At 74.4% G+C, this 51,732-nt stretch carries 63 protein-coding genes (2 of these 63 only partly in view); 38 read left to right on the plus strand and 25 right to left on the minus strand.

Annotation, left to right across the window (positions count from 1 at the left end; genetic code table 11):
• The 4 genes in view from AB0H75_RS21730 to AB0H75_RS21745 are tightly spaced (at most 22 nt apart) and all read left to right on the plus strand, a layout consistent with a single transcriptional unit that may run on beyond the window.
• Positions 1–667, plus strand: the 3' portion of a protein-coding gene (locus AB0H75_RS21730) for an ABC transporter ATP-binding protein (RefSeq protein ID WP_367798761.1). It extends 362 nt beyond the left edge of the window; 667 of the gene's 1,029 nt are visible here — the last part of the coding sequence; its start codon lies beyond the left edge, outside the window; its stop codon occupies positions 665–667.
• Positions 667–1,665 carry an ABC transporter ATP-binding protein gene (locus AB0H75_RS21735; RefSeq protein ID WP_367799041.1) on the plus strand — a complete coding sequence of 333 codons (999 nt, stop codon included), beginning with the start codon at positions 667–669 and terminating at the stop codon, positions 1,663–1,665. Before AB0H75_RS21730 ends, AB0H75_RS21735 begins: the two co-directional genes overlap by 1 nt.
• A 22-nt stretch (positions 1,666–1,687) precedes the next feature.
• On the plus strand, positions 1,688–2,662 hold the full coding sequence (locus AB0H75_RS21740; protein ID WP_367798763.1) for an ABC transporter permease: 975 nt from the start codon (positions 1,688–1,690) through the stop codon (positions 2,660–2,662).
• Positions 2,662–3,624, plus strand: coding sequence for an ABC transporter permease (locus AB0H75_RS21745; protein ID WP_367798765.1), 963 nt, complete (start codon positions 2,662–2,664; stop codon positions 3,622–3,624). Before AB0H75_RS21740 ends, AB0H75_RS21745 begins: the two co-directional genes overlap by 1 nt.
• A 13-nt stretch (positions 3,625–3,637) precedes the next feature.
• Here AB0H75_RS21745 and AB0H75_RS21750 read toward each other — a convergent pair whose 3' ends face one another.
• From AB0H75_RS21750 to AB0H75_RS21760, 3 genes are all read right to left on the minus strand, one after another.
• Positions 3,638–4,114: a hypothetical protein gene (locus AB0H75_RS21750; protein ID WP_367798767.1), complete on the minus strand. Its 477-nt coding sequence runs from the start codon at positions 4,112–4,114 to the stop codon at positions 3,638–3,640.
• Between the two features lie 84 nt (positions 4,115–4,198).
• Complete coding sequence (locus AB0H75_RS21755; protein ID WP_367798769.1) at positions 4,199–4,840, minus strand: DinB family protein; 642 nt, start codon at positions 4,838–4,840, stop codon at positions 4,199–4,201.
• A 39-nt stretch (positions 4,841–4,879) separates the two neighbouring features.
• A complete protein-coding gene (locus AB0H75_RS21760; protein WP_367798771.1) occupies positions 4,880–5,464 on the minus strand; it encodes a dienelactone hydrolase family protein in 585 nt (194 codons plus the stop codon).
• 126 nt (positions 5,465–5,590) lie between these two features.
• Here AB0H75_RS21760 and AB0H75_RS21765 point away from each other — a divergent pair, with 126 nt between their 5' ends.
• Complete coding sequence (locus AB0H75_RS21765; protein ID WP_367798773.1) at positions 5,591–5,848, plus strand: CocE/NonD family hydrolase C-terminal non-catalytic domain-containing protein; 258 nt, start codon at positions 5,591–5,593, stop codon at positions 5,846–5,848.
• Positions 5,849–6,030: 182 nt separating this feature from the next.
• A complete protein-coding gene (locus AB0H75_RS21770) occupies positions 6,031–6,666 on the plus strand; it encodes a hypothetical protein (RefSeq protein ID WP_367798775.1) in 636 nt (211 codons plus the stop codon).
• A 31-nt stretch (positions 6,667–6,697) separates the two neighbouring features.
• On the opposite strand, the gene AB0H75_RS21775 is transcribed toward AB0H75_RS21770, so the two are convergent.
• Complete coding sequence (locus tag AB0H75_RS21775; RefSeq protein ID WP_367798777.1) at positions 6,698–8,002, minus strand: RIP metalloprotease; 1,305 nt, start codon at positions 8,000–8,002, stop codon at positions 6,698–6,700.
• Between the two features lie 346 nt (positions 8,003–8,348).
• On the opposite strand from AB0H75_RS21775, the gene AB0H75_RS21780 reads away from it, so the two are divergent.
• Entirely contained in the window at positions 8,349–9,146 is a 798-nt protein-coding gene (locus AB0H75_RS21780) for a methyltransferase domain-containing protein (protein WP_367798779.1), read from the plus strand.
• Positions 9,147–9,205: 59 nt separating this feature from the next.
• On the opposite strand, the gene AB0H75_RS21785 is transcribed toward AB0H75_RS21780, so the two are convergent.
• Positions 9,206–10,000, minus strand: coding sequence for a DUF1206 domain-containing protein (locus AB0H75_RS21785; protein ID WP_367798780.1), 795 nt, complete (start codon positions 9,998–10,000; stop codon positions 9,206–9,208).
• Between the two features lie 227 nt (positions 10,001–10,227).
• Here AB0H75_RS21785 and AB0H75_RS21790 point away from each other — a divergent pair, with 227 nt between their 5' ends.
• Positions 10,228–10,695, plus strand: coding sequence for a hypothetical protein (locus AB0H75_RS21790; protein ID WP_367798782.1), 468 nt, complete (start codon positions 10,228–10,230; stop codon positions 10,693–10,695).
• Between the two features lie 30 nt (positions 10,696–10,725).
• Here the strand turns inward: AB0H75_RS21790 and AB0H75_RS21795 are convergent, their stop codons facing one another.
• Genes AB0H75_RS21795 through AB0H75_RS21805 form a run of 3 tightly spaced genes read right to left on the minus strand, consistent with a single transcriptional unit; the run spans position 10,726 to position 14,081 of the window.
• Positions 10,726–11,640, minus strand: a complete 915-nt coding sequence (locus AB0H75_RS21795; RefSeq protein WP_367798784.1) for an SDR family oxidoreductase — start codon at positions 11,638–11,640, stop codon at positions 10,726–10,728.
• 54 nt (positions 11,641–11,694) lie between these two features.
• Positions 11,695–13,503, minus strand: a complete 1,809-nt coding sequence (locus AB0H75_RS21800; RefSeq protein ID WP_367798786.1) for an alpha/beta fold hydrolase — start codon at positions 13,501–13,503, stop codon at positions 11,695–11,697.
• Positions 13,500–14,081, minus strand: a complete 582-nt coding sequence (locus tag AB0H75_RS21805; protein WP_367798788.1) for a TetR/AcrR family transcriptional regulator — start codon at positions 14,079–14,081, stop codon at positions 13,500–13,502. Before AB0H75_RS21805 ends, AB0H75_RS21800 begins: the two co-directional genes overlap by 4 nt.
• 97 nt (positions 14,082–14,178) lie before the next feature.
• Here AB0H75_RS21805 and AB0H75_RS21810 point away from each other — a divergent pair, with 97 nt between their 5' ends.
• The 4 genes from AB0H75_RS21810 to AB0H75_RS21825 all read left to right on the plus strand — a co-directional run bounded on the left by AB0H75_RS21810 (position 14,179) and on the right by AB0H75_RS21825 (position 17,052).
• Entirely contained in the window at positions 14,179–15,477 is a 1,299-nt protein-coding gene (locus AB0H75_RS21810) for an NAD(P)/FAD-dependent oxidoreductase (protein WP_367798790.1), read from the plus strand.
• A complete protein-coding gene (locus tag AB0H75_RS21815) occupies positions 15,474–15,953 on the plus strand; it encodes a GNAT family N-acetyltransferase (protein WP_367798791.1) in 480 nt (159 codons plus the stop codon). Before AB0H75_RS21810 ends, AB0H75_RS21815 begins: the two co-directional genes overlap by 4 nt.
• Before the next feature lie 79 nt (positions 15,954–16,032).
• The gene (locus tag AB0H75_RS21820) at positions 16,033–16,473 is read left to right on the plus strand and encodes an SRPBCC family protein (protein WP_367798794.1); all 441 of its coding nucleotides are present in this window, start codon (positions 16,033–16,035) and stop codon (positions 16,471–16,473) included.
• Between the two features lie 105 nt (positions 16,474–16,578).
• A complete protein-coding gene (locus tag AB0H75_RS21825) occupies positions 16,579–17,052 on the plus strand; it encodes a septum formation family protein (RefSeq protein WP_367798796.1) in 474 nt (157 codons plus the stop codon).
• Here AB0H75_RS21825 and AB0H75_RS21830 read toward each other — a convergent pair.
• The 8 genes from AB0H75_RS21830 to AB0H75_RS21865 all read right to left on the minus strand — a co-directional run bounded on the left by AB0H75_RS21830 (position 17,042) and on the right by AB0H75_RS21865 (position 23,351).
• Positions 17,042–17,914 carry a hypothetical protein gene (locus AB0H75_RS21830; RefSeq protein WP_367798798.1) on the minus strand — a complete coding sequence of 291 codons (873 nt, stop codon included), beginning with the start codon at positions 17,912–17,914 and terminating at the stop codon, positions 17,042–17,044. The two genes, AB0H75_RS21825 and AB0H75_RS21830, sit on opposite strands and share 11 nt — an antisense overlap.
• A 120-nt stretch (positions 17,915–18,034) precedes the next feature.
• Positions 18,035–18,886: an aldo/keto reductase gene (locus tag AB0H75_RS21835; RefSeq protein ID WP_367798800.1), complete on the minus strand. Its 852-nt coding sequence runs from the start codon at positions 18,884–18,886 to the stop codon at positions 18,035–18,037.
• Between the two features lie 66 nt (positions 18,887–18,952).
• Positions 18,953–19,351 (minus strand): hypothetical protein, encoded by a 399-nt coding sequence (locus tag AB0H75_RS21840; protein ID WP_367798802.1) that lies wholly within the window; start codon positions 19,349–19,351, stop codon positions 18,953–18,955.
• Between the two features lie 40 nt (positions 19,352–19,391).
• Positions 19,392–19,913 carry a hypothetical protein gene (locus tag AB0H75_RS21845; protein ID WP_367798804.1) on the minus strand — a complete coding sequence of 174 codons (522 nt, stop codon included), beginning with the start codon at positions 19,911–19,913 and terminating at the stop codon, positions 19,392–19,394.
• Positions 19,914–20,086: 173 nt separating this feature from the next.
• Positions 20,087–21,070 (minus strand): NAD(P)H-dependent flavin oxidoreductase, encoded by a 984-nt coding sequence (locus AB0H75_RS21850; protein WP_367798806.1) that lies wholly within the window; start codon positions 21,068–21,070, stop codon positions 20,087–20,089.
• Positions 21,071–21,190: 120 nt separating this feature from the next.
• Complete coding sequence (locus AB0H75_RS21855; RefSeq protein ID WP_367798808.1) at positions 21,191–22,060, minus strand: haloalkane dehalogenase; 870 nt, start codon at positions 22,058–22,060, stop codon at positions 21,191–21,193.
• Between the two features lie 14 nt (positions 22,061–22,074).
• Positions 22,075–22,449, minus strand: coding sequence for a pyridoxamine 5'-phosphate oxidase family protein (locus AB0H75_RS21860; RefSeq protein WP_367798810.1), 375 nt, complete (start codon positions 22,447–22,449; stop codon positions 22,075–22,077).
• Positions 22,450–22,535: 86 nt separating this feature from the next.
• On the minus strand, positions 22,536–23,351 hold the full coding sequence (locus AB0H75_RS21865) for an NAD(P)H-binding protein (protein WP_367798812.1): 816 nt from the start codon (positions 23,349–23,351) through the stop codon (positions 22,536–22,538).
• A gap of 94 nt (positions 23,352–23,445) precedes the next feature.
• Between AB0H75_RS21865 and AB0H75_RS21870 the strand changes: the two genes are divergently transcribed.
• Positions 23,446–24,012 carry a TetR/AcrR family transcriptional regulator gene (locus tag AB0H75_RS21870; RefSeq protein ID WP_367798814.1) on the plus strand — a complete coding sequence of 189 codons (567 nt, stop codon included), beginning with the start codon at positions 23,446–23,448 and terminating at the stop codon, positions 24,010–24,012.
• 77 nt (positions 24,013–24,089) lie between these two features.
• Positions 24,090–24,794, plus strand: coding sequence for a TauD/TfdA family dioxygenase (locus tag AB0H75_RS21875; RefSeq protein ID WP_367798816.1), 705 nt, complete (start codon positions 24,090–24,092; stop codon positions 24,792–24,794).
• A 50-nt stretch (positions 24,795–24,844) separates the two neighbouring features.
• Here AB0H75_RS21875 and AB0H75_RS21880 read toward each other — a convergent pair whose 3' ends face one another.
• On the minus strand, positions 24,845–25,465 hold the full coding sequence (locus AB0H75_RS21880; protein WP_367798818.1) for a hypothetical protein: 621 nt from the start codon (positions 25,463–25,465) through the stop codon (positions 24,845–24,847).
• 42 nt (positions 25,466–25,507) lie between these two features.
• Positions 25,508–26,458 carry a DUF418 domain-containing protein gene (locus AB0H75_RS21885; protein ID WP_367798820.1) on the minus strand — a complete coding sequence of 317 codons (951 nt, stop codon included), beginning with the start codon at positions 26,456–26,458 and terminating at the stop codon, positions 25,508–25,510.
• 430 nt (positions 26,459–26,888) lie between these two features.
• On the opposite strand from AB0H75_RS21885, the gene AB0H75_RS21890 reads away from it, so the two are divergent.
• Together AB0H75_RS21890 and AB0H75_RS21895 are read left to right on the plus strand one after the other, a co-directional pair.
• Positions 26,889–28,439, plus strand: a complete 1,551-nt coding sequence (locus AB0H75_RS21890) for a sensor histidine kinase (RefSeq protein ID WP_367798822.1) — start codon at positions 26,889–26,891, stop codon at positions 28,437–28,439.
• Positions 28,436–29,092: a response regulator gene (locus AB0H75_RS21895; protein ID WP_367798824.1), complete on the plus strand. Its 657-nt coding sequence runs from the start codon at positions 28,436–28,438 to the stop codon at positions 29,090–29,092. Before AB0H75_RS21890 ends, AB0H75_RS21895 begins: the two co-directional genes overlap by 4 nt.
• A 35-nt stretch (positions 29,093–29,127) precedes the next feature.
• Here AB0H75_RS21895 and AB0H75_RS21900 read toward each other — a convergent pair whose 3' ends face one another.
• Positions 29,128–29,319 (minus strand): hypothetical protein, encoded by a 192-nt coding sequence (locus AB0H75_RS21900; protein WP_367798826.1) that lies wholly within the window; start codon positions 29,317–29,319, stop codon positions 29,128–29,130.
• 200 nt (positions 29,320–29,519) lie between these two features.
• Here AB0H75_RS21900 and AB0H75_RS21905 point away from each other — a divergent pair, with 200 nt between their 5' ends.
• The 3 genes from AB0H75_RS21905 (at position 29,520) to AB0H75_RS21915 (ending at position 33,111) form a co-directional block, all read left to right on the plus strand.
• Positions 29,520–30,065 carry a PadR family transcriptional regulator gene (locus AB0H75_RS21905; protein WP_367798827.1) on the plus strand — a complete coding sequence of 182 codons (546 nt, stop codon included), beginning with the start codon at positions 29,520–29,522 and terminating at the stop codon, positions 30,063–30,065.
• A gap of 107 nt (positions 30,066–30,172) precedes the next feature.
• Positions 30,173–30,868 carry an ABC transporter ATP-binding protein gene (locus tag AB0H75_RS21910; protein ID WP_367799043.1) on the plus strand — a complete coding sequence of 232 codons (696 nt, stop codon included), beginning with the start codon at positions 30,173–30,175 and terminating at the stop codon, positions 30,866–30,868.
• Positions 30,865–33,111 carry an FtsX-like permease family protein gene (locus AB0H75_RS21915; protein WP_367798829.1) on the plus strand — a complete coding sequence of 749 codons (2,247 nt, stop codon included), beginning with the start codon at positions 30,865–30,867 and terminating at the stop codon, positions 33,109–33,111. Before AB0H75_RS21910 ends, AB0H75_RS21915 begins: the two co-directional genes overlap by 4 nt.
• A 55-nt stretch (positions 33,112–33,166) precedes the next feature.
• Here AB0H75_RS21915 and AB0H75_RS21920 read toward each other — a convergent pair whose 3' ends face one another.
• Together AB0H75_RS21920 and AB0H75_RS21925 are read right to left on the minus strand one after the other, a co-directional pair.
• Positions 33,167–34,063, minus strand: a complete 897-nt coding sequence (locus tag AB0H75_RS21920; protein ID WP_367798831.1) for a MerR family transcriptional regulator — start codon at positions 34,061–34,063, stop codon at positions 33,167–33,169.
• A gap of 60 nt (positions 34,064–34,123) precedes the next feature.
• Positions 34,124–34,717, minus strand: coding sequence for a TetR/AcrR family transcriptional regulator (locus AB0H75_RS21925; RefSeq protein ID WP_367798833.1), 594 nt, complete (start codon positions 34,715–34,717; stop codon positions 34,124–34,126).
• A gap of 329 nt (positions 34,718–35,046) precedes the next feature.
• Here AB0H75_RS21925 and AB0H75_RS21930 point away from each other — a divergent pair, with 329 nt between their 5' ends.
• Genes AB0H75_RS21930 through AB0H75_RS21940 form a run of 3 tightly spaced genes read left to right on the plus strand, consistent with a single transcriptional unit; the run spans position 35,047 to position 36,836 of the window.
• Entirely contained in the window at positions 35,047–35,868 is an 822-nt protein-coding gene (locus AB0H75_RS21930; RefSeq protein ID WP_367798835.1) for a nitroreductase/quinone reductase family protein, read from the plus strand.
• Between the two features lie 51 nt (positions 35,869–35,919).
• On the plus strand, positions 35,920–36,573 hold the full coding sequence (locus AB0H75_RS21935; RefSeq protein WP_367798837.1) for a TetR/AcrR family transcriptional regulator: 654 nt from the start codon (positions 35,920–35,922) through the stop codon (positions 36,571–36,573).
• Entirely contained in the window at positions 36,561–36,836 is a 276-nt protein-coding gene (locus AB0H75_RS21940; protein WP_367798839.1) for a DUF6204 family protein, read from the plus strand. Before AB0H75_RS21935 ends, AB0H75_RS21940 begins: the two co-directional genes overlap by 13 nt.
• 127 nt (positions 36,837–36,963) lie before the next feature.
• Here the strand turns inward: AB0H75_RS21940 and AB0H75_RS21945 are convergent, their stop codons facing one another.
• Positions 36,964–37,803, minus strand: a complete 840-nt coding sequence (locus AB0H75_RS21945) for a MurR/RpiR family transcriptional regulator (RefSeq protein WP_367798841.1) — start codon at positions 37,801–37,803, stop codon at positions 36,964–36,966.
• Between the two features lie 64 nt (positions 37,804–37,867).
• Here AB0H75_RS21945 and thrC point away from each other — a divergent pair, with 64 nt between their 5' ends.
• The 10 genes from thrC to AB0H75_RS21995 all read left to right on the plus strand — a co-directional run bounded on the left by thrC (position 37,868) and on the right by AB0H75_RS21995 (position 45,751).
• On the plus strand, positions 37,868–38,932 hold the full coding sequence (gene thrC / locus AB0H75_RS21950; protein WP_367798843.1) for a threonine synthase: 1,065 nt from the start codon (positions 37,868–37,870) through the stop codon (positions 38,930–38,932).
• 166 nt (positions 38,933–39,098) lie between these two features.
• Positions 39,099–39,782, plus strand: coding sequence for a DNA/RNA non-specific endonuclease (locus AB0H75_RS21955; protein WP_367798845.1), 684 nt, complete (start codon positions 39,099–39,101; stop codon positions 39,780–39,782).
• A gap of 65 nt (positions 39,783–39,847) precedes the next feature.
• Positions 39,848–40,447: a biotin transporter BioY gene (locus AB0H75_RS21960; RefSeq protein ID WP_367798847.1), complete on the plus strand. Its 600-nt coding sequence runs from the start codon at positions 39,848–39,850 to the stop codon at positions 40,445–40,447.
• Positions 40,448–40,455: 8 nt separating this feature from the next.
• On the plus strand, positions 40,456–41,823 hold the full coding sequence (locus AB0H75_RS21965; protein ID WP_367798849.1) for a class I adenylate-forming enzyme family protein: 1,368 nt from the start codon (positions 40,456–40,458) through the stop codon (positions 41,821–41,823).
• Positions 41,820–43,019 carry a thiolase family protein gene (locus AB0H75_RS21970; protein ID WP_367798851.1) on the plus strand — a complete coding sequence of 400 codons (1,200 nt, stop codon included), beginning with the start codon at positions 41,820–41,822 and terminating at the stop codon, positions 43,017–43,019. The genes AB0H75_RS21965 and AB0H75_RS21970 overlap by 4 nt, the downstream gene beginning before the upstream one ends.
• Positions 43,020–43,029: 10 nt before the next feature.
• A complete protein-coding gene (locus AB0H75_RS21975; protein ID WP_367798853.1) occupies positions 43,030–43,704 on the plus strand; it encodes an energy-coupling factor ABC transporter ATP-binding protein in 675 nt (224 codons plus the stop codon).
• Between the two features lie 5 nt (positions 43,705–43,709).
• Positions 43,710–44,333, plus strand: a complete 624-nt coding sequence (locus tag AB0H75_RS21980) for an energy-coupling factor transporter transmembrane protein EcfT (protein WP_367798855.1) — start codon at positions 43,710–43,712, stop codon at positions 44,331–44,333.
• Between the two features lie 50 nt (positions 44,334–44,383).
• A complete protein-coding gene (locus tag AB0H75_RS21985) occupies positions 44,384–44,749 on the plus strand; it encodes an ArsR/SmtB family transcription factor (RefSeq protein ID WP_367798857.1) in 366 nt (121 codons plus the stop codon).
• Positions 44,736–45,356, plus strand: a complete 621-nt coding sequence (locus AB0H75_RS21990) for an SRPBCC family protein (RefSeq protein ID WP_367798859.1) — start codon at positions 44,736–44,738, stop codon at positions 45,354–45,356. The genes AB0H75_RS21985 and AB0H75_RS21990 overlap by 14 nt, the downstream gene beginning before the upstream one ends.
• Entirely contained in the window at positions 45,353–45,751 is a 399-nt protein-coding gene (locus AB0H75_RS21995; RefSeq protein ID WP_367798861.1) for a VOC family protein, read from the plus strand. Before AB0H75_RS21990 ends, AB0H75_RS21995 begins: the two co-directional genes overlap by 4 nt.
• 12 nt (positions 45,752–45,763) lie before the next feature.
• Here AB0H75_RS21995 and AB0H75_RS22000 read toward each other — a convergent pair whose 3' ends face one another.
• Entirely contained in the window at positions 45,764–46,048 is a 285-nt protein-coding gene (locus AB0H75_RS22000) for a hypothetical protein (protein WP_367798863.1), read from the minus strand.
• A gap of 15 nt (positions 46,049–46,063) precedes the next feature.
• The gene (locus AB0H75_RS22005) at positions 46,064–46,765 is read right to left on the minus strand and encodes an MIP/aquaporin family protein (RefSeq protein ID WP_367798865.1); all 702 of its coding nucleotides are present in this window, start codon (positions 46,763–46,765) and stop codon (positions 46,064–46,066) included.
• A 129-nt stretch (positions 46,766–46,894) separates the two neighbouring features.
• On the opposite strand from AB0H75_RS22005, the gene AB0H75_RS22010 reads away from it, so the two are divergent.
• Positions 46,895–47,533: an NAD(P)-dependent oxidoreductase gene (locus tag AB0H75_RS22010; protein WP_367798867.1), complete on the plus strand. Its 639-nt coding sequence runs from the start codon at positions 46,895–46,897 to the stop codon at positions 47,531–47,533.
• A gap of 116 nt (positions 47,534–47,649) precedes the next feature.
• Here AB0H75_RS22010 and AB0H75_RS22015 read toward each other — a convergent pair whose 3' ends face one another.
• Complete coding sequence (locus tag AB0H75_RS22015) at positions 47,650–47,988, minus strand: YdeI family protein (protein WP_367798869.1); 339 nt, start codon at positions 47,986–47,988, stop codon at positions 47,650–47,652.
• 62 nt (positions 47,989–48,050) lie between these two features.
• Here AB0H75_RS22015 and AB0H75_RS22020 point away from each other — a divergent pair, with 62 nt between their 5' ends.
• From AB0H75_RS22020 to AB0H75_RS22040, 5 genes are all read left to right on the plus strand, one after another.
• The gene (locus AB0H75_RS22020; protein ID WP_367798871.1) at positions 48,051–49,025 is read left to right on the plus strand and encodes a helix-turn-helix transcriptional regulator; all 975 of its coding nucleotides are present in this window, start codon (positions 48,051–48,053) and stop codon (positions 49,023–49,025) included.
• 70 nt (positions 49,026–49,095) lie between these two features.
• Positions 49,096–49,713 carry a DedA family protein gene (locus AB0H75_RS22025; protein ID WP_367798873.1) on the plus strand — a complete coding sequence of 206 codons (618 nt, stop codon included), beginning with the start codon at positions 49,096–49,098 and terminating at the stop codon, positions 49,711–49,713.
• Between the two features lie 576 nt (positions 49,714–50,289).
• Positions 50,290–50,835: a dihydrofolate reductase family protein gene (locus tag AB0H75_RS22030; protein ID WP_367798875.1), complete on the plus strand. Its 546-nt coding sequence runs from the start codon at positions 50,290–50,292 to the stop codon at positions 50,833–50,835.
• 2 nt (positions 50,836–50,837) lie between these two features.
• Entirely contained in the window at positions 50,838–51,251 is a 414-nt protein-coding gene (locus tag AB0H75_RS22035) for a hypothetical protein (RefSeq protein WP_367798876.1), read from the plus strand.
• A gap of 285 nt (positions 51,252–51,536) precedes the next feature.
• A protein-coding gene (locus AB0H75_RS22040) for a GNAT family N-acetyltransferase (protein ID WP_367798878.1) crosses the window boundary here: on the plus strand, positions 51,537–51,732 show its 5' portion. It continues 533 nt past the right edge of the window; the window shows 196 of its 729 coding nt (coding positions 1–196); it begins with the start codon at positions 51,537–51,539; its stop codon lies beyond the right edge, outside the window.

Consider the following 51,732-nt stretch of genomic DNA (forward strand, 5'->3'; position numbering starts at 1 on the left):
CACCAGGGCCGCCGCCCGGCGGCGCGCGGTGGAACTGCTCGGCCTGGTCGGCATCCCGCGCCCGGACCGGCGCGTGGACGACTACCCGCACCAGTTCTCCGGCGGGATGCGCCAGCGGGCGATGATCGCCATGGCGCTCGCGCTCAACCCCAAGCTCATCGTGGCCGACGAGCCGACCACCGCGCTCGACGCCACCGTCCAGGCGCAGATCCTGGAGCTCATCGGCCGGGTGCAGGCCGAGTTCGACATCGCGCTCCTGCTCATCACCCACGACCTCGGCGTGGTGGCCGGCATCGCCGACGAGGTCCTGGTCATGTACGCCGGGCTCGTGGTCGAACGCGCCGACCGGCGCACGCTCTACTACCGCCCGCACCACCCCTACACCAAGGGCCTGCTGGAGTCGCTGCCGGGCAGCACCGGCGACCGCGGCGGGCGGCTGCGCCCCATCCCGGGCTCGCCGCCCAGCCTCATCGCCGTCCCGGGCGGCTGCGCCTTCCACCCGCGCTGCCCGTACGCGATGCCGGTCTGCCTGGCCGAGCGCCCGCCGCTGGCCCCGGTCACCGGCGGCGGGCCCGGGCACGCCTCGGCCTGCTGGCTGCCGCACGAGGCGGTCGGGCTGGGCGCGGCGGCCGAGGAACTGCGCACGAGGGCGAAGGAGGACGCGTGATGCTGCTGGAAGTGGACGGCCTGGTCAAGCACTTCCCGATCACCACCGGCGCGATCGTCAAGCGCGCCGTCGGCCAAGTGCGGGCCGTGGACGGCGTCACCCTCGCCCTGGCCGCGGGCCAGACGCTGGGCCTGGTCGGCGAGACCGGCTGCGGCAAGTCCACGCTGGCCCGGTGCGTGGCCGGGCTCTACCCGGTCACCGCCGGCACGGTGCGCTTCGACGGCCAGGACATCACCAACCTGCCCCGGCGGCGCATGCGCCCCCACCGCCGCGACATCCAGGTCATCTTCCAGGACCCGTACGGCTCGCTGAACCCGCGCCGCCGGGTCGGCTCGATCATCGCCGACCCGCTCGTCATCCACCGGGTGATGAGCGGCGAGGAGCTGCGCCGCACCGTGCAGGAGCTGATGGAGCGGGTCGGGCTCAACCCCGAGCACTACAACCGCTTCCCGGCCGAGTTCTCCGGCGGGCAGCGCCAGCGCATCGGCGTGGCCAGGGCACTCGCGCTGAAGCCCCGCCTGATCATCTGCGACGAGCCGGTGTCCGCGCTGGACGTGTCGATCCAGGCGCAGATCCTCAACCTGCTCAAGGACCTCCAGGACGACTTCGGGCTGACGTACCTGTTCATCGCGCACGACCTGTCGGTGGTGCGGCACATCAGCGACCGCATCGCCGTCATGTACCTGGGGAAGATCGTCGAGCTGGCGGAGGCGGACGAGCTGTACGAGGCGCCGCGGCACCCGTACACCGCGGCGCTGCTGTCGGCCACCGCCGTCGCCGACCCCGACGAGGCCGAGCGCCGGCAGCGCGTCATCCTCACCGGCGACGTGCCCTCGCCCATCGACCCGCCCCCGGGCTGCCGCTTCCACCCGCGCTGCCCCAAGGCGCAGCAGGTCTGCGCGGAGCGGGAGCCCGAGCTCGAACGCAAGCAGCACCTCGTGGCCTGCCACTTCCCCGTCGCGGCCGGCGAGGACCTGACCGCCGGGAGGCCCGCATGACCCGCACCGCCGGGAGGCCCGCATGACCCTCACCGAGCTGCGGCCGGACCTCGTCACCGATCGCGGCATCGCCGGCCGCAGCCCCTGGCAGCTCGCCTGGCGGCGGATCAGGACCGACCGGGTGGCGCTGGTCTCCGGCGTCGTGGTGATCCTGCTGGGCGCGCTGGCGCTGGCCGCCCCGCTGATCGCCGCCTGGAACGGCCACGACCCCGACGTGCAGTTCCGCGACACCGGCATCACCGCCGAGGGCCTGCCGGTCGCGCCGAGCGGCGAGTTCTGGTTCGGCACCGACCGGCTCGGCCGCGACCTGTTCGTCCGCGTCCTGTACGGGGCCCGCGTCTCGCTGCTGGTCGGCGTGGTCGCCACCGGCCTGGCCGGGCTGGTCGGCGTGGTCGTCGGGCTGCTGGCCGGCTACTACGGGGGAGCGGTCGACACGATCCTGTCCCGGCTCATGGACGTCGTGCTGTCGTTCCCGTACCTGATCTTCGCGATCGCGGTCGTGTCCATCGCCGGGCCGTCGCTGAGCGCCACGATCGGGGTGATCGCGTTCTACTCGTGGGCGGCGATCGCCCGCGTCGTACGCGGGCAGACGCTCTCGCAGAAGGAACGCGAGTACGTCGAGGCCGCCCGGTCGATGGGCGCCGGCGACCTGCGGATCATGTTCGTGGACATCCTGCCCAACCTGCTCGCGCCCGTCATCGTGCTGACCACCCTGCTCATCCCGGTCGCCATCGTCTTCGAGTCGACGCTGTCCTACCTGGGGCTCGGCATCACCCCGCCCACCCCGTCCTGGGGCAACCTGCTCAGCGAGGCGCAGGGCTTCTACCGGGTGGCCTGGTGGTACCTCGGCTTCCCCGCCGCCGCGCTGCTGATCACCACGCTCGCCTTCAACCTGCTCGGCGACGGCATCAGGGACGCCATCGACCCGCGCACGGAGCGGCTGTTCAGCCGGCGCGGCAAGGCCGCCCGCCGCCGCCGCGCACCCAAGGAGGACTGATGCTGCGCGCGTTCCTGCTGCGCAGGACCCTGCTCGGCCTGCTCGTGTTGTGGCTGGTCACGCTCGGCACATTCCTGCTGTTCTTCGTCGCTCCCGGCGACCCCGCCCGCACCCTCGCCGGCCGGCAGGCCACGCCCGAGCAGGTCGAGCTGGTGCGCCACAACCTCGGCCTCGACCGGCCGGTGCTCCTGCAGTACCTGGACTACCTGGGGCGGCTGGTGCGCGGCGACCTCGGCACGTCGTACTTCTCCGGCGAGCCGGTCGGCAAGCTGCTGGCCCAGGACTTCCCGCCGACGTTCTCGCTCGTGCTCGGCGGGGCGGTGCTGTGGCTGGCGCTCGGCATCGGGACGGGCGTGCTCAGCGCCACCCGGGCGCGCTCGCTGCTGGACCGGGCGCTGACGGTGCTCGCGCTGGCGGGCGTGTCGATGCCGACGTTCGTCGTCGGGCTGCTGCTGCTGTACTTCCTGTTCTTCCAGCTCACCATGGCGGGGGCGCCGATCCTGCCGCCCGACTCGTACGTGCCGTTCTCCGACGGCCCCGGCGAGTGGGCCCGCCACCTCATCCTGCCCTGGATCACGCTGGCCTTCGTCCAGGCCGCCTCCTACACCCGGCTCACCCGCGGCTCCCTGCTGGACATCCTCGGCGAGGACTACATCCGCACCGCCCGCGCCAAGGGCGTCCCGGAGCGGCGGGTGATCTACCGGCACGGGCTGCGGGCCGCGCTCACCCCCGTGGTGACACAGCTCGGCGTGGACGTCGGCACGCTCATCGGCGGCGTCGTGGTCACCGAGTCGGTGTTCGGGCTGGGCGGGATCGGGCAGGCCGTGGTGCAGGCGTTCGTCAGCGGCGACCTGCCGGTCATCATGGGCGTGGTCATCCTCGCCACGACCGCCGTCGTCGTCGCCAACCTGCTGGTGGACGTCGCCTACGGCCTGCTCGACCCGCGCATCCGGCTGGCCTGAGCGGGCTCCGGGGTCACCGCGGCACCAGGGGCCGGGCGGCGCGGCGCACGCGGCGGGCGCGGTGCGCCGCCAGCTCCCGCACCACGTCCGCCCTGGCTCCCTCGTGCCGCGGGGCGCTGGTCTCGGCGGCCATGAGGTCGGCGTACAGGCGCCGCCCCTTGGTCCGCACCGCCTCGGCGTAGGCGGGATCGACGAGGTCGAGCATGGCCGCGCCGAGCATCCAGCGCGACCGCCAGCGCGCCACGGCGAGGCCGCGCTCGGCGCCCGTCCCGGCCGCGTGCAGGTCGGCCCGCAGGTCGGCGACGGCGGTGATGAGATCCAGCGTCGCCCGGCGGGCGTGCTCCTCGCGCAGCGCGTGCGACCTGCTCCGCCAGCCGATCGCCGCCGTGCACACGGCCAGTGCCACGATGCCCGCCGTGAGGATCCCGGCCCCGCCCCAGGGAGTGGCCACGCTTGCCCAGGCGCCCGTCCAGGTGATGTCTGCACGCATGGTCGGAACCTACGGCCTGCGGCTTCAACAGCGGATCAAGCGCACGTTCATAAACGATCAAGTTCCCGCGGGCGGGCCGGCCGGTCAGCCCATGCTCTTCGCGCCGTCCAGGGACTCGCGGATGATGTCGGCGTGACCGGCGTGCTGGGCGGTCTCGGCGAGGATGTGCATCAGGACGCGGCGGGCCGACCACCGCTCTCCCTCCGGGAACCAGGGGGCCCTCGGCAGCGGCTGGTCGGCGTCCAGGTCGGGCAGGCCGGCCACCAGCTCGTCGGTGCGGCGGGCCACCTCGGCGTAGGCGTCGAGGAGGCCGGCCAGCGTCTCGCCGGGCAACATCCGGAAGCCGTCGGCGTACTCGGCCTGGGCGGCCTCGGACATGGCGGTGAAGTCGCCCATCGCCGAGGGCCCCTTCACGATGAAGTCCGCCCAGTTGCGCTCGGTCGCGGTGACGTGCTTGATCAGGCCGCCGAGGCACAGCTCGCTGGCGGTGGTGCGCCGGGCGGCCTGCTCGTCGGTGAGGTCGCGGGTGGTGAAGCGCAGGTAGTGCCGCTGCTTGGCCAGCACCGCCAGCAGGTCGGCCCGCTCGCCGGTGAGAGCCGGCGCGCCCGTGGTCCGTGCCGTGGTCCCCGTCGTGGTCTGCGTCGTGGTCTGCGTCGTGGTCTCGTGCGCCATGATCTCGTCCTCCGTGGTCGTGTCCAGCGGGTCGGGAACCACACTAGGAGCCATTGCGGCCGAGACCTTTCCGCGATTGCCGGCCGGCGGCCGTCAATCTCGCGGGTCGAGCTCGGCGAGGAAGCCGAGCGCGACGGACCAGGCCCGCTCGGCGGCCTCGGCGTCGTGGTCGGGCAGGCCGGGGTCGGTGAACAGGTGCCCGGCGCCCGGGTAGGGGAAGACCTCCACGTCGGCCCCGGCCCGGCGCATCCGCAGGTACCAGGCGTTGAGCCAGTCGGCCGGCTCGTAGGTGTCGGGGTCGGCGACGTGGAGCTGCACCGGCAGGCCGTCGGCCGAGGCGTCGTCGGCCATGTCGGACGTGCCGTGCATCAGCAGCAGCCCGCGCGCCTGCTCGTCGGCGAGCGCCAGGTTCTGGGCGAGCGCCGCGCCGAGCGAGAGACCCGCGTAGACCAGGCCGCCGGCCGACAGCGGCGCCGCCGCGGCCACGGCCCGCTTCAGCAGCTCGTCGCGGCCCAGCTCCTCCTTGATCGCGATGCCCTCCTCGGGCGTGCCGACCACCCGGCCGTCGTACAGGTCGGGGACGTGCACCTCGTGCCCGGCCGCCCGCAGCCGGTCGGCGGCCTGGTGGACGGCGGGCCGCAGCCCGTACATGGAGTGCAGGAGGAGAACGCGTGCCACGCGCCCAAGCTTAGTGGCCCTCGCCGGCCAGATAGAGGCCGAGCCTCCCGGTGGAGGCCGATCCGCCGTGATGGAGCCGCAGGAGGGGTAGCCGGTCTCCGCCCGCTGCGGCCGGTGATGGCGGGCGTGCCGGCGCGGTCGCTGAGCCGCCAGGCGCCGCTGACGGCGGGTAAGTCGTACCAGATCACCTGGAGGATGCTGCCGCAGGACTACGAGTTCAAGGCCGGGCACCGGCTGGGCCTGGTGCTGACCGGCACCGACGACGACTTCAACGCCGGCGAGGACGGCACCGGCACCGGAGCCAAGGTCACCGTCGACCTGGCAGGCACCGCGATCTCGCTGACGCTGGTCACCGGAACGCCCCTCACGTACCAGCAGGATTGATCGCGCGTACGGGTCACGGCTCGTGCCGCCAGGAAGCACCACCTCGGCGTGGGTGAGCGCGAAGCCGTGCCGTCGTGGGCGTGACCTGCCGGTCAGGCCAGTCCCTCACCGTTGCCGGGGCGTGATCAAGGTGTGTCAGGATTCTGCGGCCTGTCCCCTTTGAGGAGGAATCCGTTGTGGACATGGAGGGCAAGACGGTCTTCCTGCGGCGCACCGGGGTGCTGCAGTACGGCAAGCCCGTCAAGGGCGGCACGGGAACCGTCGCCGCCGCCGACCTGCGCAGTACGTACATCCCGCACGAGGGCCCCGTCTTCAACGGCATGGACGATCTGCTGGGGGACGAGCGCACGATCACCGTCGGCAGGTACAGCTACAGCAAGGGCATCAAGCTGTTCGGCGCGACGCGGAAGGGCAAGAGCTGGGTCAAGTTCAAGCGTCCCGTCCCCGGCGGCCTCAGCGGCAGGTACAGCCAGGACGTGAACGCGGCCGAGCCCGCGACGCTGCAGGTCCTCATCAAGCACGGCGAGCGGTCGGGCCGGACCTACAAGGGCGCGGTCGAGGAGGCCGCCCTGTGGAAGGCGTCACCCTGGTTCCGGGCCACCACGCTCGTCAAGCCCGAGGACGGCACGCTGCAGTACGAGCTCACCCTGGGGGCCGACGGCCTGCCCCAGCGGCTCGTCACCTCCTACCTGGCCAAGGAACACTGGGCGGAGAGCCTGGTCAACGACGATGTCATCACCATCGACACCCGTTACACGGGCTGGGGCGGCAAGGTCCACGTGACGGTCCCTCCCAAGAGCCAGATCCAGACAGGCTGACCGGGGTGCCGTTGATCAACGAGGCGACCGATCAATTCGTCAGCGTGAGCGGGTTGACCAGGTCGGCGTAGACCAGCAGACCTGCCATGATCATCATGACCAGCGCAGCCGCGTACGTCAGTGGCAACACCCTGGCGATGTCGACGTGCTTGGGCTTCGGCCGCCCCATGATCTTGGCGTGGGCCCGTTTGACGCCCTCCCAGAGCCCGCCCGCGATGTGCCCGCCGTCGAGCGGCAGCAGCGGGATGAGGTTGAACATGCCGATCGCCAGGTTGAAGCCGGCCAGCAGGTTGACGAAGGTGGCGATCTTCTCTTCGCCGGACAGGTCGGAGGCCAGGATCTCGCCACCCAAGCGGCCCGCGCCGACCATGCCCACCGGGCCCTCGGGGTCGCGTTCCTCACCGGAGAAGGCCGCGTGCCAGACGCCGACCATCTTCTCCGGCAGGTTGAAGATCGAGCCCGCCACCTTGGCCGCCACCCCGCCCATGTAGCCGGCCACCTGGCCGACGCTCTGCCGCTCCATCACCTCGGTGGGCCGCACGCCGAGGAAGCCGACGTTCCTGTCGGTCTTCCCGGGGTCTTCGAGGTCGGGCCGGTCCTGGGCGATGAGGGTGACGTCGAACGTCATCGGCTTGCCGTCACGTACGATGCCGAGCTCGACCGGGCCGGCGCCGTGGGAGCGGATCAGGCGCTCGGCGTCTTCCCAGGAGCCGATCGTGGCGCCGTCGAAGGAGACCATGCGGTCGCCCGGCTTGAGGCCCGCCTGCGCGGCCGGGGTGGGCCGATCACCGGGCTCGCAGGCGGCGCGCTGCTCGGAGACGGGGATCACGCACGTTTCGGTGGCGGGCGAGACGATCGGGGCCTCGGTGGGCAGACCGATGCCGACCAGCAGGACGGTGAAGAAGACGAACGCCAGCACGAAGTTCATCAACGGCCCGCCGGACATGATGATGACCTTCTGCCACCACTTCTTGCGGTAGAAGACGCGGTTTTCGTCGCCTGGACGCACCTCTTCCAGCGCGGCCTCGCGGGCGGACTCGATCAACCCCTGGAAAGGTCCTGTCGCCGTGCTCCTGACCTTGGCGGAATCCTCTCCCGGTCGCGGCGGCAGCATGCCGATCATGCGGATGTAGCCGCCGAACGGAATCCACTTGATGCCGTATTCGGTCTCACCCTTGCGCCGGGACCACGCGGTCGAGCCGAAGCCCACCATGTACTGGGTCACCTTGACGCCGAAGAGTTTGGCCGGCACCAGGTGGCCGAGCTCGTGCAACGCGATGGAGATCATCAAGCCGAGAAGGAAGAGGATGATCCCCACGACGTAGAGCCAGTCCATCTAGGGCGCTCCTCAGCAGGCGACATGGACAGATGCGAAGACCGAGACCAAAGGCACGAAGCCTCAATGTAGTGGAATCGCTCGATCCGGGTGGTCAAGGCCGGTGAGGTCGTGGTCATGGTCGACGCGCGTCATCCGCGATCGTCTCGGCGGAGATCACCTGCTCCTTGCCGGCCGGCGTCGGCAGCGAGGTCCGCGCGTGCGACGACACGATCAGTCAGCGCTGGGTGACGCCGTTCCACGGGGGCGTCCGCTACGGCATGACCAACGCCTGGAGCGGCCTGGCCGCCACGGTGAAGGGTCCGGTCGTCAACGGGCGCGTGCCCGCGCGGCGACAATGGGGACCATGTCCCATGATCCGCGGCTGCGGGAGACCTTCGACGAGGCGGCGGCCACCTACCAGGACGCGCGCCCCGACTACCCGGCCGAGCTGTACACCGACCTGCTCGCGCTCACGGCGCTCGCGCCGCCCGCGCGCCTGCTCGAAGTCGGGTGCGGCCCGGGCAAGGCCACGCTGCCGCTGGCGCGGGCGGGTTTCACGATCACCGCGATCGAGCTCGGCGCCGCGCTGGCGGCCGAGGCGCGCCGCCGCCTCGCCGGGTTCGCCGGGGTCTCGGTGATCACGTCCTCGTTCGAGGGCTGGGAGCCGCCGGAGGGGGACCGCTTCGACCTCGTGTACGCGGCCACGGCCTGGAAGTGGGTGGACCCGGCGGTCAAGTACGCCAAGGCGGCCGCGCTGCTCGCCGAGGGCGGCCACCTGGCCGTGTGGAACGCCGACCACGCCTTCCCGGCCGGTTTCGACCCGTTCTTCACCGAGATCCAGCGCGTCTACGACGAGCTCGGCGAGGGCGACGGCAGCCCGTGGCCCCCGCCGCCGCCCGAGGAGTGGCCCGATCCGGCCGCCGCCGAGTTCGAGGGCTCGGGGCACTTCGCGGTGACCGCGACCCGGCGCTACGTCTGGGCGCTGCGTTACACCGCGGAGGAGTACATCGCGCTGCTCGACACGTTCTCCGGCCACATCGCCATGCACCCGGCCAAGCGGGCGCACCTCTACGGGGAGGTGCGCCGCCGCCTCGCCGCCCGCCCGGACGGCCGGCTCACCCGCCACTGGTCGGTCGTCCTCACCGTCGGCCGCCGCCTGTGAGGCACACGACTCGCCCCCGGGCCGTCCGCGCGGCCCGGGGGCGGGGGAGACGGGACGGGTCAGGTGCGGCGCCAGCGGGCCTCGCCCAGGCAGTACACGCCGAACAGCACCAGGCCCAGCGCCACCACGACCAGCAGCCAGGGCCCGGCGGGGGTGTCGGCGAACGCCCGGAGCGTGGCGTCGATGCCGCCCGCCTTGTCCGGGTCGGCGGTGATGGCCGCCTGGACGACGAAGACGCCGGCCAGGGCGGCGATCAGGCCACGGGCCAGGTAGCCGGCCAGGCCGAGCCGGCTCATCATCGCGCTCGCGCGCGGCGGCATCGGCTTGAGGTGCTCGCGGAACTGCTTCTTGATGCCGTACCGCATCCAGTAGACGCCCAGCGCGATGATGCCGAGCCCGATCAAGCCGACGATGAACGGGCCGCCGGGCAGATCGAGCAGCTTGGCCGTCACGTCCCGCGAACGCTCGTCGTCGGAATTGGTGTGGCCGGTCAGCAGCATGGTCAGCAGCGCCGTGCAGATGAAGGCGTAGACGACGACCCGGCTGATCGGCTCGACACGGTCCTTGAGCCGGTGAGCCTTGAAGATCGCCTCACTGGCCTGCCAAATGATCAGGGCGGCGAAACCCACCACCATGATCCATAAGATCACGGCGCCGAACGGCAGCGACGCCACCTTGCCGATCGCCCCGTTCTTGTCGGCCTCGCGGCCGCCGTTGCCGCCCAGGGCGATCTGGATCGCCAGCACGCCGATCAGTCCGTACAACAGCGCGCGGCAGACCAGGCCGACGCGCGTGAGCCTGTCCATCGCCGGGCTGTTCGTCGCCCGGCGGGCCATGGCTTGGGTCTCGCTCATGGAGTCCTCCGGCAATCCGATGGAAGACCATCGAAGTGCCCCATATGGCGATCCCTAGACCCTCCACCGGCCCACAGCCGTTCTCACCAGCGGTTATCCGGCCGGCGCGGGCCGCCGGCCCCGGCATGATCACGACCGTGCACGGTGGCGGCCCGGCGGACGTAGGATCGGCGCCGGACGACGTTCGCACGACCGCCGGCATGGCGACGGCCGGGACGGGAGCCCGCATGACCGTGACCCCCGCGCAGCTGCGCGCCCTCGCGGGCCGCGCCGACGCGCTCACCGCCGAGGTGCGCGACCTGCTCCGCGGTGCCCCTCCCGGGACGCCGGAGCACGACCATCTCGCCGCGGCCCGGCAGGCCGCCGGGCTGCTGTCCCGCGGCGCCGAGGACCTGCGGCTCGCGGCCGGCGAGCTGGCCAGGCTCCACGTCCAGCCGTGCGGCATGCCGTGGGGGGTCTGCCCCGAGCACGGCAACACGCTCTCCAGCCGCGCCGGGATCTCCACGTGCCGGGTCTGCCGCCGGGAGTGGAGCGGAGACCGGCTCGGCCGTCCGTGCGAGGAGCCGGTGACGTGGAAGGTCGTCGACCGGGTCGGCACCGAGACGAGGATGTGCGACGGGCACGTCCTCGGCGCGCGGGCGGCGGTCGCCGGCGCCACGTTCATCCGCCTGGAGGAGGCCGGCGCCCACCAGTGACCGCGCCGCCGGTGACCGCGCCGGGGATTGTCAGCGGTAGCCGGTGGCGTCCGCGGGCAGGCCCTTGTCCTGCACCTCGACCATGTAACGCCAGCAGTCCGGCCGCGACCCGTCCACGTCGGTGAAGCCGTACTCGCGGGCCAGCCGCCCGCTGGACAGCGACTGCCCGCTCCACCGCGTCACCTCCGGGTCCGCGGCCAGCGCGGCCACCGCCCGGCCGACGTAGCGGGGCGACTCGGAGATCACGAAGTGCGGCTCGCGGGCGGTCGCCTCGCGCCAGTTCTCCTCCGTCACCCCGAACAACTCCAGCATCAGCTCCGAACGCAGCCAGCCCGGCGTCAGCGTCACCGCCGCGCACCCGTACGGCCGCAGCTCGTGCGCCTGCGCGAACCCGAGCCGGATGACGGCGCTCTTGGCGTGGTCGTAGAAGAAGGAGACGCGGTAGTTGTGGTCGTTGTACTCCTTGGTGCCGTCGGTCACCTCCACCACCAGCCCGCCCGGCCGCCGGATCAGCAGCGGCAGCAGGTGGTGGCTGGTGATGACGTGCGTGTCGATCGCGAGGCGGAGCAGCCGCAGCCCGGCCTCCAGGTCGTGCTCCCACAGCGGCGTGTCCCACTGCGCGAGGTGCTCCCCGCCCCAGATGTCGTTGACCAGGACGTCCAGGCGCCCGTGGTCGCGGCCGACGCGCTCGGCCAGGGAACGCACCTGCCCGGGGTCCAGATGGTCCACCTGGATCGGGATGCCCGTCCCGCCCGCCTCGTTCACCAGCTCCGCCGTCTCCTCGATGGTCTCGGGGCGCCCGCTCTCCGACCGGCTCTCGCGGGTGGTGCGGCCGGTCACGTACACGGTCGCGCCGGCCGCCCCCAGCTCCACCGCGATGCCCCGCCCGGCGCCGCGCGTGCCTCCGGCGACCAGCGCCACCCTGCCCTGCAACGTGTTGCTCATGAACCGGCACCGTAGAACGGAAAGCCGACAACGGCTGTCATCTTTTCCCGGACGTCAGCTCTTTCCCGCCGCGTCCCGGATGGCGCGGGCGACCTCCTCCGGGTGCGTGAGCTGCGGATGGTGTCCCGCGCCCGCGATGACGGTCACCCGGGCCCGGGGGAGCGCGGCCAGCAGCTCGCGGCCCTCCGGGGTGAGCGGGTCGTGCTCGCCCACGACGACGTGCAGCCGCCCCTCGTGGCGGCGCAGCCGCTCCCGCAGCGCGGCCCGCCACCGCGGGCTGCCGGCCTCGGCCAGCGCGCGGGCGGTGCGCGCCGCCACGCCGGGCCGCCGCAGGTCGGCCACGCTCGATTGGAGCGCGCCCGCGTGCCCGGCGTCCCCGGTGAGCCGCCGCGCCAGCGCCTCCGCCGTGACCCGTCCCAGGTACAGGCGGGTCGCGGGGGCCCACGACGCCGTGCGGGCCTGCAGGAAGAACGGCGAGACGAGCGTGAGCAGCCCGGCCCCGGCCGCCGCCTCCAGCGCCACCGCCGCGCCGATCGAGTGCCCCACCAGGTGCCGGACGCCCCCGGCCACCAGCGCCGCCGCCCACGACCCCCAGCCGGCGCGCCCGCCGCCGCTCATCCCGAGCCCGGGCAGGTCGGCGACCCGCACGTCACCCAGGGACGCGGCCACCGCCGCCCACGTGTCGGCGTTGACCGGCAGGCCGGGCAGCACCACGGCCGGCGCGCCCGCCGGGCCCAGCTCGAACGTCCGCACCCCGCCGGGCGCCGTGAACCGCCGCCCGCCCGTGCCCGCCCCCGCCCCCGTGCCCGCCCCCGCGCCCGTCTCGGTGTCCGCCTCCCCGAACCGGTGCGCCGCGAGCTGGTCGGCCCAGCTCAGGATCGCGGCGACGGTGCCCGGCGGGGTGAGCCCGTGGCGGGCGGCGAGCGCCGCCGCCGGCCCGGTGGGGTAACGCTCCTCCGACAGGAACGTCAGCGTCTCGGGGTCGGTCCTGGTGACCCGCGCGGGCAACCGCCTGATGAGCGGCACCGGCACCCGCAGCCGCGGCACCGGCACCTGGTAGTGCCGGGCGACGAGCGTGAGGAGGTCCGGCAGCGCGGGCGTCCGGTCGTCCAGCACCCAGTACGCCTGCCGCACCGTCCCCGGGTCCTCCGGCAGCACGGCCATGAACCGCGCGAGGTACCCGGCCTCGACCACCGGCACGAACGTCCGCCCGCTCCCGGGCAGCGCGGCCATCCCGCCCCGCCACAGCTCCCGGAGGCTCGCCGCCAGCCCCAGGTACTGGCCGGGCCCGCCGATCACGCTCGACGGGTTGACGATCGACCAGGGCACGCCCAGCTCGTCCGCCTCCGCCTGGAGGACGGCGTCCGCCTCCGCCTTGGACGCCTCGTACGCGCCCAGCTCCCGATAGGCCGCCCGCCGCCGCTCCTCGCTCCAGGCCGCCGGGTCCTGCCCGCCCACCCGGTAACCGGACACGTGGACCAGCCGCCGCAGCCGGGGCAGCCGCGCCGCGAAGGCGACGATCGCGCGGGCGCTGTCCACGTTGGCCCGGCGGGCCTCCTCCTCCGTCATCCCGAACCGGTAGGCCCCGGCGCAGTTGTAGACCTCGGTGACGTCCTCCCAGCCGCCGTCCTCCCACTCGCCGCCCTCCAGCGGCGACGGGGCCGCGAAGTCCACCCGGACGCCGGCCGGAGCCGGCCCGTCGTACCCCTGACCGGCCAGCCACCGGACCAGCCGCGCGTACGACTCCGGGCTCCGCCAGGCCACGCTCACCCGCGCCCCGGCCCGGCCCAGCTCCAGGACCAGGGCGCGCCCGACGTACCCCGCCGCCCCGAACACCAGCGCGTGCCGCTCGCCCATGCTCATGCCTCCAGCAGCCGGGTGAGGGCCTGCGCGGCGCAGCGCATCGGCTCCACCGACCGCTGCGCCCGCGACACGATCATCGCGCCCTCGACCGTGCTCACCACGGCGGTGGCCAGCGTCCGGGCCTCGCCGGGGGCGTGGCCGCGCGCGGCGAGGTAGGCGGCGACCGGCTCGATCCAGGAGGCGTAGGCGTTCGCGCACGCCTCCCGCAGCCGCTCGCTCTGCCCGCCCATCTCCAGGGCGACCACCGAGACCGGGCAGCCGAGCTGGTAGTCGCTGTCGGCGAGCATCGCGGCCAGCACGCCGACCACCCGGCCGACCAGCTCGGCCGGCGGCCCGTCGGCCGCCTCCGTCACCAGGGCGCGGAAGCGCTCGGCGGCCAGCGCGACGGCCCGCTCGCCCAGCGCCTCCTTGCCCTCGGGGAAGTGGAAGTACAGCGACCCCTTGGGGGCTTGCGCGTGCTCGGTCACGGTGTTGAGCCCCGTGCCGCTGTAGCCGCGCGCCTGGATGAGCTCCAGCATCGACTCCACCAGCCGGGCGCTCGTCATGGCGCCCTTGGAGTTCTCCTTCGTCTTCGTCATGACGGACATAATAGACCGGTCTATATATTTTCTGACAAGAGAGGCATGGCGGGACCGGTGGCGGTCTGAACCCGGTGGCCAGGGGTAGGGCGACCTCATGAGCAGCGAGCGGAAGGCCACCGTCCTCGTCGTCGGAGCGGGCCTGGCCGGGCTGGCCTGCGCGGTCCACCTGCACGAGGCCGGCGTGGCGGTGCGGGTGCTGGAGGCGTCCGACGGCGTCGGCGGGCGGGTGCGGACCGACGTCGTGGACGGGTTCCGGCTCGACCGCGGCTTCCAGGTGTTCAACACTGCCTACCCCGAGGTACGGCGCGTCCTCGACCTCAAGGCCCTGGACGTGCGGCCGTTCGCCTCGGGCATGCTCGTGCAGGGCGAACGCGGCCGCTCCCGGGTGATGCTGCCCTGGCGGCACCCCCGGCACGCGCTCAGCGCGCTGCTGGCCGACGTCGGGTCGCTGCGCGACAAGGCCGCGCTGGCCCTCCTCACCGCCCGCGACCTGGCCCTGCCCGCCTCCCGCCTGCGGCGCGGCCGCGACCGGCGCACCGAGGACGAGCTGCGCGCCTGGCACGTCTCCCCGAGGATGATCGACGGCCTGCTGCGCCCGTTCCTCGCCGGCCAGCTCCTCGAAGGCGACCTGGAGACCTCCAGCCGGGTCTTCCACCTGTTCTGGCGGTGCTTCACGCGCGGCACGATCGGCGTGCCCGCGTTCGGCATGGGCGAGATGCCGCGGCAGCTCGCCGACCGGCTGCCGCCGGGCACCGTCACCTTCGGCGCCCGCGCCGCCCGCGTCGCCGGCGGCGGCGTGGAGCTGGACGGCGGCGGCACCGCCGAAGGCGACCTGGTGGTGGTCGCGGCCGACCCCGGGTCGGCGGGCGGGCTGCTGGGCGAGGTCGAGGCCCCGGCGATGCGCGCGGTGACCACCTTCTACCACGCCGCCCCGCGCTCGCCGCTGCGCGAGCCCGTCCTGGTCGTGGACGCCACCGGTGCGATCACCGACACCATCGTGCTCACCGACGCCGCCCCCACGTACGCGGCCGACGGGCGGGCGCTGATCGCCACCTCGGTCCTCGGCCTGGTCACCGACGAGCGGCCCGTACGCGAGCGGCTGACCGAGATCTACGGCGACACCTCGTCCTGGCAGCATCTGGCCACCTACCCGATCCCGTCGGCGCTGCCCGCGATGCCGCCGCCGCACCCGCTGCGCAGCCCGGTCCGGCTGCGCGCCGGGCTGTACGTGTGCGGCGACCACCGTGACACCGGCTCCCAGCAGGGCGCCCTCGTGTCGGGGCGGCGCGCGGCCGAGGCGGTGCTGGCCGACCTCGGCTCCCCGGCGCGCCGCCGCGCCGGGCGGAGCGCCGTCCCGTCCGTACGCGAGCGCCCGGAAGGTACGGGATCATGACACTCATGCCCATCAGGACCGCCCGCCCCGACGACCTGCCCGCCCTGCTGGACCTGGCCGTCGCCTTCTACGAGGAGGAGGGGTTCGCCACGCCCCCGGACGCGCTGCGCGCCAACCTCGCCACGCTGATCGCCGAGCCCGCCGCCCGGGTCGCGCTCGCCGAGCAGGAGGAGGAGGGGGAGGAGGGGGAGGAGGGGACGGCCGCGGGGTTCGCGATCACCACGACCACGTTCGGCCTGGAGACGGCGCTCTCCGCCGAGCTGCAGGACCTCTACGTGGCCCCGGCGGCACGGCGGCACGGCCTGGCCGGCGAGCTGATCGCCGACAGCCGGCGCTGGGCCGCCGCCCAGGGCTGCACCCTGCTGGAGATCGTCATCGCGCCCAACGGCGGCGACCCGCGCCACCTGCTCGGCTACTACCGCAGGCGCGGCTTCACGGACGAGGGCCGCCGCCTGATGAGCATGCCCCTGCCGTGAGCGGCGCCTCCTTGCGCCTGGACAACCGATCATCCTGCCGCCAAGCTGATACCCCCGTCCCGGCCGAACGAGGTGAGCGGTGCCCGAGACCCTGCTGCGCAACACCTTCCACGTCGCCGCCCCGCCCGCCGCCGTACGGGCGCACCTGAGCGAGCCGGCCAGCTACATCGGCCTGTCGCCGCTGGTGGTGGCGGTACGGAACGTGCGGCGCGAGCCCGGCCGGATCCGCTACACGAGCGTGGAACGCTTCCGCCTCCTCGGCTTCCTGCGCTACGACAACCCCGTCGAGGTCACGCTGCACCCGGCGGAGGACGGCGTCGCGGGCGAGGTGGACAGCCCGGGCGGCGTCCGGCTCGCCTACCGGTTCGGGCTGGCCGCCCGGCGCGGCGGCACCCAGGTGATCGACGAGATCCGGGTGCGGGCGGCGTTCGGCCCGCTGCTCCGCTACGCCGCCCGCAAGGCCCGCGAGGTGCAACTGGCCCGCGCCGACGTCCTCACCACCCGCGCCCCCACCCTCTGACCGCCTCACCCTCTCACCGCCCTGCCCTCCGGGGAGCCGCGACGCTGCGCGACCGAGCCGCGACGGCGATCCACCCGTGATGTGCGCCTGCCACGATCCGGCGTCATGATCCGTCACCTGACCGCGGCCGCCTGCCTGGCGGGCGCGCTCGCGGGCTGCGGGGCCGCGCCCGAGTCCGCGCCCGAGTCCGAGCCCCCGGCGGCCGGGCCCGCCGCCGCGCCGACGGCGGTGAGGCCCGGCGAGGAGCACTACCACGCCACCGAGCTGCGGCCCGGCGACTGCCTCGATCCGCTGCCGGAGAACTTCACCGTGACGGTGGTGTCCTGCTCCGTGCCGCACTCCGCCGAGTTCGCGACCACCTACGTGCTGCCCGACCAGCCCTGGCCGGGCCTGAGGGAGCTGGACCGGCTGGCCAGGGAGGGATGCGCGCCCCGGATGCGGTACGTGCCCGCGCGCAGGTCCGGGCTCACCGTCATCGGGCTCGTCCCCGCCGAGGGCGACTGGCCCCGGCAGCGGACGGCGTACTGCCTGGCGATCCCGCTGGACGGCGGCAAGCTCGTCGGCCGCGTCATCCTGTAGGGGCGGCCGTCCGGCGCGCGGGGACGGCCAGGCCCGGGGAGGCGAGGTCGTGGCCGGAGCGGGTCAGCCAGATCACCTGCACCGCGCCGGCGGCCGCCGCGAGACCGCCGACGAGGGCCGAGTCCGAGGCGATCGCCGTGCCCGTCAGCGCCAGGACGGCGGGCACCAGCAGGCCGAGGAGCGGCAGCACCAGCGCGGCGATGCCGTACGCGACGGTGGCGGGCCGCCAGCGGTCGTCGCCGCGCTGGGCCCGCAGGACCAGCACCGTCCAGACCAGGGCCGCCACGCCGACGATCAGGGCCGACTCGTCCGGGACCGGCAGGTCGAGCAGGTCCAGCACCTCGTCGACGACGGCGCCGCCGAACCCCAGCACGCCCGCGGTCCTGGCCACCCCGGGCCGTTCCAGCCCGTCACCCAGCACCGGATGGAGCAGCAGCACGACCGCCCACATCGTCACCGCCTCGATCACGGCCGCCCACCACGGCCAGGACGGCAGGACCATGTAGAGCAGCCAGGTGGCCGCGGCGGCGTACAGCGCCACGCGCGCCCGCCCCACCTGCTGCTCCTGCCCCACCTGCTGCCCGGCCTCGCCCTCCTGGCCGCTCGCGGGGGACGGGGCCGCCAGGGGCCCGCGCAGCGCCTGCCACAGGGTCCAGGTCCAGACCAGGCCGGTGAGGGCGGGGACGGCCACGTCCCGCGCGGTCACCGCGACGCCCTCCCCGGCCTCCTGCGCGATCGTCAGCCGCCACAGCGGGGCGAGGTCGCCGGTGGCCGCCGCCACGACGGCGGCCACGGCGACCACGGCGAGATAACCGCCCGCGACGACGAGTGCGGGCACGGCGGAGCGATGGCGACGGAGCACGGGACTCTTCCAGGGGGTGAGCGCGGGCCGGGACGCACACCCTATCGAGCCCCCGGAACGAAGTCGATCAAGAGAACCGATCGGGCGCCTGCCCGCGCGCGCCACCTCCGCGCGGGGCCCTCAGCCGAGACGGGCCAGCTCGTCCGCGGTGAGCTCCAGCCCGGCCGCGGCCACCGAGTCGAGGATGGTCTCCGGGCGGCTGGCCCCGGGGATCGGGATCACGACCGGGCTGCGCGCCAGCTCCCAGGCGAGGCAGACCTGCTGCGGCGAGACGCCACGCTCGTCGGCGATCGCGTGGAAGGCGGGGTTGCGGCTCAGCTCCCCGGTACGCCCGATGCCGCCCAGCGGCGACCAGGGCAGGAAGGCCAGGCCCAGCTCGGCGCAGACGTCGATCTCGGGCTCGCTGGAGCGGAAGCGCGGCGAGTACTCGTTCTGCACGCTCACCAGCCGGTCGCCCAGGATCTCGTGGGCGAGCCTGATCTGCCGGGGGTCGGCGTTGGAGATGCCGGCGAACTGGATCTTGCCGGCGTCGTGCAGGTCCTTCAGCGCGCCGATCGTCTCCTCGTACGGCACCTTCGGGTCGGGCCGGTGGTGCTGGTAGAGGCCGATGCTGTCCACGCCGAGGGCCTTCAGCGAGCGGTCGCAGGCCCGCTTGAGGTAGTCGGGGCTGCCGTCCACGTCCCACCCGTCGGGCGTGCGGGTGTGCCCGCCCTTGGTGGCGACGAGCACGGCGCCGGCGTCGCCCGGCCACAGCGACAGGGCGCGGGCGACCAGGCGCTCGTTGTGGCCCACGTCGGTGTGGGAGGGGGTGTAGGCGTCGGCGGTGTCGATCAGGGTGACGCCGGCGTCCAGGGCCGCGTGGATCGTACGGATCGACTGGTCCTCGTCCGGCATGTGCCCGGCCACCGACATGGGCATGGCGCCGAGACCGATGGCCCCGACCTGCCGGTTACCGATGGCGCGTGTCCTCATGGCATTGTGCATGGAACCACCCTGGCCCCTGGAGCGCGCTCCAGGTCAACCCCCGGCCCCGGCGCGTCACCGGCTCGCCAGCAACCCGGCCAGCCGGGCCGGCTCCTCGACGGTCACCGTCAGCGCGGGATGGCGCAGCACCCCGAGCGGTTCGCCGCCCGACACCGGGCGGTGGAAGCGGATGCACACCCCCTGCCGGGTGTCGCTGCCGAAGGTGAGGCCCCGGTCGGCCAGCGACACGCGTACCCCGATCCCCTTCAGCGGCGAGTACGGCCCCGACAGCTCGGCCCCGGCCACGTTGCGGCGCGGCGACAGCACCAGCCACCGCCCGAACCGGACCCGCAGCAGGTCGTCGTCCACCGTCAGCTCGCACGTCCCCGGCCGGATGCCGAGCAGGCCCAGCAGCGGCCGGTACCGGTCCTCGAAGGCGAAGCCGAACCGCTGTGTCTCCCCGTCATGACTCACGTCCCGGCGGCTACCCGGGCCAGGCCGCCGCACACCCGCCTCACTTGGACAGGTACAGGGTCTTCCAGGTGCCCGCGTACAGGCAGTTCAGGGACGGCTTGGCGGCCCTGGCGCCGGAGCAGACCTTGAGCTCGACCTGGTAGACGTCGTGGTACTTGAAGGAGAAGTGCTTCGGCGTGCGGTAGGAGCAGTCGAGCACGGAGTGGTTCCTGTTCGGCAGGTTGCTCCCCGAGCGGTAGGTGATGCGGAACACCGCCCAGCCGCAGGAGGCGGACCTGGTGGAGTCCTGGATCGTGCCCGAGACGCTGACGACGTCGGCGGTGGGCAGGTCGGCGTGGTCCTCGCCGGTGGCGGTCAGCTTGCCGGCGGCCTTGGCCGCGCGGCCGGGCGCGTAGGACGGGCCCCAGACGATCGGCGCCGACTGCGGGGCGGCGGTGGTGGCGGCGGTGGCGGAGGAGGTGGCGGTGGCGGCCTGCGCGGCGGGGGCCATCAGGAGGGCGGCGGTGGCGGCGGCGGAGGTGGCGGCGACGGCCAGGGTGGCGAGGGTCCGGGTGGCGGTCATGGGAGGCGTCCTTCCTCGGGGGCGATGGCTTCAGGGTGCAATGGACCGATTTCAACCTGGTTGCCGAGGCGGATTCGTTGCCTGCAAACGCCTTGATCCCTACTAGAAAGACCTTGTGACGCGCTCCCGTCCCCGCCATGCCGATCGTCGAGCCGGAAGGCCGGCCGTCGCCGTCATGACCCCGGGGCCGGATCCGGGCTGTCCGGGCGGGCGAAGCGCGACAAAAGCTCGTCGGCGGCGGCGAAGCCCGCCACGACGTCGGCGGCCGGACGCCCGTGCCGCACCATCCCGACGGCCTGACCCGCGTAGACGTAGGCGGTGTCGTAGTCGCCGGCCCGGCGGGCGGCCGCCAGCTCGGCACGCGCGCCGTCGTCGCCCGCCAGCTCCGCCTCCCGGCCGTGCCACCGGTCGAAGAAGGCGTTGCGCAGGGCGCGGCCCCCGTACTCGGGCGGCCAGTCCAGGCGCTGGGCGACGTCGAAGACCCGCCCGTAGGCGGTGCCGGTCTCCCCGGTCTCCAGCAGCCGCCGCCGGGCCGGCTCGGGCAGGGTCGTCTCGGCGCAGCCCAGGAACGCCGTCCCCGCCCAGCCGCCCTCGGCCCCCGCCGCGAGCACCGCGGCCAGGCCGCGCGCCGTGGCGATGCCGCCCGCCGCGAGCACCGGGACGGTGACCGCCTCCAGGACGCTCTGCAGCAGCGGCAGCGTGGCCACCTCGTCGCGGCCGTGCCCGCCGCCCTCGCCGCCGCGCGCCACGACGACGTCCACGCCGGCCCGCTCGGCGGCTCGGGCCTCCTCCGTGGTGCCGGCCTGGGTGGCGACGGTGATGCCCGCCCGGCGCAGCGGCTCGACGTAGCGGCCGTAGTCGCCGTAGCTGACCGCGACCAGGGCGGGACGGGCGTCGAGGACCGCCTCCAGCGGCCCGGGATCGTCCGCCAGCGCCCAGGCCATCAGCCCCACCCCGTACGGGCGCCCGCTCCCGGCGGCCACGGCGGCCTGCCCGGCCACCCACGAGGCCGGCGCGCCGGTCGGCACCCCGAACATGCCGAGCGCCCCCGCCGCCGAGACGGCCGCGGCCAGCCGCCCGTCGCCCACCCCCGCCATCGGGGCGCCGACCAGCGGCACGTCGAGCCCGAACCGGTCGGTCAGCCAGGTACGCGGCATGCGGCTGCTCCTTCGCTCCTCCGCCAGGAACCAGCTCCTCCGCCAGGAACCAGCTCCTCCGCCTGGACGCGCGGACACCGACCATGGTGCCAACACCTCCGCGGGGAACCGCCCCCGGGGTCAGCGGATCCCGGCGAGCCAGGACGCCACGTCCGCCGCGATCACCAGGGGACGGTCCTCGGGGGTGTGGTGCCCGGCGGTCTCGTCGTGCTCGCGCACCCGCAGCGACGCCATGGTGTCCACGCACCACTTCACCGTCTCCGGCGTCCACATGGACCCCGGGCCGGGACGGAAGCCGATCAGCAGCTTCGGCACCTCCGGGCTGCCGGCCGCCCACCGGCCGAACTCCTCCATCCTGGCCACCAGGTCCGCCGGCTCCCCGCCGAGCGGCATCGAGCGCGCCCACCGCAGCAGCGGCAACCGGCTCTCGCGGGTGGGGTACGGCCGCAGGTAGGTCTCCAGGTCCTCCCCGGCGAGCGGCGTGGCCATGGTGTCGGCGAAGTTCCGCAGGAAGGCGTTGTCGTCGAGCATCATGGCCTCGCCCACCCCGTCGGTCTTGATGGCCCGGAACACCTCGCGGCCGCCCTCCGGCAGCTCCTCCCAGGCCATCGGCTTGACGACGGCCTCGGTGAAGGCGATGCCGCGTACCCGTCCGGGATGGCGGGCGGCCCAGTCGAAGGCCAGCGCGCCGCCCCAGTCGTGGCCCACGAGCACCACGTCGTCGAGCTCCAGCGCGTCGAACCAGGCGTCGAGGTAGCGGGCGTGGTCGTCGAAGGTGTAGCCGAGGTCCGGCTTGCCGGACTCGCCCATGCCGATGAGGTCGGGGGCCAGGTGGCGGCCGGGCCCGGCGGCGGGCATGACGTGGCGCCACAGGTGGGAGCTGGTGGGGTTGCCGTGCAGGAAGACCGTCGACGCGCCGGAGCCCAGCTCGCGGTGGGCCAGGGTGGAACCGAGGACGTTCGTGACGTTCAAGGGCAGGGGCATGGGCATGGGACGTGTCCGTTTCAGGTGTTGAGGTTCATGACGCGGCTCACCGCGATCTCGATGACGACCCGGCCGGGAGGGGCGGGCGGCGGCGAGCCGTAGCGGAGGGCGTAGCGGCGGGCGGCCTCGGCCACGCGCCGCGGATCGGCGGACACCGTGGCGGCGCCCTCCAGGGTGACCCAGCGGAAGCCGGCCACCTGGCAGAGGGCGGCGTGCGGGACGATCGTGAGGTTGCGGGCCTTGCGGGCGGTGGCGACGGTCAGCACGCGGGCCAGGGCCGCGCCGGCGTCCCAGGTGAAGCGCACGGCCGTCACGTGCGGGGTGCCGTCGGGGCGCAGCGTCGTCAGGGTGGCGACGTGCGGCTCGGCGAGAAAACCCCGCAGGGACCGCGACATCCGACTCGCGGCGGCCGGTGGCACGTTAGCGCTCGGGCCGGTCGGCGGCACGTTAGCGCTCGGGCCGGCCGGCGGCACGTTCGCGGTCAACGGAACGCGGCGGCGTTGCGGGCGGCCCAGTCGGCGAACGCGCGCGGCGCCCGCCCCAGGACCCGCTCGACGTCCGGGCTGACCCGCCGCTCGGCCTCGGCCGGATCGCCCAGGATGGCGAGGGTCGCCTCGACGACCGGCTCCGGCATGAACGTCAGCATCTGCGCCCGCGCCTCCTCCCTGGTCTGCTCGACGAAGCGCACCTCGTCCCCCAGGACCGCCCCGATGGCCGCGGCCCGCTCGCGCGGCGTGACCGGGCGCGGCCCGGTGAGCTCGTACACGCGCCCCGCGTGCCCGTCCTCGCGCAGCGCCACGGCCGCCACCTCGGCGATGTCGGCCGGATCGATGACGGGCAGCGCGACGTCGCCGAAGGGCGCGGCGGCCGTACGGTGGGCGCGGATCGACCCGGCCCAGGCCAGGCTGTTCGTGGCGAACCCGCCCGGCCGCAGGATCGTCCACTCCAGCCCGGACGCGCGCACCGCCTCCTCGAAGGCGACCGGATGGGCATAGGCGTGCGGCCTCGTACCGGCGCCCTGAGACGAGAGCAGCACCACCCGCCGTACCCCGGCCGCGCCCGCCGCGTCCAGGACGGCCTCCGGCTCCTGACCGGCGACCATCAGGAACAGCGTGTCGGCACCGGCGAAGGCGTCCTTCAGCCCGGCCGGATCGCCCAGGTCGCCCTGGTGGTGCCGGACGCCCTCGAGCGGCGCCCCGCCGCCCCGCGAGACGGCCGTCACCCGCTCGCCCGCAGCTGCCAGCAGCCGTACCAGCTCGCCGCCCACGTTGCCGGTCGCACCTGTCACCACGATCATGGTTCTCCTCCGAAGGAGTTAGTTAGCTGACTGACTCACTGATTCAAGGCGAGACCATAACGGCCCGCCGGAGCGGTTGTCTATAGTGAGTGAGGTGACTAACTCAACGAGGGCGGGCAAGCGCGAACGGCTCGCCGGCGCCGCCGCCCGGATCCTCCACGAGCAGGGCGTCGAGAAGACCACGCTCGCCGACATCGCCCGCGCGGCCGACGTCCCGGTCGGCAACGTCTACTACTACTTCAAGACGAAGGACCAGCTCATCGAGGCCGCCATCGACACGCACGGCCGCGAGCTGCGCTCCCTCATCGACGGCCTCGACGCTCTCCCCACCCCGCAGGACCGGCTCAAGGCCCTCGTCGGCGGCTGGACCCGCCAGAGCCACGTCGCCGCCCAGTACGGCTGCCCCACCGGCACCCTCGCCTCCGAGCTGGACAAGCGCGACGACGGCCTCGACCGGGCCGTCGCCAAGGTCATGGGGGAGCTGCTGGAGTGGATCGAGCGGCAGTTCGCGGGCATGGGACGCGCCGACGCGCGCGAGCTCGCGGTCGCCCTGCTGGCCGCGTACCAGGGCGTCTCGCTGCTCACCAACACCTTCCGCGACCCCGCCCTGATGGAGGCCGAGGGCCGCCGTCTGGAGCGCTGGATCGACTCCCTCGCCTGACCGCCCTTCCGCTCTGGGTGAAGACGTTCCGCCCTGGGCGATGGCCGGCTCCGCCCGCTCGGGTGCGCGCCTGCCTCGTGGATGGTCCCGGTTTCGCGTTGCTCCAGGGCGTTCCCGTGGACGGCCTGACCGGGCGGCAGCGCGAGCTCGCCGCGCTCGTCCTCGCGCGCCACGTGGGCGACGTCGTCCCGCAGGGGCCGGACGGGCGGCTTGTCATGCACGTCCGCGACACCGGCGCCGACCCGGCCGAGGCGCGCACCCGCAGCCACGAGCACCGGGCCCGGCTCGGCTACCACACCGATCCCACTGACGTCGTGGCCCTGCTGTGCCTGCGCCCGGCCAAGGCCGGTGGCCTCAGCTCCATCGTCAGCTCCGTCGCCGTGCACAACGAGGTGGTCCGCACCCGCCCCGACCTGGCCGCCCTGCTCTACGAGCCGTGGTGGCACGACCTGCGCCGCTGCGACGGCCCCGACGGCTTCGCCGCCAAGCCCCTCTGCGTGCGCCGCCCCGGCGGCGGCATCTCCTTCTCCTACGGCCCCGACTACCTGCGCTCGGCCCAGCGCGGTGCGCACGTGCCCCCGTTCACGCCGGCCCAGCGCGAGGTCATGGACCTCCTCGACCGGCTCACCGCCGACCCGCGCTTCGCCTTCACGATGGACCTGCGGGAGGGCGACATGCAGTTCCTCAACAACCACGTCGTCCTGCACAGCCGCACGGCCTACGAGGACCATCCCGAGCCGCACCGCCGCCGCCACCTCCTGCGCCTGTGGCTCGCGCTGTGACCTTCCCGCGGCGCGACTTTCCCGCGGCCGGCGTGACCTTCCCGCTGCCGCTACGCGGCGGCCCGCCGCAGGGCGCGTGCCCGCCAGAGCGGGTACGCGACCGCGGTCACCGCGAACAGCAGCGGCGCGGGGTGTCCCAGCGGCACGCTCAGCAGGTAGTCCAGCACGGGCACCAGCAGCACGTAGGGCGGCATCCAGCGGGGCGGCTCGGCCGGAGGCGTCCGGGGGGCCGCCCACCGGGTGCGCCGCCAGGGCTTGGCCACCGACACCCACGCCTGGAAGGCGATGGCCGAGGCCATGAGCAGCGTGCCGCCGAGCGCGAGCGGGTCGGCCTCCCGCGCCCCGGCCGCCAGCGCCTCCAGCCGCGGGCCGAGCAGGAAGATCCCCGCGTAGAGCTGCACCAGCGTGATCACGAACTTGACCAGCACCCACCAGTACCGGAAAAACCCCCACTTCGTCATGGCGGCGAGCATGATCCCGGTGAAGGCCGAGGCGTTGGCGAAGTGCGCCAGCAGCGCGCCGTCGAGCAGGCTCGCCATCCGGTAGCCCTCCAGGCTCCCGGTGACCGCGCTGTGCAGGTTGAGCACGAACAACGCCAGTGCCTGGCTCATCCACGCGACGGACGTCACGACGTGCAGCCAGGTGAGCAGGTGGCGCCAGGACGTCGTCATGCCTTCCCCCTGGGACAGATAGGCTGCCTATATGTAGACAGCCTATCTGTCATGAGTGCCCGCGCGCAGCGGCGGCCGGCGGGCCCAGGTCGCCCAGCGCCACAACCACTCCAGCGGGCCCTGCCGGAACCACCGCAGCCACAACGTGGACCACGTCCATTGGAGAGCGAGGACACCACCCGCGATCAGCAGCACCGTCCCTGTGGGCCACCCCTCCGGCGGGCCGCCCACGACCCCGGCGACCAGCAGGACGAGGACGGTGGCGGTCAGGTAGTTGGTCAGCGCCATCCGGCCGAGCGGGGCGAAGACCGCCCGCAGGAACGGCCGCAGCCGGGTGCGGAGCAGCACCAGCAGGGCGCACACGTACGCCCCGGCGGTCAGCAGCCCGCCGGTCACCGTCGCCACCGGGTCGCCGGTGACGTGCTGCGCCCACGCCGCCGGCACCGCCATCGCGGCGAGGGCCAGCCCGAGGGCGGCGGGCATCCGGGTGGAGTCCTCGATCCGGCCGATCACGCCGTACCTGGTGAACGCCGAGCCCAGCAGGAACAACCCGGGCACCAGGCCGTACGAACCGGCCGAGGCGACCAGTGCCGCCACGACGAGCACGCCCGCCGCCCCGGCCACCGCCCAGCGCGGCAACCAGGAGGAGGGAAGCAGCACCACCAGCCCGACGACGGCGTAGACGGTCAGGATGTCGCCGTACCACAGCAGGAACATGTGGGCCAGCCCGAGGGCGAGCAGCGCCAGGAGCCGCCGCAGCAGGAGCGACCGCGGCCGCTCCACGCGCCGCCCCGCCGAGTCGAGGAGCAGGGAGAAACCGACGCCGAACAGGAACGAGAAGATCGGGAAGAAGCGATGGTAGACGAACAACCCGAGCCAGGCTTCGCCCCCGCTCCCGCCCCCGCCTGTCCTGGCGATCAGGACGTCCCCGACGTTGGCGATCGGCTGCACATTGGCCACCAGGATGCCGCAGAGCGCGAAACCACGGATCACGTCGAGCGCGGCGATCCGGGAACGGGGCGCGAGGGCGGAGGGGGCGGAGCCCTGCGGAATGGAGCCCTGCGGAACGGGGGCCGGTGGGACGGAGTCCGGCGGAACGGGGGCCGGTGGGACGGGGGCCGGGCCCGCCGGGTGCGGCGGGGTCGGGGGGAACTCTTCGTATGGCATGGCCCCACATCCTGGAATCCGGATCCGGGCGGCGGTACGGGTCGAAAGCAGGGTTCGAGCCGGGCGCGACTCGTCCTTTCGGCCGGTGCGACGGGAGGTCCTGGCCCTCTAGCCTGAGCGGCGTGATCGTCGGAGAGCGACCGGCCGGACCCGGCGACCGCGAAGCGCCGCGAGTACCAGCGCGGGCAACGACACGGGCAACGGCGCGGGTGACGGCGCGGGCAACGGCGCGGGCAACGGCGCGGGCGACGGTGTGATGGGCGGTGTGATGGGCGGGGTGGGGGGTGGTGTGGTGCGGGTGGTGCGGGAGGCCGGGCTCGCGGTGGTGTTCGCCGGGCTGCTGGCGTTCTGGGCGCATCGGGTGGCGATGAGCTGGGGCGGCGGTTACTGGGCGTTCGGGTGCGCGGCGGGGGCGGTCGTCTGCGGGATGGCGCTGGCGCGCGGGCGGCAGCGGATGTGGGCGGCGATCGCGGGGCAGGCCGTGGCGTTGTCGGCCGTGCTGGCGTCCAGCCTCGCGGGGCTGCCCGCCGAGCCGGGGCCGGCGGCGGCGCTGGCTCTGGCCGTGCTCGCCGGCTCGGCCGTGCGGACGCTCGCGCCCCGCGCCGCCTGCTCCGTCGCCGCCGCCGGACTCGTCGTGGCGGTGGCCGGCCTGGCGGCCGGCCATGCTTCCGCCACCGCCCTGCCGGTCCCGCCCGTCACCACCCTGAACGTGGGAGCCTGGCTGGCCGGGGTCGCGGCCGGTCTAGGAGCGCGCACGCTGGCGGCCCGCCGCGAAGCCGCGGCCGAGACCGTACGCCGCCACGAACGCCTCCAGCTCGCCCGCGAGCTGCACGACGTCGTCGCCCATCACGTCACCGGCATCGTCCTGCAGTCCCAGGCCGCCCAGGTCCTGGCCCGCAGCCGGCCCGAGCGCCTGGACACCGCCCTGACCGGCATCGAGACCGCCGGCACCGACGCTCTGGCCGCCATGCGCCGCCTCGTCGGCCTGCTCCGCGAGGCCGTACCGCCCGCGCCGCCCCGCGAGAGCCTCGCCGCCCTGGTCGGGCGTTTCAGCGGGCCCGCCGTCCGCCTGCGGCTGCCGGAGGGTGGCGAGGACGAGACCTCCTGGCCGCCCGAGGTCGCCGCCACCGTCTACCGCGTCGTCCGGGAAGCGCTGACCAACGTCGCCCGCCACGCCAGAGCCGCCCGCTCCGTCGAGGTCACCGTCACCCACAAGCCCGGCACCGTCACGGTAGAGGTCACGGACGACGCCCCACCCACCCCGCCCCACCGCCTGCGCGCCTCCACCGGCAGTGGTGGATACGGCCTGCGCGGCCCCGCCGTCGGCGGTGGATATGGTCTGCGTGGCCCGGCCGTCGGCGGTGGATATGGTCTGCGTGGTCCGGCCGTCGGCGGTGGATACGGCTTGCTCGGCATGCGCGAGCGCGTGGAGGCCCTGGGCGGCACCTTGTACGCCGGCCCGCGCCCCGACGCCCCGGGCTGGCACCTCCGCGCCACCGTCCCCACACCCCAGGCGGTTCCCGCGCCTGCGGCGGTTCCCGCGCCTGCGGCGGTTCCCGCGCCTGCGGCGGTTTCCGTGTCCACGGTGGTTCCCGGGCCTGCGGCGGTTCTCGCGTCCACGCAGGTTCCCGCGTCCACGGCGGTCCCTGAGCTTGTGGCCGTTCCTGAGGGCTCTGCTGCCCCCATGCCCTCCGTTGGCCCCATGCCCTCCGTTGTCCCCACGGCCTCCGTTGGTCCCGCGGCCCTCGACGTTTCCTCGCCCCTCGGGGGTTCCGCGCCTTCCCCTCCCGCACGGGAGCGGCGATGAGCATCAGCGTCCTGCTCGCCGACGACCAGGCGCTCGTCCGCGCCAGCCTGCGGGTCATCCTTGAGGACCAGCCCGACATCAGCGTCGTCGCCGAGGCCGCCGACGGTGAAGAGGCCGTCACGCTGGCGCGGCGGCTGCGTCCGGACGTGTGCCTGGTGGACGTCCAGATGCCCCGCCTGGACGGCGTCGAGGTGACCCGCGCCCTGGCCGGGCCCGGTGTCGCGTGCCCGCTGCGGGTGGTCGTGGTCACCACCTTCGACCTGGACGAGTACGTCCACGGCGCGTTGCACGGCGGCGCGGTCGGCTTCGTGCTGAAGGACGCCGGCCCGGCCCTGCTGGTCGAGGCCGTACGGGCGGCCAGTGCCGGGGACGCCCTGATCTCCCCGTCGATCACCATGAGGCTGCTGCGTCACGTGACGGCCAGGTGGGGCGGCACCGCCCGGCGTCCGGCGCAGCCGTTGTCGGAGCGGGAGGTGGAGGTGGTACGGGCCGTGGCCCAGGGGCGTACGAACCAGGAGATCGCCGCCGAGCTGTTCATCTCCCTCAGCACCGTCAAAGGCCACATCTCCGGCATCCAGGCCAAGCTGGGCGTGCGGAACCGGGTCGGGATCGCCTCCTGGGCCTGGGAGAACGGGCTGACGGGCACTCTGTGAGCACGGCCGCCCGCGTTCCCGGGCGGCCGTGCCGCTCAGCCGGTCACCTGGCGGAACACCACGGTCGCCCGGTACTCGCCGTCGTGGTCGCTCTTCTCCACGTCGGCGCTGAGCACGGTGACACCCGCGTGCTGGGCCTGCTCGCCGTAGAACTCGCGGGCCGCGTCGAGCGCGCGTGTGCGCAGGTCGGCCGGGGTGCGGCCGACGACGGTCACGTGCAGATCCATCGAGAACGTACTGGAGTCATCGCCGAACCAGACATGCGTCCCTAAGGGCGGCATGCTCATATGAAAGTCCCTTCAGTGGGATTTGTCCGGAATTTTGTTTCTCTTCCCGCCGCGTCCGGCGGATAACGTGCCGGACGCCATCCGTTCGGCGGCAGACGCCCGCCCGCCATGCGTATGTACCCGGTGTATAGTCGTCGGCCATGAGTGTCCCCTTGGCCCTGCTGGGCCTGCTCGAACGCGAGCCCAGCTACGGCTACGACCTGAAGCGCGACTACGACACCTATTTCAGCCGCGGCAAGCCGCTCCCGTTCGGCCAGGTGTACGCCACGCTCGGCCGCCTCGCCCGCGACGGCAAGGTCAGCGCGGGGCAGAGCGAGCCGGGCGCCGGCCCCGACCGCAAGCGCTACGCCATCACCCCCCAGGGGCGGCACGAGGTCGAGGCGTGGCTGGCCGAACCGGTCGCGGCCGAGCCGCACCTGCAGACGGTGCTGTTCACCAAGGTCGTGCTGGCGCTCATGCTGGACCGCGACGCCGCGGGCTACCTCGACACGCAGCGGGCCACCCACATGCGGCGCATGCGCGAGCTGGCCGAGATCAAGCGTGGCGGCTCGCTGGTGGACGCGCTGCTGGCCGACCACGGCATGTTCCACCTGGAGGCCGACCTGCGCTGGATCGACGTGACCGCCGCCCGCCTGTCCGCGCTCGCCGAGACGGTCACGGCGGCCGGAGGGGAGGGCCCGCGATGAACGGCACCCCGCGCGGCCAGGAGACCACCGTGACCCCCGGGAACGCGCCCGCCCCCAGGAGCACGCCGGTCTCCGGTGATCCCGTTCCCGGTGATCCCGTTCCCGGCGTGCCCGTCCCTGGCGCGGTCATCGAGGCCCGCGGCGTCACCCGCTCCTACGGCAGCACCCCAGCCCTGCGCGGGGCGAGCCTGTCCGTCGCCCCGGGCGAGATCCTGGCGGTCATGGGCCCCAGCGGCTCCGGCAAGTCCACGCTCCTGCACTGCCTGGCCGGCATCTTCACCCCGGACGAGGGCGAGGTGTGGTTCGACGGCGGGCGGCTGGACACCCTCGCCGACGCCCGCCGCTCCGAGCTGCGGCGCACCGCGTTCGGCTTCGTGTTCCAGTTCGGCCAGCTCGTCCCGGAGCTGACCGCGGCCGACAACGTCGCCCTGCCGCTGCTGCTCGGCCGCGTCCGGCGGCGCGCCGCCTACGAGCGGGCGCACGCCTGGCTGGACCGGCTGGAGCTGGCCGGGCTGCGCGAGCGGCGCACCGGCGAGCTGTCCGGCGGCCAGGCGCAGCGCGTGGCGCTCGCGCGGGCGCTGGTCACCGGGCCCAAAGTGATCTTCGCCGACGAGCCGACCGGCTCGCTCGACTCGCTCACCGGCGAGCGCGTCATGGAGCTGCTGGTCGGCCTGGCCCGGCAGGAGGGCACGACGGTGATCGTGGTGACCCACGACGCCCGCGTCGCCGCCTGCGCCGACCGCGAGGTCGTCGTCCGTGACGGCCGGGTCACCGACCCGTACGCCGGGCGGGTGCCGCGGTGACGGTCCGGCTCGGCCTGCGGCTGGCGCTGCGCGGCGGCCGGGAGGCGGCCGTGCGGCTGGCCCTGGTCGCCGCGGCGGTCGCGGCCGGGGTCGCGGTGCTGCTGTCCACGCTGTCGTTGTTCAACGCCTTCCAGGACGTCGCCGGCCGCCCCTGCTGGGAGTGCACGACCGGCCCGGCCGCCGGCGGGCGGGCCATCGGCGCCGCCCCCGGCGCCGTGTTGTGGAACTACCGCGAGGACGTCTACGCGGGCCGTACCATCAAGCGCCTCGACGTGGCCGTTCTCGGCCCCGGCGCCCCCGCCTTCCCCGGCCTGGCGGCCCTGCCCGCCGCCGGCCGCTACCACGTCTCGCCCGCGCTGGCCGAGCTGCTCGACACGGTGCCGAGCGCGCAGCTCGGCGACCGTTTCCCCGGCGTCAGGGCCGGGCTGATCGGCCGGGCGGCGCTGAGCGGCCCCGACGAGCTGGCCGCCGTCGCCGGACGTACGCCCCAGGAGCTCGCCGGCATGGCCGGGACCGTGCAGGTGCGCGCCGTCTCCGCCGGGCCCGCCGCCGGTGACACCACGGCGCTGTACCGGCACGGGTTCGCCCTCGCCGGGATCGGCCTGCTCGTGCCGCTGCTGGTGCTCATCGGCAACGCCACGCGGCTGGCCGCAGCCCGCCGCGAGGCGCGTTTCGCCGCGATCCGGCTGGTCGGCGCCACGTCCCGGCAGGTCAACGTGATCGCCGCGACCGAGGCCGCGCTCGGCGCGCTGCTCGGCGCGGCCGGCGGGATCGTGCTCTTCCAGGCGGTACGCCCGGCGCTGGCGAACGTGGCGATCACCGGCGAGCGCTTCTTCCCGAGTACGGTCGCCCCGTCCGCGCTCCAGTACGCCGCCGTCCTGGCCGGGGTGCCGCTCGCCGCCGCCCTGGCCGCCCTGTGGTCGCTGCGCCGGGTCCGGATCAGCCCGCTCGGCGCGGCCCGCAGGGCGCCGGCGTCCGCGCCGCGCTGGTGGCGGGTGCTGCCGCTGCCGGCGGGGCTGGTGCTGTTCGCCGGGCCGGTGTTCTGGGGCGACGACCTCGACCCCGTGCTGGGGGACGCCGGCCTCGCGCTGGTGATGCTCGGGCTGATCACCGGCGGTCCCTGGCTGACGTGGCGGGCCGCCCGGCTGGTCGCCCGCCGCCCGCGCGGCGCGGCGTCGCTGCTGGCCGCCCAGCGGCTGGCGGCCGACCCGAAGGCGGGCTTCCGCGCGGTCAGCGGGATCGTGCTGGCGGTCTTCCTCGGCACGGCGGTCGCCGGGATCGTGCCCGCCGTCGTCTCCGGCCAGCTCGCGGCCGGGGGCGGCACCCTGAACGACGTGCTGCGCGCCTCGTTCGAGCGGCCCCTGCCGCCGGACGCCTCCGCCGAGCTGCTCGCCGGCCTGCGCGCCCGTCCCGGCCTGACGGTCCTGCCCGTCTACGACAGGGGCCTGGCCGTGGAGCTCCCGATCCCGCCGCCCGCCTGCTACCCGGGGTGCAAGGTCGACGCGATGCTCCGCGACGTGGTCGTCTGCCGGGATCTGGCCCGCTTCCCCGCCCTCGGCGGCTGCCCGGCGGGCGCGCCGGCCGTCGCCACCGCGTTCAGGCGGCTGCTCGGCATCGACAACATGCTCTCCATCGCCCGCGACCTGCCGATCGTGGCGACGAACAACCCGGCCTTCCGGGACGACGTCACCGGCCTCGGCCTGTCGGGCGTGCTGGTCCGCGCCGGGGACGCGGCGGCCCGCGAGGAGGTGCGCACGCTGCTGGCGGGCTACCTGGCCCGTACCGGGAGCGCGGACCTGCCGCAGACGTTCGCCGAGGTGGCCGAGGCCCGCGCGGTGCTGCTGCGGCAGGCGGAGCGGGTCGCCCTGGCCGTCGTGGTGGTGACGCTGGTGGTGGCCGGTTGCGGGCTGCTGGTGTCCGTGGCCGGCGGGCTGGTGGAGCGGCGGCGGCCGTTCACGCTGCTGCGGCTGTCCGGCACGCCGGCGCGTACGTTGTCGCGGGTGGTGCTGCTGGAGACGGCCGTGCCGCTGGTCGTGGCCGCCGTGCTCGCGGCGGCCGCGGGGCTCGGCGTGGCCGGGCCCGCCGTGGACGCGCTCGCCATCAGGAACGCGCCGACGGCGCTGCCCGGCCCCGCGTACTTCCTGACCGCCGGCGGGGGGCTGGCCGCGGCGCTGCTGGTGATCGTCGCCGCGCTGCCGCTGCTCAAGCGCATGACCGCGCCCGACGACGCACGCTTCGAGTAGACCGGGAGGAGCCGGACGGCCCTGACCCCACGCGCCGACCGGGCGACCGAGCCCTTCACGGACGCCGGGATCCCGGCGGATCCGCAGCCGAGGGCCCCGGTTCCGCAGCGGTGGCGCCCGCGGGGGACGCCGGTTCCGCAGCGGTGGCGCCTGCCGGGGACGCCGGTTCCGCAGTAGCGGCGCCTGCCGGGGACGCCGGTTCCGTGGTGAGGAGCCGCACCGCTCGCCGGATCACCGCCGCCTGCGCGGGCGCCAGCCCGTCCAGGAACGGCTCGATCGCCCGTGCGTCCCACTCCATCCCCGTCCCGAGCGCGGGCAGCAGGTGCCGCAGGCTGTAGTCGGCGAGCAGGGCCGCCAGCGGCTCGACGCGGGGATCGCCGGGGTCGGCGCCGGCCAGCTCGTCGAGCCGCCGGTAGAACTCGTGCCCGCTCGCGGCCGCCTCCGGGTCGGCGGCGAGCGCGTCCAGCAGCGCGAAGGCCCGCCCCCGCCCGGGCTCGGTGCCGATGGTGTCCATCAGGACCAGCAGCTCCCGGTCCCAGGCCGCGGCGCCGGAGTCGGGCAGCTCGACGGCCCGCAGGAAGTCCAGCAGGGCGGGGGAGGCGGTGTCCTCCGGCCCCAGCGTCCCGGCCTCGGCCCGCCGCAGCACCTCGGCCAGCCGCTCGCGCCGCTGCCGGATCCGCTGCTCCTGCCGGGCCAGGTCCGCGTCGATCTCGGCGAGGATCTCCGGCAGCTCCCGGGAGCGCTCCTCGGCGATGACGTCGCGGGCCTCGTCCAGGCTGAGCCCGAGCGCCACCAGCCGCCGCACCCGCGCCAGGGCGACGGCGTCGCGCATGCCGTACTCCCGGTAGCCGTTGGCCAGTCGCGGTGGCTCCGGCAGCACGCCCCGGTGGTGGTAGTGCCGCACGGTCCTGGTCGAGACCCCGAGCAGCGCGGCGAGCTCTCCGATGCGCATGCCCCCAGTCAACACGCTGACGCCGCGTCAAGGTCAATCCGGCGCTGGGCGGGCGGACGGTCAGGGGCGCAGGGCCTTGAGCGCGAGGGTGACGAGGGCGTCGGCGTACTCGGGGGTCAGCGGGCCCGAGCGGAGCAGCCACCGCTGGTAGAGGGGGGCGTACAGCAGCTCCAGGGCCAGGTCGAGATCGGCGTCCGCGGCGAGCTGGCCGGCCTGCTGGGCGCTGCGCAGGCGGGACTTCTTGGCCTCGTCCACCGGGCCGGCCAGCCGGAGGCGGTATTGCTCGGCCAGGGCGGGATCGTTGATGATCTCGGTGTTGAGCGCGCGGATCGGAGCCTCGAAGGCCGGGTCGGCGAACTCGGCGACCGTGGCGCGCATCACCGCCTTCAGGTCGGCCTCCAGGTCGCCCGTGTCGGGCAGCGCGATGCCCGCCTCCGGCCCGGTCTCGCTCAGGGCCAGGAACGCGTCGAGGACCACCGCGCCCTTGGACGGCCACCACCGGTAGATCGTCTGCTTGCCGACGCCCGCTCGCGCGGCGATGGACTCGATGGTCAGCTTGGTGTAGCCGACCTCGGTGACCAGCTCGCGGGCGGCGGCGAGGACGGCCTGGCGCGAGCGCTCGCTGCGGCGGGCGGGATTGGGCTGCCTGGGCATGCGGCCCACCCTACCATAAGCATGAGACGAGACGTTTCGTCTCCCAAGTAACCAACTTGACATGATCAATCGGAAATGCGTGTAATGGCCTTCGCGTCGCGTGACGCCGGCCAGGTGAACGGCGGCGGCATGGAGGCGCCGAACTCAAGGGGGCTGACGCCGTGACCATCTACACGACCGGTCGTGCCTGACCGCCGACCCCCCGCGCGTCGCCCCATGTCGCGGACGGTGTAGTCGGCCCGTCCTCTCTTTTCCTCCGGCATGCCGCGCGGGTTCTCCCATGTCGCCGACACCTTCAGCGAACATCCGCGTACGGAGTGAGAACACGCATGCCCATGAACTTCAACCAGCAGATCATCGACGAGTTCCGCGCCAACGGCGGCCGGGTCGGCGGCCCCTTCGAGGGGGCCAGGCTGCTCCTGCTGACCACCACCGGCGCCCGCACCGGCGCCCCCCACACCGTCCCGGTCGGCTGCCTGCCCGACGGTGACCGCGTCCTGGTCATCGCCTCCGCCGGCGGCTCGCCCCGGCACCCGGCCTGGTACCACAACCTGCGCGCCGACCCGCGGGTCACGGTCGAGGACGGCACGTTCACGTACCAGGCCAAGGCGGTCGTGCTGACCGGCGAGGAGCGTGACCGGCTGTTCGCCCGCGCCGTCGAGCAGAGCCCCGGCTGGGCCGAGTACGAGACCACCTCCGGCCGCGTCCTGCCGGTGGTCGCGCTCGTCGCCGCCGACCCCGGGCCGCCCGCCGGCCCAATGGGGGACGCGCTCAAGCGGCTGCACGACGCCTTCCGCCGCGAGCTGGCCATCATCCGCGCCGAGGTCGCCGCCTCGGGCCCCCGGGTGATCGCCCAGCTCAAGGTCAACTGCCTCACCCTGTGCCAGGGGCTGCACGTCCACCACTCGCGCGAGGACGGCTTCATGTTTCCCGCCCTCGAAGGCCGCCATCCGGAGCTGGGCCCGGCGCTGGAGCGGCTGCGGGCCGAGCACGCGGTGATGGCGCGGCTCCTGGAGGAGCTGCGGGCGCTGCTCGCCGCCGAGGACGTCGCCGCGGAGGCGCTGGCGGCCGAGGTGGGGCGGCTGACCAGGGAGCTGGAGGCGCACCTCGACTACGAGGAGGAGCAGCTCGTCCCGCTGCTCAACGGCTGACGACTCGACAAAAAACTGCAATGCACTGAAATTTTGCAGTAGACTGCAGAAATGTCGGAAGGGCTACGGGAGCACAAGAAGCGGCAGACCCGGCGGCGCATCTCCGAGGCCGCCGTCGGCCTGTTCGTGGAGCGCGGCTTCGACGCCGTCACGATCGCCGAGGTCGCGGCGGCCGCGGAGGTGTCGGTCAACACCGTCTACAACTACTTCGAGGCCAAGGAGGACCTGGTCCTGCCGCCCGAGGAGGCCTCGCCGCAACGGCTGGCCGACATCGTGCGGCAGCGTCCGCCGGGGTGCTCGGCGGCGGGGGCGGTGCTGGCGCGGCTGCGCGAGGAGGTGCGCGTCCGCGAGCGGCGGGTCGGGCTGAGCGCCGGGTTCGGGCGCGTGCTGGAGATGATGCGCGCGGCCCCCACGCTCACCGCCCGGCTGGAGGCGCTGGCGTCCCAGATGACCGAGGCCCTGGCCGAGCTGCTGGCCGAGGAGACCGGCGCGGCCCCCGGCGATCCGCTGCCGAGGGCCGTGGCCTGGCAGCTCGGCTCGCTGCACGCGCTGGTGCTGTCCGAGATCGGGCGGCGCACGGCGGCAGGAGAGCCTCCCGACGCGATCGCGGAGGCCGTGCTGGAGCTGCTGGACGTCGTGGAAGGGCTGCTGGGGGAGCGGATGCTCACCTATGCCGTGCGGGAGGAGGGGCCGTGTTCAGGGTGACGATCAGGGGCAAGTTCAAGGGGCTGGACGAGGCCGGCCGGGCGGCCGTGCTGGCAGTGAGCGGGGCCGCCTACACCGAGGCCGGTACGTTCACCCACGACCGGGGCCTGTCGGTGTTCACCTTCCGCTGCCAGACGCCGGGCGAGGACGAGGAGGAGGCGGCGCTGCGGGCCCTGGAGGCGCTGGACGCGTACGGGCTGCCGTACGAGATCCTCAACCTGGCGGCCACCGACCTGCGCGAGATCAAGATCCGTCGCCGCTGATCCCCTGTCCGGCCCGCCGCGCCGGGGTCAGCCGGTGTGGCGGGACGAGGAATCCGGCTACGCCACCTCCCCGGACGGCACGCCGAGCGCCTGCGGCTTCTTCTCCAAGCACCTGGACGGCACCCCGTCAGAGCGTCCTGGCGACCGCGTCGAGATCGGCCAGCCGCGCGGCCGGTGACAGGCGGGCGGCCGCGGCCACGAGCAGCAGCTCGGTGACCGCGATCTCGTGGGCCAGCGGCGCGATCGGGCCCGCCGCCTCGCGCGGCAGGCGCACCAGCACCTCCGCCTCCGGGGCCAGCGGCGACCCCCACGCGTCGGTGATCAGGACCAGCCGCGCGCCCCGCTCCCGTGCGGCCCGCGCGAAGCGGGCGGTGGCGGGGGAGTAGCGGCGGAAGTCGTAGGCGGCGATCACGTCCTGCGGGCCCAGGTCGAGGACGACGCGGGCGCGCGCCTGCACGTCCCCCGGCACCCGGGACACGCCCGGCCGCAGGCCGGCGAGCTGGCGGACCAGGTACTCGGCGGCCAGCTCGCTGAGCGGCCCGCCCAGCGCCCGCACCGTCCGCGCTCCGGCCAGCAGCGCCGCCGCCCCCTCCAACTGCGGGCCGGTGACGGCGGCGAGCGTCCCGTCGAGCCCGGCCCGCAGCTCGTCGGCGGCCCGCCGCACCTCCGGCGTGCCGCCCGCCCCCGCCTGGTCCGGGCGGGTCGTGACGAACTCCAGCAGCCGTGACCGCTCCCGCGCCCCGCTCCTGACCGCGGCCTGGAAATCGGCGAACCCGCCGTAACCGAGCCGGTCGAACAGCCGCGAGGCCGTCGGCGGGCTCACCCCGGCCCGCTCGGCCAGCGCCCGCAGCGAGCCCAGCGCCGCGAACGGATAGTCGTCGAGCAGCACCCGCACGATCGCGCGCTCCCCGGGCGGCAGCTCGGCGTAGATCTCGCTGAGCCGGCTCTGCACCGCATCCGTCTCCATGCTGACAAATGTTACACCATCTTCCATTTACCCATAAGTACGGTACAAGTGTTACGGTTCCGGCATGACTTCATGGAACGGACTCATCGAGAGCCGGTACCGCCGCTGGCTGCCGCTCCCCCCGGGCACCCCCGCCGTCTCGCTCAACGAGGGCGGCACCCCGCTGCTGCGCTCGCACCACCTGTCGGAGCTGACCAGCTGCGAGGTGTGGCTCAAGGTCGAGGGCGCCAACCCGACGGGCTCGTTCAAGGACCGCGGGATGACGGTGGCCATCAGCGGCGCGGCCGCCCAGGGCGCGACGACGGTGATCTGCGCCTCCACCGGCAACACCAGCGCCTCGGCCGCCGCCTACGCCGCCCGCGCCGGTCTCGCCTCCGCCGTGCTCGTCCCCAAGGGCCACGTCGTCCCGGGCAAGCTCGGCCAGGCCGTCCGCCACGGCGCCCGCGTCATCGAGATCAGCGGCACCTTCGACGACTGCCTGCGCGTCGCCCGCGAGCTGGCCGCCCACCACCCGGTCGCGCTGGTCAACTCGGTCGGCAACGAGCTGCGCCTGTCCGGGCAGCGCACCGTCGCCTACGAGATCGCCGACGCCCTCGGCGACGCGCCCGACGTGCACTGCCTGCCGGTCGGCAACGGCGGCAACATCACCGCCACCTGGGGCGGCTACCTCGCCTACCGCGACGCCGGCCTGACCACCCGGCTGCCCAGGATGTGGGGCTTCCAGGCCGAGGGCGCGGCCCCGCTCGTGCACGGCGCGCCCGTCGCCGATCCGCGTACCGACGCGGGCGCCATCCGCATCGGCAACCCGGCCACCTGGGACGGGGCGATCGCGGCCAGGGACGACTCGGGCGGCCTGATCGCCGCGGTGAGCGACGAGCAGATCTTCGCCGCCTACCGGGAGCTGGCCCGCCGCGACGGCGTCTTCGCCGAGCCGGCCTCGGCGGCGGGCGTGGCCGGGCTGCTCGACCGGCACGCGCGCGGCCTGCTGGAGCCCGGCCTGCGCGTCGTGGTCACGCTCAGCGGCAACGGCCTCAAGGACCAGGCCGCCGCTCTCCACGACGGCCGGGCCGCCGTCGGAGCCTCGGCGTCCACCGCCGAGGTGGCCCGCGCCCTGGAACTCACCACCTGACCCTACCTGCGGAAACTACATAAAGTAACGATAGCGATACGTTATGTGACTCTTGACTTGGGCATGAATGTCCTACAAAGCCGATGAGGCGGCCGACGGAGCGATCCGCTCTTCGTCGCGCCGACGCCCGACCGGCGAACCTTCACCCCCTCGGAAGGACACCACCATGCCTGAGAACAGGTTCCCCTCTGCCCTGAAACGCACGGCAGCCGCCGGAACGCTCCTGCTCGCCGCCGCGTCGGCGGCGGTCATCACCACCACCACCGACCGGGACGCCGACCAGGGCCCCAGGACCGTCGACGACGTTCCCTGCATGCGCTACCTCCAGCCCGAGCACATCTACCGCGCCGGCGGCGACACCTTCGCCACCGACCCGCAGGGCCGGCCCGCGGACGCCCTGTCCAAGGCCCTGCGCTCCACCCGGGGGGCCCGCACCGGGTGCGAGGGCACCGTCGGCAACTGGGCCGGCTCCGGCGACTGGAACGGCGGCCACCTCATCGCCGCCTCCTTCGGCGGCGTCGGGCAGCGCTACAACCTCGTCCCGATGAACGGCCGGCAGATCAACCAGGGCCTGATGAAGCGCATCGAGGACAGCGCCCGCGCCTGCCTCGAAAGCCACGGCTCCGTCAGCGCCTACCGGGTGCGCCTGCACTACCCGGACGCCAGGAGCATCATCCCCGACACCATCACCATGACCATGACGTCCTCGCTCTCCGGCACGTCCCGGCGGCTGAGCTTCACCCTCCCGAACAAGGCCATCCCCAAGGACGAGGTGGAGAGCAGGGAGTCCGCGATCGACAAGGAGTTCGAGGCGGCCGGCTGCCGGGAGGTATCTGCGGGCCGCAGATGATCGACCGGAAAGTTGTGGGAACCCTCCATGCCTGAAGCGCGCCGTTCTGGTGTGAGATCGACTCCATGACGAATGCAGGCAAGCGACGAAGGTTCCCCACCGGAGACCTGGCCAGGGTGGCGGTGTTCGCCGCGCTGATCGCGGTGCTGGGGCTGCCGGGCTCGGTCAACGTCTTCGGCAACCTGGTCCCGATCACGCTCCAGACCCTCGGCGTGATGCTGGCCGGCGTGATCCTCGGCTCGTGGCGGGCCGCGCTCGCCGTCGCCGTGCTGCTGGTGCTGGTCGCGGCCGGCCTGCCGCTGCTGGCGGGCGGGCGCGGCGGGCTCGGCGTCTTCATCGGGCCCTCGGCCGGGTTCCTGATCGGATGGCTGCCCGGCGCGGCCGTGACCGGCTGGCTCGTCGACCGGGCCGGCCGCAGCCCGAGCCTGCTCCGGCTCGTCGCGGCCTGCCTGATCGGCGGCGTCGGCGTGATCTACCTGTTCGGCATTCCCGTGCAGGCCCTGGTCACCGGCGTCTCGCTGCCCACGGCCGCGCTGCTCAGCGCGGCCTTCCTGCCCGGCGACCTGATCAAGGCGGTGCTGGCCTCCGCCGTGGCCAGAGGTGTCCAGCGGGCCTATCCCGACGCGGTGCCGGCCGTGCACCGCGAGCGGCTGCGGAGGGCGTGAACACCTCCATGCCCGTTGCCGGACACGTCCTGCGGCACGCCCGCGTCCGTCCCGAGGCCGTGGCGCTGTGCGGGCCGCTCGGCGAGCTCACCTACGGCGGGCTCGCCGGCCGGGTCCAGGGCGCCGCGCGGCACCTGGCCGGCCGGGGCGTGCGCCCCGGCTCGCTCGTCGCGATCGGGCTCGCCGACCCGGTCGCGCTGCTGGTCGCCGTGCTGGCCGCCGACCTGGCCGGCGCCACCCCGCTGGTCGGCGACCCCGCCTGGGACCGGCGCAGGTGGGCGCGCACGGCCGGCGCGGCGCGGGTGGACCTGCTGGCCGACGCGCCACTGCCGGACGCCCCCGGACCCGCCGTCGAGCACGACCCCACGCCCGGCGACCTGGCGTGGGCCTGCTTCAGCTCGGGCAGCACCGGCCGCCCGCGCGCCGTCGTCCGCACCCGGGCCTCCTGGACGGGGTCGTTCCCGCACCTGGCCGCCCTGGCGGGCATCGGCGCCGGCGACGTGGTGCTCGTCCCGGGGCCGCTGTCGTCCTCCCTGTACTCCTTCGCCGCCGTGCACGCCCTGGCCACCGGCGCGACCGCCGTGGTGCCCGGCCGCAGGCCCTCCGCCGCCGCGCTGGCCGCGCACCTGGAGCGGGCCACGGTCGTGCACCTGGTGCCGCACCTGCTGCCCGCCGTCCTGGCCCGGCCGGGAGCGCTGCGCACCGCCGTGACCGGCGGGGCCGCGCTCGACCCCGGGACGCGGGCGGCCGCCGCGCGGGCCGGGGTGCGCGTCGTGGCCTACTACGGGGCGACCGAGCTGTCGTTCGTCGCCGCGGACGCGGACGGGAGCGGGCTGCGGCCCTTCCCGGAGGTCGAGATCGAGGTACGGCCCGGCCCCGGCGGGCTGGGCGAGGTGTGGGCCCGCTCGCCCTGGCTGGCCGAGGGCTACCTGGGCGGGGTGGCCGGGCCGCTGCGCCGCGACGGCGACGGCTGGATGACCGTGGGCGACGTGGCGCACCCGTACCGGGCGGGGGAGCCGCTGCGGCTGCGCGGGCGCGGCGGCGGCGCGATCCAGACCGGCGGGGCGACCATCGTGCCCGAGGACGTCGAGGAGGTGCTGCGGAAGGTGCCCGGCGTGAGCGACATCGTGGTGATCGGCTCGCCCCACCCGTCCCTGGGCGCGGTGGTGACCGCGGTCGTCGAGGGCCACGGGGGGTCGCCGCCGCCGCGGGCGCTGCTGGAGTCGGTCGCCAGGAGCGGCCTGGACGTGGCGCAGCGGCCCCGCCGCTGGTACGCGATGCCCAGCCTGCCGCGCACCGGCGCGGGCAAGCCCGCCCGCGCCCTGGTCGCGGCCCGGCTCGCCGACGGCGACCCCGGCATCCGGCGGCTGACGTGACCCGCCCCGGCCCGCCCGCCGGGGGTCCGGCCGCTCCTGGCCCCGGCGTGGCCGATCCCGGCGCGCCCGTCGTCGTGGCCGCGCGCCGCACGCCCATCGGCACCGCCGGGCACGCCTACAAGGACCTGACCGTGGACGCGCTGGCCGCCCCCGTCCTCGCCGCCGTGGCCGGCGACCTGGCCTCCCACATCGGCGGCCGCCCCGTGGACGACGTGGTCCTCGGCAACTGCACGGGCCCCGGCGGCAACGTGGCCAGGGTCGCGGCGCTGGCCGCCGGACTGGGCCACGAGGTGCCCGGCCTGACCGTGGACCGGCAGTGCGGCAGCGGCCTGGCCGCGATCCTGGTGGCCGCCCAGGCCGTCCGGGCGGGGGAGGCGGAGCTGGTAATCGCGGGCGGGGCCGAGAGCGCCTCGACCGCGCCGCTGCGTACCAGGCGGGGGGAGGCCGAGCCCTACGCGCGGGCGCCGTTCGCGCCGGCCGGCCACCCCGACCCCGACATGGGCCCGGCCGCCGAAGCGCTGGCCGCGGCGGCTGGGATCACCCGGGAGCGCCAGGACGCCTACGCCGCCCGCAGCCACGCCGCGGCCCTGGCCGCCCGCGCCCGGGGCGCCTTCGCCCAGGAGGTCGTCCCGCTCGGCGGCCGTTACGACGACCAGCGGCCGCGCCCGCTGCGCCCGGCGACGCTGGCCCGGCTGCCGGCCGCGTTCGCCCCGGGCGGTACAGTGACAGCCGGTAACTCCTCCCCGGTCAGCGACGGCGCCGCGGCCGTGGCCGTGCTGCCCGAGCGGCTGCGCGCGGGCCTGCCGGGGCTGCGGCTGGTGGCCGGGGCCGTCGTGGGCTGCGATCCGGCGCTGCCCGGCTGGGGGCCGGTGCCGGCCGTGCGGCGGGTGCTGTCCCGCGCCGGGGTCGGCCTGGAGCGGGTGGCCGCGGTGGAGGTCGTGGAGGCGTTCGCCGCCCAGGTGCTGGCCGTCACCGACGCGCTCGGGCTCGACCCGCTGGGCGCCGACGCCGATCGGGTCTGCCCCGACGGCGGCGCGCTGACGCTCGGCCATCCGTGGGGCGCGACCGGCGCGGTCGTGGTGACCAGGCTGTTCACCCGGCTGGTGCGCGGCGGCGCGCCGCCGGGCACGCTCGGCCTGGCCGCGGCGGCCGTGGGCGGCGGCCTGGGAGTGGCCGCCCTGTTCGAGGTCGTGTGAGGTGGGGGAGATGATCGAGTTCGCGGACGTGCACGTCCGCCTCGGCGAGCGGGACGTGCTGCGCGGCGTCACCGCCACGCTGGCGGAGCGGCGCGTCGGCGTGGTCGGGGCCAACGGCTCGGGCAAGAGCACGCTCGCCCGCCTGATCAACGGCCTGGCGCTGCCCACCTCCGGCACCGTCACCGTGCTCGGCATGGACACCCGCCGGCACGCCGCCAGGATCAGGCGCGGCGTCGGGTTCCTGTTCACCGATCCCGACGCGCAGATCGTCATGCCCACCGTGGCCGAGGACGTCGCCTTCTCGCTGCGCCGCCACCGCCTGCCCCGCGCCGAGGTCGAGCGGCGCGTCGCCGAGGTGCTCGCCCGCTACGGCCTGTCCGGGCACGCCGACCACCCGGCCCACCACCTGTCGGGCGGGCAGAAGCAGCTCCTCGCGCTGTGCTCCGTGATGGTGCTGGAGCCGCAGGTCCTGGTCATGGACGAGCCCACCACGCTGCTCGACCTGCGCCACTCGCGCCAGGTCGCCGAGCTGCTGCGCGAGATGCCGCAGCAGGTGGTGGTCGTCACCCACGACCTGCCGCTGCTGGCCGGCTTCGACCGGGTGCTGGTGCTCGACGAGGGCCGTGTGGTGGCCGACGGGCCGCCGGAGGAGTCCCTGGCCCGCTACCGCAAGCTCATGGCGTGACGGGCATGAGGGGAATGACCGGCGCGACCGGCCTGACCGGCGCCTACGTCCCCCGCTCCTCGCCGCTGCACCGGCTGCCCGCCGGCGCCAAGCTGGCCGGGCTGGCCGCCGCCTGCACCGCCCTGGTGCTGCTGGGCTCGCCGCTCGCGCTGGGCGGCGCGGCGGCCGGCACGGCGGCCCTGTACGCGCTGGCGCGGGTCGGCCCGGCCGCGGCCTGGGCGCAGGTGCGGCCGGTGCGCTGGTTCGCGGCGGCGCTGTTCGCCCTGCAGTGGCTCCTCGTCGGCCTGGAGGGGGCGGCCGTCGTGACGCTGCGCGTGGTGCTCGCGGTGGCGCTGGCGGGGCTGGTCACGATCACCACGCGTACCTCGGAGATGATGGCCGCGCTGGAGCGGCTGATGGCCCCCGCGCGGCTGGCCGGGCTGGACCCGTTCCGGCTGTCGTTGCTGCTGTCCCTGACGATCCGGACGGTCCCGGTGCTGACCACGCTGGCCGGCCGGGTCAGGGACGCCCAGCGGGCCCGCGGGGTCGAGCGCAGCCTGCGGGCCTTCGCGGTGCCGCTGGTGGTCGGCGCCCTGCGGCACGCCGACGCCCTCGGCGAGGCACTGAGCGCCCGCGGGCTGGACGACTGACCGCTATCCCAGGTTTGACTTATATAAGCGCACCCTGAAATACTCCGGGCGTGCACGCATTCGACGTCCTCGGTGATCCGGTCCGACGCCGGATCCTGGAGCTCCTCGCCGGCGGTGAGCGGAGCTCCGGCGAGGTCACCGCCGTCATCCAGCAGGAGTTCGGGATCTCCCAGCCGGCCGTCTCGCAACACCTGCGGGTGCTGCGCGACAACGGGTTCGCCAGCGTGCGGGCCGAGGGGACCAGGCGGCTCTACGCCGTCGAGCCCGGCCCGCTGCGGGAGGTCGACATGTGGCTGGAACGCTTCCGCCGCTTCTGGGACCAGCGCCTCGACGCTCTGGCCACGGAGCTGGCCCGCGGCAGGCGCGAACGCCGTCCGACAACAGAGGAGAAGGACACCCCCGATGGACATGATTGACCACGTCACCCGGGCACACCGTGAGCTCGTCGACGGAGAACGCAAGGTCGTCACCCTGAGCCGGCGCTACGACGCCGGCATCGAGGACGTGTGGGACGCCTGCACCGACCCCGACCGCATCAAACGCTGGTTCCTGCCGGTCAGCGGCGAGCTCAAGCTCGGCGGCAGGTTCCAGCTGGAGGGCAACGCCGGCGGCGAGATCCTGGAGTGCGAGCCGCCGCGCCGGCTGAAGGTGAGCTGGGTGATGGGCGACGCCCCCGGCCTGTCGGAGGTCGAGGTCGAGCTGACGCCCGAGGGCGAGGCCACCCTGTTCGAGCTGCGCCACACCGCCGAGGTGCCGCCGGAGATGTGGGACGGCTACGGCCCCGGCGCCGTCGGCGTGGGCTGGGACCTCGCCGTGCTCGGCCTGGCCCTGCACCTGGCCGGCGGCGAGAAGGTGAACGAGCAGACCTTCCACCTCACCGACGAGGGCCGCCGGGTCATCGCGGCCGCCGCCCAGGCGTGGGGCCGGGCCTCCGAGGCCGCCGGCGTCCCGCCGGAGCGGGCCGCCGCCCAGGCCGCCACCGTCACCGCCTTCTACGCCCCCGACGAGGAGACCCGCGCATGAGCCAGAAGATCACCACGTTCCTCATGTTCCAGAACGGCGACGCCGAGGAGGCCATGACCTTCTACCAGTCCCTTTTCGAGGACGCCAAGGTGGTGAGCCTCGCCCGCTTCGAGCCGGGCGAGCCCGGGCCCGAGGGGAAGGTCAAGCACGCGGTCTTCACGCTGGCGGGCCAGGAGTACATGTGCATCGACAGCCCGGTGCGGCACGGCTTCACCTTCACCCCGTCGATCTCCCTGTACGTCGACTGCGCGTCGGAGGAGGAGATCGACCGGCTGTACGCGGCGCTCCTGGAGGACCGCACGCCGCTGATGGCGCTGGGCTCGCACGGGTTCAGCACCAAGTTCGGCTGGGTGAACGACCGCTTCGGCGTCTCCTGGCAGCTCAACCTCCCCTGAGCGCGGGCGGCGTCAGGCCGGGTCCGCGTCCCCCAGGAAGCGCCCCGCTCCGGCCGGGAACGTGCCCTCCAGCTCGCATACCCGGCGGACCAGGCACTCGAAGTGGCGGCGGACCTCGTCGCAGATGTCGCGCAGCACCTCCCGCAACCCCTCGCCGGCGTAGGCGAGGGGCCCGGAGGTCAGCACCGTGTACCGGTACAGAGCGCCCAGCTCGGCCCCGGCGGCCGCGGACAGCCCGGCGACCAGGACGTCCGCGTCCAGGCCCGAGCGCTCGACCAGCTCGCGCGCGGTGGGCATGGCCGTGCCGCCCGGTCAGCCGGCCGCGGCCTGGGCGCCGGGTCCGGCCGGGGCGAGATCGGGGGCCCGCTCCGGGGCGCGCCCGGGAGCGCGGTCGCCCGGGTTGAGCGCGAGGAAGGCCATGCCGGCGAGCGCGCCGCCCGCCAGGTCGGCCAGCAGCCACACCCAGATCTTCGACCAGGCGAACAGCCCCATCGTGGCCGCGCCGAGCGCCACCGCGGGGTTGAAGGCGCCCCCCGAGATCCCGCCCACCGCGAACGCCCCCGCCGCCACCGTGAACCCGATGGCCAGCCCGTAGAAGCTGTTGCCGGGGTGGTCCCTGCTGGTGGCCGCGTTGAGCACCACGTACGCCAGCGCGAATGTGAACAGCGCCTCCGCCAGCAGCGCGACCCAGAGCTGCCGCCCGGACGGCGCCAGGACGGTCACGCTCGCGGGCGCGACCAGCCAGGTGGCGGTGACCGCGGCGGCCAGGGCGCCGGCGACCTGCGCGGCCCAGTAGGCGGCGGCGTCCACCGGCCTGATCCGGCCGCGCAGCAGCACCGCCAGCGTGACGGCCGGGTTGTAGTGCGCGCCCGAGACGTGCCCGCCCGCGTAGACCATGACCATGAGGATCGCCCCGATGGCGACCGGGGCGAGTGGCGCCTTGGCCAGGACCGTGGCGCCGACCGTGAGGACCAGGAAGAAGGTCCCGATGAACTCCGTGGCGTAACTACGCACGATGTCCTCCCGTGTTGTCCGAGGGCCCCCTTGCCCGGACAACGGCAGGGGCGGCTCCCGGTTCAGGGACAGGCGAGGTAAAGTCGGTAGTGAATGCTCACTCACCCCTGAAGGGAAAGGGGACGTCCCATGAGGCTGGCCGTCTTCGGCGCCACCGGCGGCATCGGGCGCGAACTCCTCCGCCAAGGGCTCGGCCGGGGCCACGAGATCACCGCCGTCGTGCGCGACGGCTCCCGGCTGCCCGGCGACCTCCGCGGCCGGATCGACGTCGTCGAGGCCGACGTGATGGACCCCGCCGCGATCGCCCCGGGCGTCAAGGGCCGCGACGCCGTGCTCGTGGCCCTGGGCAGCCGCGAGCGCGGCCCCACCACCGTCCACTCCGGGGGCGTCGCCGCCGTCACCGAGGCCATGCGGGGGGCCGGCGTGCGCCGCGTCCTGACCGTCGGCGCCGCCGGCATGGTGGCCGACGCGGGCGACGACCCCTTCACCCGGTACGTGGTCAAGCCGCTCGTCGTGCAGCGGCTGTTCCGCCACTCCTACGCCGACCTGGCCGCCTCCGAGGAGTTGCTGCGCCGCTCCGGCCTGGACTGGACGATCGTCCGCCCCGGCAGGCTGACCGACGCGGGCCCGACCGGCCGCTACCGCACCTCCAGGGACCGCAACCTGCGGGGCGGCCACAGCACCACCCGCGCCGACGCGGCCGACTGCATGCTCTCCCTCCTGGACGACCCCGCCTCCGCCGGCCACGTCGTCTACGTGCTCTCCTGACGGACCAGGAGATCATCCACGCGAACCCGGGCGGCGCCGGTGGCCGCTCATCCACGCGAACCCGGGCGGCGCCGGTGGCGCTTGTTCGCGCGGGCCCGGGCGCGCGGCGTCCCGGCTCAGCCGGGCCAGCGGCCGTCGGCGCGGGCGCGCTCGACGGCCGCGAGCCCGGCCGGGCGCATCCTGCCCTCCCGCGTCAGCCGCGCCACCCGCTCGACGTTGGAGCGCGACCACCCGCTGCGCGGCCGGCGCGGCGTGTAGCGCTGCAGGTACGTGCCCGCGTCGCGGGAGCGCGTCAGCCCGTCGATCCAGCCGTGGCACAGCGCCTCCTCCACCGCCTCCACGTACGTCAGCCCGGGGGTGCCCTTCTTGGCGAGCACCACCCAGACCTCGCTCGCGCTGCCGCCGTGCCGCTCCAGCCATGCCCGCCAGGCGGCGGCGTCCTCGAAAATCTCCATGACCCCATCATCCCGGCTGAAGTGCTCATCTCCTGAGCACTTTTGCTGCGACCATGGGACGCATGCGCGCTGACCGGCTCGTCGCCACCCTCCTCCTGCTCCAGGGGCGTGGCCGCCTGACCGCCGCGGAGCTGGCCCGGGAGCTGGAGATCTCCGTCGCCACCGCCCGCCGCGACCTGGAGGCGCTGTCGTCCGCCGGCGTCCCGGTCTATCCGCAGCCGGGGCGCGGGGGCGGCTGGTCGCTGGTGGGCGGGGCGCGTACCGACCTGACCGGGCTGACCGCCGCCGAGGCGCGGGCGCTGTTCCTGCTCCTCGGCCCGGCCACCACCGCCGCGCCGGAGCTCACCTCCGCCCTGCGCAAGCTCGTCCGCGCCCTGCCCGCCACCTTCCGCGCCGACGCCGAGGCCGCCGCCAGGGCCGTGCTGTCCGACCCGGCGCGCTGGGGCGAGAGCGGCCGGGAGCCGCCGCCCATGGTCCAGGCGTTGCAGGACGCGGTCGTGGCCAGGCGGAAGGTGCGCCTGGTGTACGCCCGCAAGGGCGGCGAGCCGGCCGAGCGGCTGGTGGACCCGCTCGGCCTGGTGGACAAGGACGGCGTGTGGTACTTCGTCGCGGACACCGGGGCGGGGCGGCGGACGTACCGGGTGGACCGGATCGCCGAGGCCGGGACCACCGGCCTGCCCGCCGAGCGCCCGGACGGCTTCGACCTGGCGGCCGAGTGGGAGCGGGTGGTCGGCGAGGTCGAGCGCCGCCGCTCGCTGGTGCCGGCGGTGGTGCTGATCGCCGAGCGGTACGTGGCGGTGCTGCGCGGCCAGTTCGGCCGCCACTGCGAGGTGATCGGGAGGGCGGCGGACGGCCGGGCCCGGGTGCGGGTGGCCGCGCCGATGGCCCTGTCGATCGCCGAGCACCTGGCCGGATGGGGTGCCCAGGTGGAGGTGGTGGAGCCGGAGGAGGTCCGCGCCGAGCTGGCCAGGATCGGCGCCGAGCTGGTCGCCCGCTACGCCGAACCCTCCGTACACGGTACGGTACGGGAGGGGTGAGGTTTACCCCAGGTGACCTCGGGCACCTGCCTCATTTCAGGCATATCCGATCTTCCCTAGCCTAAGGCTCATGACTGACTGGCTCGTTGGACTGATGGAAGCGCTGGGGGCCCCGGGGGCGGGCCTCGCCATCGCTCTGGAGAACCTCTTCCCGCCCCTGCCCAGCGAGGTGATCCTGCCCCTGGCCGGCTTCACGGCCAGCCGGGGCGAGATGGACCTGCTGGACGTGCTGGTGTGCACGACCCTCGGCTCCGTCGTCGGCGCGCTGGCGTTGTACTGGGTGGGCGCCCTGCTCGGGCGCGAGCGCGTGCTGGCCCTGGCCGCCAAGCTGCCGCTGGTGAAGACGTCCGACATCGAGAAGACCGAGGCGTTCTTCCAGCGCCACGGCCGCAAGACGGTGTTCTTCGGGCGGATGATCCCCATCTTCCGGAGCCTCATCTCGATCCCGGCGGGCGTGGAGCGCATGCCGCTGCCCATGTTCCTGCTGCTCACCACCGCCGGCAGCCTGATCTGGAACACCCTGTTCGTGATGGCCGGCTACCTCCTCGGCGAGCAGTGGCACCTCGTCGAGACCTACGTCGGCGTCGGCACGAACGTCGTGATCGGGCTCGTGGTGGCGGCGGTGCTGGTGTTCGTCGGCGTGCGGCTGGCCGAGCGGCGCAAGGAGAAGCGAGCGGCCCGCCGCTGAGACGCGTACCCGTGAGAAAGACGCCCGGCAGGACCTCTCCTGCCGGGCGTCTTTCGCCGTCTGGTTCCGGCGCCTCTGACTCGGCGAGGGTGGTTTCTGTAGGGTTGGGGCCCATGGCGAGCAGCGTATGAACCGACGAAGCCTGGTGGCCTTGGCGATCCTGGGCCTTGCTGCTCTTCCCGCGCTGAGCAGTGCCGCGGGCCCGCCTGACTGCCGGACGGATGCCCTCACGGACGCCGAGTACCTCGTTGTGCGGGAGTCGTTCCGGTCTGTGGCCGGGCCCTCGGCGGAGCCGGGCGTAGCGCCCACGCCGGCCACCTTCGGCCCCTATGGCGACAGCAAGGGCGGGACCGTGGCTCCGATCGGTGTGGAGATCGTTGAACCGGCGGGGTGCCCGGAGATCAGCGGCCCTTAACTCTCTTCGTCCCGCTCTGCGATACCCGCGTTGCCGTCGGCCGGGGCCGGCGCTGCTGGGCCAGATCTCCGTACCGTGCGACCGACAATTGTGATGGTCTTGACAATTAAATTTTTCGGCGAGAGGATGGGGGCATCCCCGAACGGACGAGGAGACACACGATGAGGAAGATCGTCGCAGGATTGTTCATCTCGCTCGACGGCGTCGTCGAGGCGCCCCAGACCTGGCACTTCCCGTACTTCAACGACGAGATGGGCCAGGAGGTCGGCCGGCAGATGCAGGAGTCGGACGCCCTGCTGCTGGGCCGGCGCACCTACGAGGAGTTCGCCGGCCACTGGCCGCACCAGGACCCCGAGAAGGACCCGATGGCCGCCCGGCTCAACGCCGTCCAGAAGTACGTCGTCTCCACCACTCTCACCGACCCCGCCTGGCAGAACACCTCCGTCATCGGCGGCGACGTCACCGCCGAGCTGGCCCGGCTCAAGGAAGGGCCCGGCGGCACCATCTCCGTCACCGGCAGCCCCACCCTGGTCACCGCCCTGCTGCGCGACGGCCTGCTCGACGAGCTCAACCTGCTGCTGCACCCCATCGTCGTCGGGCAGGGCCAGCGCCTGTTCGGCGACGGCCTCGGCCAGATCCCTCTCACGCTCACCCGATCGGCCACCTTCACCACCGGCGTCCTCAACCTCACCTACACCCGGAGCTGACCATGACCGCCGAGCCCGGCACCCCCAGGACCGTCGCCGCCAAGCTGCTCGTCAAGCCGCGGACCGCCGTCTGGGTCTCCGACGCCGCGCACCGCCCCCTGCTGGAGCCGCTGCCCGAGGGTGCCCGCCACGCCGAGGACCTGAAGGCGGCCGACGTCGCGGTCCTCTTCGCCGCCGACGCCGCCACGGCCCGCGCCCTGCTCGACCGCCACCGCGACCACCTCGCCGAGCCCGGCGTGCTGTGGGTGGCCTACCCGAAGGGCAACGCCTCCGACGTCAACCGCGACACGCTCTGGCCCATCGTCGGCGCGTACGGCCTGCGGCCCAACGGCCAGGTCGCGGTGGACGAGGTGTGGTCGGCGCTGCGCTTCCGTCCGCTGAAGGAGGGTGAGGCCCCGTTCACCGGCGGCCGCTGACCGGCCCCGTCCCCGTGATTTGCCCACGCCCTGGCCCTGTGCCAGAGTAGGCGTCGGCCGCGCGCGACGGGCGCGTGGTCATCCGAAGAACGAAGGATCGAAGTCCATGGTCTCGGCGTCCCGCAGCGGCCGCCGTCGGCACTGACAGGCCAGCCTCCACGGCGCCTCGTGCCACTTCCGTCTCCTCACGGCGGCCCCACGTTCACCCCTGCCGGGGTTTCCGACGTACGCATTCATTCACGTGAGGACATCATCACCTTGGGCACCGACGTCCAGAGTTTCGCTGTGGCCAACCTGCGCCGCCGTCCCGTCGTCATCGAGACCGCGGGCTTCGTCGTGGGCATCGACCCCAGCACCGACAGCCCGCACGTCAACTACGCCAGCCCCCTGCCCGGCGCCCGGCCCACCGCCGCGGACGTCGCGGCGCTGGTGGCCGCCTTCCGGGAGCGCGGGCTCAAGCCTCGGCTGGAGTTCGCGCCGG

This window comes from Nonomuraea sp. NPDC050783 (genome assembly GCF_040802095.1).
In the GTDB taxonomy this organism is placed as follows: domain Bacteria; phylum Actinomycetota; class Actinomycetes; order Streptosporangiales; family Streptosporangiaceae; genus Nonomuraea.

What these genes read in the sequence shown, in the direction of transcription:
- AB0H75_RS21735 (WP_367799041.1), top strand. Translation starts at nt 667, where the DNA reads ATGCTGCTGGAAGTGGACGGCCTGGTCAAGCACTTCCCGATCACCACC.
- AB0H75_RS21740 (WP_367798763.1), top strand. Translation starts at nt 1,688, where the DNA reads ATGACCCTCACCGAGCTGCGGCCGGACCTCGTCACCGATCGCGGCATC.
- AB0H75_RS21745 (WP_367798765.1), top strand. Translation starts at nt 2,662, where the DNA reads ATGCTGCGCGCGTTCCTGCTGCGCAGGACCCTGCTCGGCCTGCTCGTG.
- AB0H75_RS21750 (WP_367798767.1), bottom strand. Translation starts at nt 4,114, where the DNA reads ATGCGTGCAGACATCACCTGGACGGGCGCCTGGGCAAGCGTGGCCACT.
- AB0H75_RS21755 (WP_367798769.1), bottom strand. Translation starts at nt 4,840, where the DNA reads ATGGCTCCTAGTGTGGTTCCCGACCCGCTGGACACGACCACGGAGGAC.
- AB0H75_RS21770 (WP_367798775.1), top strand. Translation starts at nt 6,031, where the DNA reads ATGGAGGGCAAGACGGTCTTCCTGCGGCGCACCGGGGTGCTGCAGTAC.
- AB0H75_RS21775 (WP_367798777.1), bottom strand. Translation starts at nt 8,002, where the DNA reads ATGGACTGGCTCTACGTCGTGGGGATCATCCTCTTCCTTCTCGGCTTG.
- AB0H75_RS21780 (WP_367798779.1), top strand. Translation starts at nt 8,349, where the DNA reads ATGTCCCATGATCCGCGGCTGCGGGAGACCTTCGACGAGGCGGCGGCC.
- AB0H75_RS21785 (WP_367798780.1), bottom strand. Translation starts at nt 10,000, where the DNA reads ATGAGCGAGACCCAAGCCATGGCCCGCCGGGCGACGAACAGCCCGGCG.
- AB0H75_RS21790 (WP_367798782.1), top strand. Translation starts at nt 10,228, where the DNA reads ATGACCGTGACCCCCGCGCAGCTGCGCGCCCTCGCGGGCCGCGCCGAC.
- AB0H75_RS21795 (WP_367798784.1), bottom strand. Translation starts at nt 11,640, where the DNA reads ATGAGCAACACGTTGCAGGGCAGGGTGGCGCTGGTCGCCGGAGGCACG.
- AB0H75_RS21800 (WP_367798786.1), bottom strand. Translation starts at nt 13,503, where the DNA reads ATGAGCATGGGCGAGCGGCACGCGCTGGTGTTCGGGGCGGCGGGGTAC.
- AB0H75_RS21805 (WP_367798788.1), bottom strand. Translation starts at nt 14,081, where the DNA reads ATGACGAAGACGAAGGAGAACTCCAAGGGCGCCATGACGAGCGCCCGG.
- AB0H75_RS21810 (WP_367798790.1), top strand. Translation starts at nt 14,179, where the DNA reads ATGAGCAGCGAGCGGAAGGCCACCGTCCTCGTCGTCGGAGCGGGCCTG.
- AB0H75_RS21815 (WP_367798791.1), top strand. Translation starts at nt 15,474, where the DNA reads ATGACACTCATGCCCATCAGGACCGCCCGCCCCGACGACCTGCCCGCC.
- AB0H75_RS21825 (WP_367798796.1), top strand. Translation starts at nt 16,579, where the DNA reads ATGATCCGTCACCTGACCGCGGCCGCCTGCCTGGCGGGCGCGCTCGCG.
- AB0H75_RS21835 (WP_367798800.1), bottom strand. Translation starts at nt 18,886, where the DNA reads ATGAGGACACGCGCCATCGGTAACCGGCAGGTCGGGGCCATCGGTCTC.
- AB0H75_RS21845 (WP_367798804.1), bottom strand. Translation starts at nt 19,913, where the DNA reads ATGACCGCCACCCGGACCCTCGCCACCCTGGCCGTCGCCGCCACCTCC.
- AB0H75_RS21850 (WP_367798806.1), bottom strand. Translation starts at nt 21,070, where the DNA reads ATGCCGCGTACCTGGCTGACCGACCGGTTCGGGCTCGACGTGCCGCTG.
- AB0H75_RS21855 (WP_367798808.1), bottom strand. Translation starts at nt 22,060, where the DNA reads ATGCCCATGCCCCTGCCCTTGAACGTCACGAACGTCCTCGGTTCCACC.
- AB0H75_RS21860 (WP_367798810.1), bottom strand. Translation starts at nt 22,449, where the DNA reads ATGTCGCGGTCCCTGCGGGGTTTTCTCGCCGAGCCGCACGTCGCCACC.
- AB0H75_RS21865 (WP_367798812.1), bottom strand. Translation starts at nt 23,351, where the DNA reads ATGATCGTGGTGACAGGTGCGACCGGCAACGTGGGCGGCGAGCTGGTA.
- AB0H75_RS21880 (WP_367798818.1), bottom strand. Translation starts at nt 25,465, where the DNA reads ATGACGACGTCCTGGCGCCACCTGCTCACCTGGCTGCACGTCGTGACG.
- AB0H75_RS21890 (WP_367798822.1), top strand. Translation starts at nt 26,889, where the DNA reads ATGGGCGGTGTGATGGGCGGGGTGGGGGGTGGTGTGGTGCGGGTGGTG.
- AB0H75_RS21895 (WP_367798824.1), top strand. Translation starts at nt 28,436, where the DNA reads ATGAGCATCAGCGTCCTGCTCGCCGACGACCAGGCGCTCGTCCGCGCC.
- AB0H75_RS21900 (WP_367798826.1), bottom strand. Translation starts at nt 29,319, where the DNA reads ATGGATCTGCACGTGACCGTCGTCGGCCGCACCCCGGCCGACCTGCGC.
- AB0H75_RS21905 (WP_367798827.1), top strand. Translation starts at nt 29,520, where the DNA reads ATGAGTGTCCCCTTGGCCCTGCTGGGCCTGCTCGAACGCGAGCCCAGC.
- AB0H75_RS21920 (WP_367798831.1), bottom strand. Translation starts at nt 34,063, where the DNA reads ATGCGCATCGGAGAGCTCGCCGCGCTGCTCGGGGTCTCGACCAGGACC.
- AB0H75_RS21925 (WP_367798833.1), bottom strand. Translation starts at nt 34,717, where the DNA reads ATGCCCAGGCAGCCCAATCCCGCCCGCCGCAGCGAGCGCTCGCGCCAG.
- AB0H75_RS21930 (WP_367798835.1), top strand. Translation starts at nt 35,047, where the DNA reads ATGCCCATGAACTTCAACCAGCAGATCATCGACGAGTTCCGCGCCAAC.
- AB0H75_RS21935 (WP_367798837.1), top strand. Translation starts at nt 35,920, where the DNA reads ATGTCGGAAGGGCTACGGGAGCACAAGAAGCGGCAGACCCGGCGGCGC.
- AB0H75_RS21945 (WP_367798841.1), bottom strand. Translation starts at nt 37,803, where the DNA reads ATGGAGACGGATGCGGTGCAGAGCCGGCTCAGCGAGATCTACGCCGAG.
- thrC (WP_367798843.1), top strand. Translation starts at nt 37,868, where the DNA reads ATGACTTCATGGAACGGACTCATCGAGAGCCGGTACCGCCGCTGGCTG.
- AB0H75_RS21955 (WP_367798845.1), top strand. Translation starts at nt 39,099, where the DNA reads ATGCCTGAGAACAGGTTCCCCTCTGCCCTGAAACGCACGGCAGCCGCC.
- AB0H75_RS21960 (WP_367798847.1), top strand. Translation starts at nt 39,848, where the DNA reads ATGACGAATGCAGGCAAGCGACGAAGGTTCCCCACCGGAGACCTGGCC.
- AB0H75_RS21965 (WP_367798849.1), top strand. Translation starts at nt 40,456, where the DNA reads ATGCCCGTTGCCGGACACGTCCTGCGGCACGCCCGCGTCCGTCCCGAG.
- AB0H75_RS21975 (WP_367798853.1), top strand. Translation starts at nt 43,030, where the DNA reads ATGATCGAGTTCGCGGACGTGCACGTCCGCCTCGGCGAGCGGGACGTG.
- AB0H75_RS21980 (WP_367798855.1), top strand. Translation starts at nt 43,710, where the DNA reads ATGAGGGGAATGACCGGCGCGACCGGCCTGACCGGCGCCTACGTCCCC.
- AB0H75_RS21990 (WP_367798859.1), top strand. Translation starts at nt 44,736, where the DNA reads ATGGACATGATTGACCACGTCACCCGGGCACACCGTGAGCTCGTCGAC.
- AB0H75_RS21995 (WP_367798861.1), top strand. Translation starts at nt 45,353, where the DNA reads ATGAGCCAGAAGATCACCACGTTCCTCATGTTCCAGAACGGCGACGCC.
- AB0H75_RS22000 (WP_367798863.1), bottom strand. Translation starts at nt 46,048, where the DNA reads ATGCCCACCGCGCGCGAGCTGGTCGAGCGCTCGGGCCTGGACGCGGAC.
- AB0H75_RS22010 (WP_367798867.1), top strand. Translation starts at nt 46,895, where the DNA reads ATGAGGCTGGCCGTCTTCGGCGCCACCGGCGGCATCGGGCGCGAACTC.
- AB0H75_RS22015 (WP_367798869.1), bottom strand. Translation starts at nt 47,988, where the DNA reads ATGGAGATTTTCGAGGACGCCGCCGCCTGGCGGGCATGGCTGGAGCGG.
- AB0H75_RS22020 (WP_367798871.1), top strand. Translation starts at nt 48,051, where the DNA reads ATGCGCGCTGACCGGCTCGTCGCCACCCTCCTCCTGCTCCAGGGGCGT.
- AB0H75_RS22025 (WP_367798873.1), top strand. Translation starts at nt 49,096, where the DNA reads ATGACTGACTGGCTCGTTGGACTGATGGAAGCGCTGGGGGCCCCGGGG.
- AB0H75_RS22030 (WP_367798875.1), top strand. Translation starts at nt 50,290, where the DNA reads ATGAGGAAGATCGTCGCAGGATTGTTCATCTCGCTCGACGGCGTCGTC.
- AB0H75_RS22035 (WP_367798876.1), top strand. Translation starts at nt 50,838, where the DNA reads ATGACCGCCGAGCCCGGCACCCCCAGGACCGTCGCCGCCAAGCTGCTC.